Origin of the sequence: Ketobacter sp. GenoA1 (genome assembly GCF_003671475.1) — a bacterium.
Classification (GTDB): Bacteria; Pseudomonadota; Gammaproteobacteria; order Pseudomonadales; family Ketobacteraceae; genus Ketobacter.
Genome location: NZ_RCHM01000020.1, coordinates 115343 through 172271 on the forward strand (window position 1 = coordinate 115343; position 56929 = coordinate 172271).

Here is a 56929-nt window from a genome sequence, read left to right on the forward strand (position 1 = left end):
TGTGCCGCGGGCCTGTGATGCCGGGGTCTGCCACCTCTGTAAGGGGCGCCTGATGGCGGGCAAAGCCCGACACAAGCACGGTAATATTACCCTGGATGCTTCCGATGGGCCCGTGGAGCCGGTATTCTGTTGTTTAATCTACCCCATATCTGACCTGCAAGTGGAGATCGAGCACGTGTTAGCACCGGGACAACTACCTAGCCAAGAAGTCACTGCGAAAATCCAATCCATTGAGCAGGCAACTCCGGATGTAAAGATCGTTCAGCTGTTGTTGCCGGCGGGCAAAAAAATCGACTTTCATCCCGGACAATACCTGCAAATTATCATCGATCCGGAAACCGTTGCTGCCTTTTCCATTGCCAATGCACCCCGCGAGGATCGCACTATTGAGCTGCATATTCGGGAGGCCCCGGACAGCGATTCCTATGCGCTTTTGGCCAAGCGCCTGCAAGAGGGTGAGCTGCTGCAACTGAGCCTGCCCCACGGCGAAACCACCCTGCATAAACTACAGGATGATAAAAAGCTGATCTTCATTGCCGCCAGCACCGGTTTCTCCCAGATTCGATCGCTGCTGGAGGGCATGGTTGCCGCCGGTGACGAGCGCCCGGTAACCATCTACTGGGGCGCCCGGACCGCCCGCGACCTGTACCGCCATGACGACATGAAGGCTTACGCTTTCCTGCATCCCCAGTTCAAGTACATACCGGTGGTTTCGGATCAGCCTGAATGGCCGGCCCGCAAAGGCCTGGTTCACGAGGCCGTGCTCAAGGATCTGCAAGCGGATTTCAGTCATTGCACCATTGTCTGTGGCGGTTCACCGGCCATGGTATACGCCACCCTGGATGACTTTGTTGCCGCCGGGATGCAGCCGGAACAAATGATCTCCGATGTGTTCGATTACGCCCCCAGAGACCCGAAAATGTAGCGGAACTATTGACCTGCATGCGCTGATTCCGCCGCCCGCTTCGCTATAGTAGTGGTTTCCGTAACGGCCAAGGCGCAGTCATGAGCGATAACAATCAGTTCAGCATTCAGGTGCAACTTATTGAAGACTATCTCTTCAAGATAGATTTTGGGGAATTCGGCGACGTGCTGACCGATGAACCACCACCATTAGGTGGTGGTGAGGGCCCCAATCCGGCCCGTTTGGTGGCCGCGGCCGTGGGCAATTGCCTGTGTGCCAGCCTGTTGTTTTCCCTGCGCAAACAGAAAGACTCCCCCGGGCAGGTGAGCGCCACGGTAGAGGGCGAACTGGAACGCCAGGATGGCCGTTGGCGCATTGGCCAACTGAACGTGGTGTTAGAGGTGGAAAATCCGCAGAATCTGCCACACCTATCCACTGCGCTGGAACAGTTCGAGGATTTCTGTGTGGTGACCCAAAGTATTCGCAGCGGCATTCCGGTCAATGTCAGGGTGCAGGATGCCACGGGCAAACCACTGCAATGACCTGGGCACCTGCCCCTTACAGCGGGGATTTCTCCGCCGCAAACCCAACCCGGAATCCCCCCCAATGCTGCCCATCCACGTAGATGGGCACGGACAGATCATGCATGATTTCTCCGGTATCCCGCTTGTAGGTCTGCAACAGGAATGAATCCGTGTGACTGCCGCAGCGCAGGCCGGTGGGATCATTAAAGATGCGCTTACTGCGGCTCTTCACCAGATCCACGGCGTAATCACCGGTGACGGGATGGTCAAAGCACTTGTTGTGGGTGGGAAAGTATCCGTTGATATCCACTGCTCCGGCATAAACGATTGCTTTGTGCCGTTGCAGAATGGCCTCCTGAATGTCGGGAAACGCCTTATCGGTGAAGCCATCGTAAGCTGTGTGATATTTCTGGGGATCGGTATTGGGAATCGGCTGGTAATCCCGGCTGAACACCTGGGATTTGCTGAGCACCCCTTGCCGGATCGCTTCTTCCAATACCTGCGCCACGCGGGTGGCGGCCTGCTGTGCCTCCTTCAACACCACCTGGTCAAAGGTGCGGGTATCCCATGCGGCCAGCTCACGATAAATGATTTCGGCGTTTTCAGAAAGACGGTCGGCCTGGGCGGAAATATGCTGTGTGCTCTGGCCGGAATCGGTCAGGGCCACCCGAATGTGCTCAATGGACTGGGCGATGCTTGCCACATTCTGGGAATGTTCCTGCAGCGAGTGATCCACCGTTGCCAGTGATTGGGCTGTACTGTCAATCTCCGTTTGAATGGCGGCAAAGGTACCCTCGAACTCCTGTACCCCCCCCACTACAGCAGAACAGCGCTGGGTGACTTTCGCCATAATGTCACCCGTGATGCCGGTTTCCTGCCGCACCTCTGCGAGCATATTGGCGATATCGTCTGTGGCGTGGGCGGTTTTCTGGGCCAGGTTGCGCACTTCATCGGCCACCACGGCAAACCCTCTGCCCTGCTCGCCGGCACGGGCCGCCTCTATTGCGGCGTTCAACGCCAGCAAATTAATGTTGTCGGCGATGTTCTCAATGACCTCGGTAATGCGTTGGATGGCATCGGCTTTTTCCTGCAACTTGCTCAAGCTGTGAGAGGCATCCTGCACTTCCCGGTTCAGCCGCTCCACTTGCTCCGCGTTGCGCTGCACGTTTTCCTGACCCTGGCGGGTGGTTCCGGCTGCGCGCTGGTACTGCGAGGTCATATCCTGTGCCTGTTGGGAAATGGCGACAGTGGTTTGCGTCAATTGCTCGGCAGCGCTGGCAATATCATCCGCACTCTGACGATTGCGATCCACTGACTCATGCAAGCGATCCACCAAAAAGGACACTTCCGCCGAGCCAATGGCCATGCGGCTGGTTTGCCGGGAAATTACATGGGCGGAATCATCAGGGGACCCGCTGGCGGCGGTGGATCTGAATTCAGGCGCCGGCTGACGAACCCGGGAACCGGTCCAGCGCCACAGCCCCATGTACGCCCCACTGAACAGGATACTGCCGGCGAGCCAGGCACTCCAAACCGATAAAAAGGCCCTCTGGGTCAACCACACCACCACACCACTGACCACTACGGCGGCCACGACACCGCCCACCCATGGCGGTAGCCTCCCTGTATTCTTCGTCATGTGCCTTTCCTCCTGCCACACCTTGAGTTTAGTCGGTATCGCAGGAATCCACATAGGTGCCGGCCACCGGCAGGCCATGGGGCTATTCAGGATTCGGCATGGGCAGGTCCGGCAGGCGCTCCGCTATCAGCGCCAATCCGGACTGGAAATGCTCGTTACTGGCTTGATGATCACCCAGATGGCTGAGCAAACGCCCCAGCTCACCATAGGCCTGGGCACTCTTGCGGGAACGCAGGCTGGCTTCAAAATAGCCTTTTGCCCCTTCCCAGTCCTTACGCTGCAGACTCAGGCGCCCCATGGTCAACAATAACATGGGATTATTGGGACGCTCCTTGAGCCAGTTTTCACACCATAGGAACTGCTTTTCCACATCCCCGCCACTGATACGCCCATAAACCTGCACCAGGCCATCATCCCAGTTCTTGCGCAGCAGGTCGGTAATGACCCGCTCCGCATCCACCGGCGCGTCCGCCGCAATGAGTGCATCGGCATAGATTTTTACCAGGGACGGTTCCGTATGGAACTTCTTGGGGACCTGATGCCAGGCATCCTTCAGGTTGCGCTGCCTGTCGGCGTCGGTTTCCCCGCGCAAGGCCCGCTTCAACTTGCCCTCGTAACAGGCCCGCGCCAGGCGGCCGAACTCGTCCTGGCTCACCAGCTTGTGCTTTTTCATGGCCGGCAGCAATTCACGCAGGCTTTCCCAGTCTTCCAGTTCCAGATAGACCTTGGACAGCATTTTGACCACGTAGGGGTAGCTGGGGGATTTCGGCTCACGGGATAGTTTCATGAGGGTGGCCAGGCACTCTTCCCAGTGGCCGCTTTGGTATTGCAGGCGGGCTTTGGTGAGGCTCACCGCCGCATCGGCGCCTTTGGTGGTTTCATGGGCCAGGCGCAAATAGTTGTCCCGTTCATCTTCCCTGCCCTGCTCATGGGCCGCCTGGGCGGCAGTGAGATAATTGATCAGGGGTACATCGTTGCCGCGGGCGGCCTTGGCCAGCAGCTTTTCCGCGTTGCTCCAATCCCCCTGCGCCAAGGCGATCAAACCGTCGGTGGTGAGCCGGTTGTGGTTGCTGCGAAACCATTGCAGGCGCAGCAAGCGCCGTAACATCACCACCAGCCAATAACCAGCGCAAGCCAGCAGGATGATCACCAGCACCCCCACCAGCAGACTGGTTTCGAAGGTATGCTTGCCATGGGCCAGCAGGATGTAACCGGGATCCTTGGCCACCGCCTTGAAAAACAGCGCCCCCACCAGGCTGCCCATCACCAGGAACATAATGGTGGAGCCTTTAATACGCAGTAAATTCAACAGCGCACTCACCGGGACGCCTCCTGGCCGGCTGACTGCTGTTCAAGCTTAAGCGCCTGTTGCTCCCGAATCAGTTTTTCCTTGTTCCAGTAATCCCGAAACACCCGCACCGCGCGGGTGGATTCTTCGATGGTGGGCAGCGCCGGCCGCAGCTTGACCGACAGCAATTCACTCAACTCGGCGACAAAAAACTGGGTTTCGCCGGTGCGCTGCTGGATGTACATTTCCACCCGCTCCCGGGCCCCGGTGAGGCTCACCCGATAGGCTTCGTTATCGCCCCGCAGCAAGGCAAGCTGCGCCTGCTGCAGCAACATGATAACGTTGCGGGCCAGAAATTCACGATCCTCCGTGAGGGTGATGGGCCGCCCCTTGGGATGCTTCTGGTAATCATAGAGCGAGCTCAGGAAACGCTTGAAACGATACCAGAACAACGCCAGCCCTTCCTCCGGTAACGCTTCCCCCGCTTGCGGCTGCAGCGGCTCCTGCTTCAACTCGAAGCTGGGAATGCCCAGTTTCACCACCCGGTCACTGAGCGCACTCAGGCGCAGAAAGATGCCTTCCACATCCACATTGGTGTCCGCTGCCAGCTTGAGTTTGTGCACATCCCGCACCAGGGCTTCGCGCAGGGGCCGGGCACTGGGTTCCTGCATGGCGCGGACAATATCGTCTGCCTCCTGCAGCAGGGCCAAGGCGCCGCGGGCATCCCCCAACAGGGTCAGGCGCTGCTCCGCCACGGTAATGAAGTGTTCCACCTCCCGCAGCATCCAGTCGATGCGGTGGGCACCGCTGATGGCGGCAATGTCTTTTTCCAGCACTGAAATGCGCGATTGCAGCAGCTCCCGGTTCTGGTTGGCACTTTTCAGCGCATCCCGTTCCTGCTTGAGCTGCTGGGTCAGTTGGGTAATATCCCCTTCCAGCTTGTCGAGCCGGCCGGCACGGGATTGCAAGGTGGCATTGAGTGCTTCGCGATCGGCAAGCAGTTGGATCTTCTCCTGCTGGAACAGGTAGAACTGGTAGCCCACCAGGGCTGCGGCAGCTACCGCCAGCAACAGGCTCAGCGCCAGTACCGTGCGCGGCAACCAGCCCAGCCGGGCCTGCACCGGCGCCGGCTTGGCGCGCTTTATTTTATCCTGAACGGAGGGGGGAGCAGTGGAGGCGACCACGGAGGTGGACATTGCTGGTTTGTTGGTGTTTTGATCCGGGTTCTCGCCCTGGTTGTGTTCGGTCATGGAATTCCTGTACGCCTTATCATTCCCGTTGTTGAATGGCGGTAATTGCCTGAATCATATCAGAGGCGGCCGGACTGTTCGCCTGCCATACATCAAGGAACCCCTGTTCGCGGGCAAACTGCGCCAGCCGTGCGCTCACCACCACCAGAGGACATTGCTGCAGCTGGGCCACAGCTTCCCCCACCATGGCCATGAGATTACGTAATCCATCACCGCTTGTCACGGTTAGAATAAGCCCTTGCTGCTGCAGGGCCTGCAGCAGCGGCGTGACATCGGCGCTGGGTTTGATGCGCCGGTAGAGTTCCAGATAGTCCACCCGGGCTCCCCGCCGGCGTAAGGTTTCGGCCAGGGTTTCGCGGCCGCCTTCACCGCGCAGGATCAACACCCGCTGATCAGTCAGGTGCTGTAACTCGGGCCAGTCCAGCAGGGTTTCGCTGGTTGCGCCCTGCTGGGCCACCTTCAGATTCAGTCCCCAACCGGACATGGCGGCACCGGTGGCGGGGCCCACTGCCGCCCATTGCTGTTGTACCGGCCATTGGGGCCAGTAGTCCGCCAGCACCTCCAGCCCCAGGCGGGCCGCATTGGGCGACACGCAGATCACATGGGCATACTGATCCAGATCCAGAACCAGGGCACGCTGCCGGGAGCCGATTTCAAGGGGTTCAATGTCCAGTGTGGGCAGCTCAATGACCCGGGCACCAGCCTGTTGCAGGGAATCTGTGAGGGCCTCCGCCTGGTCCCGGGGACGGGTCACCAGCACCACGGCCTCACTCAAAGGGCCTGCCGGGGTCACGGCTGCGCCTGGTGATAGAGCCGCGTCAGGATGTCGCCGGCCCCCTGCTGCAATAATGCTTCCCCCAGTTCACGCCCCAGGGCTTCCGCCTGGTCCCGGTGACCACGGACCTCGTGGCGTACAATCCTGGACCCATCCGGCTCCCCCACCAGCCCACGCAACCAGATCTGGTCGCCATCGAGCAACGAATATCCTGCTATGGGCACCTGGCAACCACCTTCCAGGCGATTGTTCATGGCACGCTCCGCCAGCACCCGGGTGGTGGTGTCGTCGTGTTTAAGGCATTGCAGAAATTCAATAGTGCGCACATCGTCCAGGCGGCATTCAATGCCCACGGCACCCTGCCCCACTGCCGGCAGGCTTTCCTCCGGAGGCATGGCCCGCCGAATACGGTCATCAAAGCCCAGCCGTTTGAGGCCGGCGGCGGCCAGAATGATGGCATCAAACTGGCCGTCATCCAGCTTTGCCAGGCGCGAATTTACATTGCCGCGCAGATCCACGATCTTCAGGTCAGGGCGGCGCTCCCGTACCTGAGCCTGGCGGCGCAGGCTGCAGGTTCCCAGCACCGCGCCCTGCGGCAGGTCATCAATGCTGTCATAATGGTTTGAGACAAAGGCATCGCGGGGATCTTCCCGCTCGCAAATCACCGCCAGGCCCAAGCCATCGGGAAACTCCACCGGCACGTCTTTCATGGAGTGCACCGCGATATCCGCCCGCTTCTCCAGCATGGCCACTTCCAGCTCTTTGACAAACAGGCCTTTACCACCCACCTTGGCCAGTGGCGTATCCAATATGATGTCGCCACGGGTCTTGATGCCCAGCAATTCCACACTGAGCCCGGGGTGCGCCTGTTCCAGTTGATGTTTTACGAATTCGGCCTGCCACAGGGCCAGAGGACTTTTTCGGGTGGCTATGCGAATCACATCGCGGGGTGCTTGTTCTGTCATGGGTTACCGCCTTGCTTGCAATGGCGCAACCCTATCACATCAAAGGCTTTGAAGCAGCTTCTTGACCGCTGAGGCGTGGCGGCGGCTCACTGTGAGGCGCTCATCAATGCCCTGAATACGCAGCTGGTACTGGTTGCCCTTGTGCTCCATGCCCTCCACGTAATCCAGCGCCACCAGCGCGTTGCGATGTATGCGCAGAAAGCGGTCACCAAACTCCGTTTCCAGATCCTTGAGGGTTTCATCCAGCAGGGTTTCCCCCTGGCTGTGACGCACTGTGACGTACTTCTGATCGGCCAGGAAGTAGCGCACATCCGCCACCGGGATCAGCTCGATACCGCGCCGGCTGCGGGCGCTGATGTATTCCCTTTCCTTGTTGTCGGGATCGCTGTCGTCCCCCAGCTCCCGGCGTACGGCATTCATCTGTGCCTTGTTGATGCGGCCGGCCTTGTTGAGGGCTGCCTCCAGATCATCCTGCCGTACCGGTTTCATGAGGTAATCCACCGCATTCACCTTGAAAGCCTCAATAGCGTGTTCATCGTAGGCGGTACAGAAGATGATGGCGGGGGGGCTGTCGCTGTCACTGAGGCGGGATGCGGCCTGCAGACCATCCATGCCAGGCATGCGGATATCCAGCAGAATCAGGTCCGGGTAGACCTTGGGTACCATTTCCAGGAGTTCCTGACCGTTTTCCGCCTCCCCCACGCACAGGGTTGCCGGCACCTTCTCCAGCATACGCCGTAACCGGTCACGGGCCAGAGGCTCATCATCACATATCAACACTCGGATCATCGGGCCACACTTCTCTTATTGTTCTGGTTTTTCAGGTGCGCGACTCAGGTGATTTAATCATCGCCATACCTGTAACCTTAGCATGGAACCGCCCTGAGAATAGAGCACCACTTCAACCTTTTTGGGTGTTTTGTATACTTTAAAGACCACAAATAGCCATGAATTCCCAGATCTCACAGGTCACTTGGCGGTATTCGTTACCGGGTAGGGGTAGGAAAGCCGGGTGATGTAGCGATTACCTTCGGCGTAACCGGTCAGCTTGGCACGATCACCGTACAAGGCCGCCAGACGGTTGCGGGTATTCTCCAGCGCCATGCGGTTGCCATGGGGCTCCATAACACCGGCTTTCGCCACATAGGGGTTGGTGATGGTGATCTCGAACACCCCATGGGAATAACTGGCCAGGATTTCCACGATACCGCCTTGCGGCAGGGGCTGCACACCGTGCAGTACCGCATTTTCCAGCAGGGGCTGCAGGGTCAACAGGGGGATGCGCACCTGCTGCGGTACGCTACGGATCTCCCACTGCACATCCAGCCGCTTGCCCAGCCGCAGCTTCTCGATATTCAGGTACTTGTTGCAAAGGTCGATCTCTTCATTCAGCGGCACCTGATTGCCCACATGGTTGAGACTGGCACGAAACAGGGCCGACAGATCCTCCACCACGGTTTCCGCCGTGCGCGGATCGGTTTCGATAAGGCTGGCAATGATGTTCATGCTGTTGAACAGAAAATGGGGGCGAATGCGGGATTGCAGGGCCTGTATGCGGTGCAGCAATTCAGACTGGCGGCGGGCAATCAGCATGGCCTGCAGGTAAAAGTAGCGGATCACCAGGCCGCCGATGATGGCGGCAATGGCCACATGGGTAAGCACCGGGTTGGAAAACAGAATTCCCGCAATGGTTTGGTTGGGGTTGAAGCTGAACCAGGTTTGGCTGATGGCGCTCATGATCCAGGTATTGGCCGGTATCAGCAGATAGCTGATCAACACCGCCCGCTGCTGGGGCAAGGTACGCAGATAGCCCCGCAGTTTGCACAGAATCCCGGCGCTGGACAGGGCCACCCACTGCACAAACAGGGACACCAGCCCCAACTGCATCCAGTCAAAGCCGAACAGGCTGCTGTCCACCATGACAATGACCAGTGAAAACAACTCGGCGATGATCACCAGAAAGAACACCGACTGGCGATCGCAGAGATCCGGCAGGAAGAAGGTTTCCTCCTGCTCCGGGTGGGCTTTTACCGACTTGCTCATTCCGTGGTGGGTCCTTATGGCTTGTCAATGGCTGCGTGATATACTCGCGGCTTCGCATTTTGGTGCTTCGCGGTCACCTGCAAACAGACCAAGCATTCCAATCAGTATAAGCCAAACCCGCTTTGGCCGAGTGTAAATTACCCGTACAGGATTCACCATGTCAGACGCTTCCAACACCAAGTCCAGCAACCCGCCCGCACAGAACATCCAATGGGGCGGGCGCTTCACCGAAGCCACGGATGCTTTTGTCCAGGTGTTCACCGCTTCGGTGGACTTTGACCAGAAAATGGCCGAGCAGGATATCAACGGTTCCATTGCCCACGCCACCATGCTGGCCCAGGTGGGTGTACTGAGCGAGGCAGAGAAAACCACCATCATTGATGGCCTGGAAGCCATTCGCCAGGAGATCCGCAACGGCGAGTTCCAGTGGTCGGTGGCCCTGGAAGACGTGCATATGAACATCGAAGCCCGCCTGACCCAGCGCATCGGCACCACCGGCAAAAAACTGCATACCGGCCGCTCCCGCAACGATCAGGTGGCCACCGACATACGCCTGTACCTGCGGGACGCCATTGACGCCATCCTCAGCGAGTTGACCCGCCTGCAAACCGGGCTGTTGGAGCTGGCCGAGCGCGAGGCAGATACCATCATGCCGGGATTTACCCATCTGCAAACCGCGCAACCGGTCACCTTCGGCCACCACATTCTGGCCTGGAATGAAATGCTGTTCCGCGATCACGAGCGGTTGCTGGACTGCCGTAAACGGGTCAATCGCATGCCCCTGGGTTCCGCCGCCCTGGCCGGCACCACCTACCCCATCGACCGTACCATTACCGCCAAACTGCTGGGTTTTGACGGCATTTGCGAAAACTCACTGGACGGTGTCAGTGATCGCGATTTTGCCATCGAATTCTGTGCCGCGGCGGCGTTGGCCATGACTCACCTGTCACGGTTCTCGGAAGAGCTGGTGCTGTGGGCCTCGGCGCAATTTGATTTTGTGGATCTGCCGGACCGCTTCTGCACCGGCTCCTCCATCATGCCGCAAAAGAAAAACCCCGATGTACCGGAGCTGGTGCGCGGCAAAACCGGCCGCGTCAACGGGCACCTGATTTCCCTGTTGACCCTGATGAAATCCCAGTGCCTGGCTTACAACAAGGATAATCAGGAAGATAAAGAGCCCCTGTTCGACACCGTGGACACCCTGTTCAACTGCCTGCGCGCCTACGCGGACATGATGCCGGCCCTGCAGGTCAAGAAAGACAACATGCGGGAAGCGGCCCGACGCGGCTTTTCCACCGCCACCGACCTGGCCGATTACCTGGTGAAAAAAGGCATGCCGTTCCGGGATTCCCATGAGGTGGTGGGCAAAGCCGTGGGTTATGGCGTGGCCCAGCAAAAGGATCTGGCGGAAATGTCATTGCAGGAATTGAAGCAGTTCAGCGATATCATCAGCGACGACGTATTCGAGGTATTGACCCTGGAAGGCTCGGTAAACGCCCGCAATCACCTGGGGGGCACGGCACCCGACCAGGTGCGCGCCGCCGCCGGACGGGCACGGCAAAAACTGGCGCAAAGAGCCTGAGCCAGCACGGGTAACCCGGTTTTATGGCCTGGGAAGCATGGTTGACCATCGGGCTGCTTATAGCGGTGCTGACAACGCTGATCATCACCGAGCTTTCCCCTCATCTGGTGATGATGGCGGCGCTGTCGGTGCTCAGCGTCAGTGGTGTGCTGAGCGCCGATGAAGCGCTGCGGGGTTTCAGCAATCCCGGCCTGATGACGGTGGCGGCCCTGTTTATTGTTGCCGCCGGCATGCAGGGCTCCGGCGCCATACACACCATCGAAAACCGATTGCTGGGGCAACCCCGATCCACCACCCTGGCCACACTGCGCCTGTGCGCTCCGATGATGGTGCTCAGTGCGTTTCTCAACAACACCCCCGTGGTGGCAACACTGATTCCCACCGTGCGCAGTTGGGCAACGAAAATAGACATACCGAGTTCCAAGCTGCTGATACCGTTAAGTTACGCCTCCATATTGGGCGGCACCCTCACGCTGATCGGCACCAGCACCAATCTGGTGGTCAGCAGTCAGTACGCAGAACTCACCGGCAACGAGCCCCTGGGTCTGTTTTCCATCACCGTGGTTGGTCTGCCGGTGGCGCTGTTCGGCCTGCTGCTGTTGATCTGGGTGGTACCCCGTTTGCTGCCCCACAAACATAGGCAACAGGCCTTTGCTAAACTCAGGGAGTTTACCCTCGACGTGGTGGTGGACAGCAACGGGCCCCTGGTGGGAAAAACCATTTCTGAAGCCGGGTTGCGTAATCTGAAGCGCCTGTTTCTGGCGGAAATCGAACGGGATGGCAGCCTGCTCACCGCTGTATCACCGTTGGAAACATTGAAAGGTGGTGATCGACTGACCTTTGCCGGAGATACGGATGCCCTGTCCGATCTACTGGCCATTCGCGGTATCCTGCCGTCCAATCATCAGGATGAAACGCCCCTGGAACTGGACCGGCCCGAGCGCTGCCTGGTGGAGGTTGTGCTGTCGCCCCACTCCGCCGTGTTGGGCCTGACCATCAAGGACAGCCAGTTCCGGGATCGCTATGGCGCCGTGGTATTGGCGGTGGCCCGCAACGGTGAACGGGTGGCACAAAATCTGGGGGCCACTCGATTGCGGGCCGGTGACACCCTGCTGTTGGAGGCACGCCCGAATTTTGTCCGGCAACAACGGCTCAATCGCGACTTCCTGCTGGTCAGCGATCTGGGACGGGAATCCGTACGCCACAACAAGGCCACCCTGGCCTGGCTGATATTGGCTACTGTCATCATCAGCGTCACCTTTGGACTGACCAGTATACTTAATGCCGCCCTATTGGGGGCCGCGGCCATGATCGCATTGGGTTGCTGCTCTGTGGCCCAGGCCCATCGCAGCCTGGACTTGCCGGTGCTGATCACCATCGGTGCCTCGTTCGCCCTGGGCACCGCGTTGCATAAAACCGGTGCGGCGCAGCAACTGGCTATGCTGATCATTCACATCAGCTCAAACAATCCCGTGTTGTTGCTGATCACACTCTACCTGGCAGTTTCATTACTGACGGAATCCATCACCAACAACGGCGCGGCCATTCTCATGTTGCCGGTGGTACTGCAAATCACCGGGCAAACAGGCCATGATCCGATACCCTTTGTGCTCACCATTATGATGGCAGCATCGGCCAGCTTCGCCACACCACTGGGCTATCAAACCAATCTGATGGTCTACGGCCCCGGCAACTATTCTTTTCGGGATTTTCTCAAGGCGGGCCTGCCCATGAACTTGCTCATTGGGGCCGCCACCATCATCAGCATTGTGTGTCTGTTTGATATCAGTCCAGGCGCGTGATGGTAACCTTGGCAACCGGGCCGGACCAACCAAACTGGGCCACGCTCAAGTCGCCTTCCCCATGGGTACCCGGTGCCGGATAGACAAAACCTTCACCATCCACCGCTGGCGAGTAGCCCTCACCACCACAGGTTGGCCCCGGCACACTGGCACAAAGCTCATCGTTGGGTTCACTGCCGGCGTCGTAGGCATCGGCCAGATAGCTGACACTGCCATGCCGGGGCAAACGCACCCCATTCAGGCTGACAAAGGTATCATTGGTGGGTAACAACATCGCCGCCAGACTCAGCTTGCCCCACCACACCCCATAGACAGGCGTGGTTAATTCAAAGCTTACTGATTCACCGGGCATCAATAACCCGCCGGTGGAAGCGGTACCGAACACAGCGGCCGACCCATCCAACAGGGTTTGCATGGGTGCAATGTTGCCGCCTTCTGCAATCTGCGCGATCTCGTCAGTTGCGCTTTCCCCGATTTCAAAAAAACTCAGCGCGGCACTGTGGGCTGCGGCAATGAACGGTGTAAATTTGACACCCTTGGTGATGTTGGTAACGGTGACCTCATACTGGGCCTCATGGCTTTCCGCATTGGCAACTCCGGCAAATGACAATGCAATAACTGCCCCTAACGTAATTCCGGTTTTCATAAGCACAATCCTCGAGTTTTTATAGGGTTTCCTGGCAAGCGACCTTGCCTGCCCTCACCATAATGAACTCAAGTTGTCACGCAGCCCTCACCGGTTTCTCACAAAAGTATCACAACCTGTTTTTATCCACTGAGTTCGAACTCAAAGGTTGTGCCCTGATGCAACTGGCTCTGCACCTTGATTGAACTCAAGTGCAGATCCAGAATGCGTTTCACGATTGCCAAGCCCAATCCAGTGGAAGTCAGGGACTGCTGACGGGCATCCTTGACGTGAAAAAAACGATTAAACACATAGGGGATATCCTGCTGTGCAATGCCGTCTCCGGTATCGCTGACGGAAACCCTGACACCGGATTGCATGCGTTGAATCTGTATCACCACCCCGCCGCCACGGGGTGTGTGACGCAAAGCATTATCAAGCAGGTTCTCAATCACCCGTTCGATCAAGCGAATATCCGCGTTCACCCGGGTATCATCAAGATCGCCGGTTACCCTGAGTTCAATGCCCGCCTCATCGGCTCGCATGGAAAAATCCTGCACCACATCCTGGATCAGCTCAGCCATGGAGAACGGCTCTTTGCGCGGCTCCACGGCATTGCTATCGAGCTTCGCCAACTCAAACAAATCGGCCACCAGGCGCCCTAGACGCTGGCCATGGTTGCGGGTGATTTCCAGATACTGCAACTGCTGTTCCCCGTTGAGTTCGTTGTGCTTCAGCAACAGTGTTTCAATGTAGCCCAACATATTGGTAAGCGGGGTTCGTAAATCATGGGAAATGTTTGCCACCAACTCACGCCGCATATCATCTGCCTGCCGAATCTGCTCCACCTGGCTGGTGATGCGGCCCTGCATCGCCTGGATCGCCGCCTCCAACTGCTGCAACTCGTCTCCGTGTGGCGCAATGTTTTCGTGATCCGTTGGATGATCATTAAAAAACTGCTCGGCCTGCCACGACAGATGCTGCAGCCGGCGGGTAAAGCGGTAGAACAAGAGCAGTGCGCTGAGCAAGCCAAACGCCAGACACCCCAGCACAGCCAGCGCACTGACCCTGAACACCTGGCTCTGCACGATGGAGTCCTCCACCACATCCTGCCGCTTGCCTTGTAATACGATATAGATGTACCCCTCCGGCTTGTTATTGAAACGCACTTCATGGGCACTGAAAACTTTACGCCCGGCTAAGCTTCCGGGATCATCCCCCAGCACCGGCAAGGCTGCAGTGCCCCGCAAAAACCTCAATACCGGTGCCAGATCCACCCGTTTGCGCAACACCTGATCCTGCGGCAGGGCATGGGCCAGAATCCGGCCGCTCAAATCCAGCAGATATACCTCGATGGAAGGATTAATGATCATGGCATGATGGGCCAACTGCTTCAGCGCATCGGTATTGGCAATACCATTGGCGATCAACTGCAGTTCATCGCTGACATACATGGCCACCGATTCATTTAAACGCTGGGTGACGGCCTGAGAATAACGGTTCATGGCCTCACTGGTGAACCACAGCACCAGCGCGCCCACCACCACAAAGACACACACCAGCCCCAATGCAATTTTGATATAAAGCCGCTTAAACATGACTACTGCCCAAATCGATACCCTACACCCCATACCGTTAAAATATGGGTGGGCTTGGCGGGATCCGGTTCTATTTTTGAACGCAGACGATTTATGTGCGAATTGACAGTGTGCTCATAACCATCGTGGCCATACCCCCAAACTGAATCCAGCAACTGCGTGCGACTGAACACGCGACCCGGGTGGCTGAGAAAGTGGTGCAACAAATCAAACTCCTTGGCGGTTAACTCCACTGCGCTGCCCTCCTGCAGGACCTGGCGTTTGTCCACATCCAGCACGATGGACCCTGCCACCAGGGTGGCGCCCTCTTCGTGCTGAGACACAGCCCGTCCCATGGCATCACAGCGACGAAAGATTGCCTTTACCCTGGCCACCAGTTCCTGCACCGAAAAAGGCTTGGTCACATAATCATCAGCACCGATTTCCAATCCCAGCACCCGGTCCAGCTCCGTGGACTTTGCTGTCAACATCAGGATCGGTACATAGGACTGGCTGCTGCGCACCTGCCGACAGATTTCCAGGCCGCTGATGCCCGGCAACCGCAAATCCAGAATGATCAGATCCCAGGAACGCTGCAATGCATTCCTGAGCCCCTCATGGCCGTTATCCACCCAAACCACTTCAGCACAACAATCCACCAGATGCAGTTGCAACAGTTGGGCAATATCTTTTTCGTCCTCAACCAGCAAAATGGACTTTTCCATAGCATTCGCCGCCTTTTTTATTACCAATAACAGAAATCCGTCACAGAAGTATCACAGAGTTAGATGCATGAAAGCTGTCGGTGTTACGGCGATAATGTGTATACTGCGCACCATAGAGTGTTGTTATGAATAACTCACTGATAATTATAAAAACAAGAATATGTCTACACTGATTCGATTCTCTGCGCTTTACCTGATGTTCGGCCTGACCGGATGCGATCTGATGGATGATCTGCCCATCGGTAAAGGCTACTCAGCCAAACATCTTTGCTCCTTTATTTTTACCAGTGGCCTGGACGAAGACCTGGTGCGTGATACCTTCATTGCGCCCAAGGTGGAGCCCTTGCCCTGGATATGGGACCTGGCCATTGATGCCGAGCGTAAAACAGTGCAGGTGAAGGACATCATCTTTGGCGAAGGCGCCGGCAGCGCCACTGCCGTGTACCGGCCCGGCAAGGGCTGTACGCTGCTGGTTGATCAACCCGTGGACGCGGTCAACGCCCTGCCCTTTGCCCCCCTGACGCCACCCACCCTGCCAGCCGATGAAGCCTGGCCCTATGGTGCCAGCAACGCGCTCAGCCGGGTGCCGGGTGTTGATATTGAACGCCTGCAGGACACCCTTGACGTAACCTTCAGCGAACCGCCCGGAGCAACCGTACTGACGACTGCCGTGGTAGTGGCCTACCAGGGTCAGTTGATTGCCGAGCGCTATGCCCTCGGCGTCACCCGGGAAACCCTCCTGCCGGGGTGGTCCATGACCAAAACCATTACCGGAACGCTGGCGGGTATTTTGGTGGATGACGGCACTTTCAAACTGAACGCGCCCGCTCCGGTGCCGGGCTGGTCTGATACCGAAAAAGACAGCATCACCCTCCAGCATCTGTTGCACATGTCATCCGGCCTGGAAGTGAACGAGGATTATTCCGGCTTTTCCGATGTCACCCAGATGCTGTACCGGGAGAGTGATCAATACGCCTACGCCGTGAACCAACCGGTGGTGATGCCACCCTATACCGAGTTCAAATATTCCACTGCGGAAACCAACCGTCTGGCGGCAGCAATCCAGTCAGCCGTCGGTGGCACCCAGCAGGCGGTGTACGAGTTCTATCAGCAGCGTCTGTTCCACGCCATCAACATCATCCATGCCATTATCGAGTTCGATGCCAGTGGCAATTTTGTCGGTGGCGCCTACGGCTATATGCCGGCGCGGGATTGGGCCCGCATCGGCCAACTGTATCTACAAAAAGGCCGCTGGAATGACAACCAGGTGCTCTCGGAAGACTGGGTCAGCTTCGCCACCAGCCCGTCACCGGTAGCGAAACACTATGGCGCCCATATGTGGCTGAACAGCGATGGCCGGCGTTGGCCCAACGTACCCTACGACGCTTTCGCTCTGGTTGGCCATCAAGGCCAGCGGGTGGTGGTCATCCCCTCACGGGAGCTGGTGGTGGTACGCACCGGCGTCACCGAAGATCGTGATTTGCAAAACCAGGTCATGAATCAACTGCTGGAGGGCATCCTCAGTGCCCTTCCGCAAAGGCATTCCCTTTGAACAGCTAAATCTGGGCAGCCGATTCTGAGCAGCGAAATCAGGCAAACTCCGGCGGCCGCAATCCGGTGGCAGGCAACGGGCCTTGAATTTCAGCCGGCTTAAGTGGATCATGAACAACACCGTCTTGGTAAAATTGAACCCATGCCATATCGCCTGACCCTGACTTTTCTGATGACGCTTCTGGTTGCCTGCGCGACCCACTACCGCGTCGCCACCGATTATGACGAACACTATACCTTTGCCGGTAAAACCACCTATGCCCTGATCACGCCGGAGGCGATCCAGACCACCCGCAACGATCTGCTGCGCACGCGCATTGAAACGGCGTTGCATCAACAACTGCAGCAACGGGGTTGGCAAAAAGTAGAGCGGGGTAAAGCCGCCCTCTGGATCAGTTATTTCGCCACCAGCGAGCGGCAACAGGATGTGCGAACCTACCAGCGCTACAACAGTTTCTATGGCTACGCCCGCTGCTATCGCTGCTACTACCCGGTGGCCGCCACCACCGAAGTTCAGGTGGTGGATTACACGGAAGCGACACTGATGGTGGATGTGATCGACCCGGCCAGCAATACCCTCAAATGGCGCGGCTCTACCAGCAACAAGGTCACCACCTCCTGGGCCGACAGCATGACCGTGGCAGAACGCACCGAGCGCGTGAACCAGGCGATCGCCGCCATCTTGCGGCAGTACCCGCCCAACGTTCCCCCCCAATAGCCGCTCTACCGCCCTTAGCCTGAACTATACTGGGTATACCCTTATTCAGCGTATACGGAAGCACCGGCAACTGATGGTTTGGCTATGGCGTCATTCAATCCGAACTATATTACTGATTTTGCTGGCTCTGTATGGCCAGGCACAGGCGGTTGTGACCCTCCACGATCACACCCCCGACATTAACATCGGCCGCCAGATCGACATACTGGAAGACCCTGGTGGCTCCCTGACGCTTGAGCAGGTGCGCGCATCAGACAAATTTGTACCCTCCCCAGGGCTGCGTCCCAGCTTTGGTTTCAGCTCATCGGCCTACTGGGCTCGTGTGCGCGTGGCCAACCTCAGCAGTAAACCGGACTGGCTACTGCAGGTACGCTATGCCCCCTTGGATTTCGTGGATTTTTACACTCCCGATGCCAACGGCAGCGATGAATACCGCGTGCAGCGCAGCGGCGATCTGGTGCCACCCGATGGAGGCAAACGAACCCGTACCTACCTGCAGTTTTCCTTACTCAATGAAGAGCGGGTGCACACCTATTACCTGCGCATTAAAACCCAAAGCTCCGTCATTCTGGACCTGAAAATTCTGCAGCGGGACACACTGATCACACAGACCATTCACGAGCAGTATTTTCAAGGTGCCTACTTTGGCCTGATGTGCGTGATGGCTCTGTATAACTTTTTTGTTTTCCTGGTGATCCGGGATCGCAGCTATCTGTACTATACCGGTTTTATCACCAGTACTGCGGTGTTTCAGATTGCCCTGCACGGCTACGCGGGGGTGCATTTCTGGCCTGAAAGCGTGTGGTGGAATAACATCAGCAACCTGTTCGCGGCCTGCCTTTCCGTAGGCTTCTGTGGCAAATTTGCGCAGAATTTTATCCAGCTGAAACAGTACTATTACACCCTGGACAGGGTAATCAGCTGGTCGGCAGCAGGCTGCTTCTGCATTGGCGCGGCCAGTTTGGTCATCAACTACCAGACCATCGTGACGCTGATTTCCATTGCCGGGTTTGCGGTGGTCACCCTGACGCTGATAGCAGCCGTTCTGGCCTGGCGCAAGGGTTCACGTCCGGCCGGATTCTATCTGATCGCCTGGATCGTTTTACTTACTTTTGCACTGCTTCACATACTCATTATCCTGGGCATCCTGCCCAGCCACCCCGTACTGGAAAACTCGGTACAGATCGGCGGTGCGGTGGAGGCCATTCTGCTCTCCATGGGGTTAGCGGACCGCATCAGCACACTGCAGAAAAATGCGTTGACGATCGCCAATAACGCCAGCCAGATGCAGGATGCGTTTATGTCCTCCACAGCCCAGGCACTGCTCACGCCACTGAGTAAAGTGCGGCAGAGCCTGAGTGAACTTGAACACAGCATCAACACCGAATCAGACCGGCAATGGATGAAAACAGCCAGCGATGCCAGCGCTTATCTGATGAATCTGATTGAGTCCATGAGCCAGTTTGTGGCATTACGGCGCGGTACTGCACAATTGAATTGCACCCGCATCAACCTGAAACCGGTGCTGCGCAGAATCCATGATTATTTCGAATCCATCAACGACAACGACAGCCTGCACTTTCACTTTTCCTGGGATGCGCGCTTACCCGACCACATCATCGCTGACGCAGAGAAAATCGCATCGGTGACGGTTGAGCTGATGCAGAATGCCCGTACTTTTACCCAGCAGGGACACGTAGCGTTGAGGGCTGAGTTGGTACCCGAACCCAAACCACTACTGCGCCTGTCGGTGGGCGACAGTGGCCCGGGAATAAGCCCGGAAAAAATAGAATGCATTGAACACAGTTTTAAACTGGGAACACAATCCCCGTTCAATCTTCAAGGTGGTGCAGGGCTGGGATTAACCATGAGCAATGACATGCTGAAATTGATGCACAGTCACCTCATTATCACATCAAAGCCCGGCCAGGGTACTACGGTGCATTTTGACCTGCCCTTACAGGAAGCACCTTGATTGGGAGTCATTACAATTGAGATTCAATGGGAAGCAAACCCATAAACCAGACACCAAGGTGTCGCCAACCGGACACCATGGGTTCGCTATCAAACACTTCCCTGGTGCCCGTATCCGTCCGTGCTGTCCACAACACATCACCCTCTTCCAGGCTCAGCTCATAAGCATTATGCGACAATGACGCCAGGATCTGTTTCTGTGCCAGGCTGGTAAACTGCGCACTGTCCAACAGAATGCCAATTTCGGTATTGATAAGAAACGAGCGGGGATCCAGGTTCATGGAGCCCACGAACGTGTAGCGACCATCAATAAAAAATGCTTTGGCATGGAGACTGGCTTTGGCCGAGCTGCCAATATATTGTCGTGGTTTATCTTCATTGCTTTGTTTTTTTCCGGAGCCATTCGCCACCTTAGGCCGCACCTCATATAGCCGGATACCCGCGCTCAACAACGCCTTGCGATACTTGGCGTAACCACTGTGCACTGCCCCCACGTCCGTGGCGGCCAACGAGTTGGTCACAATGGTAACCTGCACACCACGCTGCGCCAGCGACGTAAAGTAGTCTACACCTGCCTCACCCGGCACAAAATAAGGGGACACCAGCAACAAGCGGGAGGATACCCCGGCAAACACATCGGACAGTTGTGAGCGCAGGTAACGGGAATCGTCCACTTCCCCGGGCAGCGCCTTATCGGGATGATCGTACAGCACCTGCCCTGCTCCCCAAAACCAGTCCACCGCCCCCTTGTTTTTCACCAGATCGGATTCCAGCAGCCGCCCGCCATACTCATCCTGCCGGGTCTCTTCGATGAACGTCTTCATCTGCTCACGCACTGCATTCAATTCCATCCCGGTGAAGGTATGAGATGACAGGCTGCTGACCGCGTAACTGGCGCCATGATTCCAGTACTGGTCAAAGCCGTCCGACACCTGATCAACCACAGGCCCGATCACGGCCAGATCCAAATCAGCAAAGGCCACGTCGTTGTGGGCTGCAAAATATTCATTGCCGATATTGCGGCCACCCACAATGGCGATACTGTTATCCACGGTAAAGGATTTGTTGTGCATACGGCGATTGACCCGGCTGAACTCTGTCAACATGGACCAGAAGCGCTGCACCCGGTTCGAAAGGGGGTTGAACAACCGCACCTCCACATTGGGGTGCTGATCCAGCATCAGCAGGGATTCGTCCCCCAGCGGAGAACCCATGTCATCCAGCAATATACGCACACGCACCCCCCGGTCCGCCGCATCCAGCAGATACGCCGCCAGCAACCTGCCGGTTTTATCCCGATGCCAGATGTAATACTGCAGATCGATGGATTGCTCCGCCGCCTGCACTAACTGTAAGCGTGCCACCAGGGCATCCACACCGGTGGACAGGGGGTAAAATCCGCTGGCATCGCTCTGCCCCGCCCGCAGGGTAGCAACACCACGCCCCAAGCGGGTATCAGCGCCGTTGGGTAACGTGTAGCTCATGGTACGGCCGCTATTGTCCGGTAAGCTCTGGCAGCCACCAACCACCAGCAGGAACGCCATGGCCAGACCACGCTGGAATATCCTCACTGACGCCACTGCCCCTACCTCAAATGCCGTGCTCAGGCCCAATACCATCATGAAATGCAAACTCCCTGTCTAGCGCCACCGCTGGAGACCGATTAAACTGTGCCAATGAATAATAATTATAAATTGCTGTGGGGAGCCATCCTGCTGGCGCCTCTGCTTGCGTTCATTTTTTGGCTGGCCAAGGGTTTCCCCACCACGTTCGCATACACCCCCGGTACCAGGACACTGATACTGGCGCTGCTGCTGGTGCCCCTGTGTGAGGAAATTGTGTTTCGCGGGCTGCTGCAGAATGAATTAGCCAGCTACGGGCGCCTGCGCAAAACCATCGCCGGACTGAGCTGGGATAACCTGATCAGCAGTACCCTGTTTACCCTGGTGCATGCCCTGTATTTCGAGAACGCGCTGTGCTTGCTGATTGAGTTTCCTGCATTGATCTGCGGGTTCTTCTACAGTCGGCACCGGCGCCTGATCTACCCTATTCTGCTACACGCCTGGTACAACGCCAATGGCTTGTTCACATTTATGCTGATGTCGTAGCCGAACGCAGTAAAAATACCTGCTCCTGCGCGGGACACACGCCCTTGAGGCCACCGCTAACCGGTTCACTGGCCAGCCTTTGCAAGCTCATCCCGCGATAGAGTTGGCGTACTTCGGCTTCATTGACGCAAAATGGCGGCCCCGCCAGCTGGCTTTGATCGTAATCAAATGTGATGAGTAGCTGGGGCGCCCTGTTGCTGATCTCCAGCATATGCTCCGCGTATTGCGCCCTCATCTCCGGCGGCAGGGCCACCAGAGCAGCGCGATCATAGAGTGCATCCACCGCACCCAATAGGTTGGCAGAGAGCAAGAACACATCGCCTACAAACAGGTCCAGCTTAGTGCCCCGGGGACCGGAACCCTGATAGTGCAGCAATGCCTCATACTCAGTTACCCGGGGAATGATATTCAACTCGTTGAACAGCTGGTCTACCGCCACCGAACTCAACTCAGCCCCCACCACCGCAAAGCCCTGCTCCAGCAACCAGGCGATATCCCGTGTTTTGCCACACAACGGCAGAAACACCCGCTGCCCTGCTTGCAGGCCCAGCCGGTGGAAGTAGGCCAAGAGCATGGGGTTGGCTTCACTCATGTGAAAACCGATTTCATTGTCATGCCACTTTCGATGCCAGAATTCCGCGTCCATTATTCCCCCTGAACCCGCAACAATCCGAGGTCAATAAGAACGAAAATTCATGCAAACATCAAGTCATGGGACATCTTTCCGCCATTGCCCATGCTGAATTTAAAGTTTACTGCCGTCCGCGGCAAAATTCAGGCGCTGGGTATCACCCTCCTCATCCCGGATATCAACCCAACTCAGGGCGCCGCAGTCATGGTAGCCATAGCGATGCTCCAGCTCCACCTCGCCGTAGACCACTTTATGTACCAGAATCTGGCGGCCCTGCTTATCCTCACAGGCGCCGAAAAACGTATTGCGATTATCGATCTCAGCAGGATCCAGCTCACCCACCAACTTCAAAGGCAGTGATAATCCGCTGTAACTGAGAAAATAGCGATCATAGGTGATGGTGTCCGTCATCGGTTGCAGCTCCGGCCTCAGAAATATTCGCTGGCACACTGCACCAGGTTGCTACACCAAGTGGGCATTTCCCAACCGTCATGCCCCACGGTGGGCAACATCAGCTTGCGACGCAGGATGTCCCACTCCCGGTCATGGCGTCGACCGGCACGAATACTCCAGCCCCAGTGAATGGGCGCACACACGGGCACCCAGATTGCCGGTTCCGGCACGGACATCACCTGCTGCATAAAATAGCTGGTAAAGTGCTCCAGCACGGTCACACTGGTTACACCAATCCCTGCCACCTGTTCCGGGATAGGTTGATTGACGCTTTCATTGAACGCGTATTCCCGATCCGCGCCCTGCAGTTGCAACGGGGTCTCCTGACGTACCACCATTCGATCTTTGGTGTGCTGCAGATACAACACCGGCTCGCCCACCTCCCGCGTATCTGTAACGGTCAGGCTGGCACCGTTTTCCAACGTATAGAAGCGTTCCGACTCCACCAGGCGTATTTCTCCCAAACGGGCAGAGTGCGTGGCGGTGGTGAAACGGACATTGAATTCCGGCTGTAGAATCAAAAAATACTGACCACCAACCCGTTCCACCACCGGCCGGTTCAGGGTGGCGGATTCCAATTGAAACTCGTTCTCCACCACCGGCGAATAAAGCGGACTGTCGTTATCCCAGATGTAGTAGCCGGTATCCTCATGCACCGGCAGCACCTCGCCACGCTGTGCCGACAGACGATAACCACCAATCACCCCATGGATGTCCGCCAGATCAACCGCCGCAAGCTTACCCAGGGATAAGCACTGACCCCGTGCCACGGTGGCCGGACGGGTGATCACTTTGGATGTGGCACTGAATACTCGCAATGAAACAGACTGATTCATGATTTTTACAACACAATTCGTTAATGCTGGTTGGGAACATCATGATCTCCATAATCACAAACCGTGCCATTTATGAATTTACTTTCCTAAATCCATCAATGCGCAACACACCGGCCTTGCACGCGAGTGTGCACTTGCGCATTGTCGTGTTTGCAACAATGGGGGCGCCGATATTGTCCATAACGGCGGGGAATTGTCGAAAAGAGTTCATTTCTTCTGCTATCTGCAGATGCCTGCACGCAGGACGCGTACTGCACTGGCAGGTCTGTGCCATCGCCGGTCGGCAACCCACTAGCGCTCGCTGCTGGCCTGGTCCCATTGACTGCGATAGCCGTTCTTCACCATGTAGCCATACACTTTGTTGAACAGCTTGTGCATCCAGAATTCAATATCATCCACACCGGCCACCGATTTCCCCTGCTCATGATCTTCCACCGCCAGATCGGTCATCGCCCAGAAACCGGCAATGATTCGGTCGGCCAACTCAGCAGAGCCGATATCGAGATCACCGGACATAAACTGAACCAGTTCAGCATCACCTATCCGATTGGCATAGTGAATTGCCAGAATTTTCGCATTGGCAGAGGCAGCATTGTAATCAAGCATCTTTATAGGCCTCCAGGGTCAGGTCATTCATTACCGTCATATGTTGTGATATCCACTGCAGCTTTCTCACCAGATCACTGATGGGCATGTCCTTGGTGATGGTGAGCAGGTAATGTTCCGGGTTATCCGGATCCTGGACGAACGCCATATCCTTGGGTATCGATTCGCTGTTTTCCAGAATCCAGTAGGCGCAATTCACGTGGGTGCCTTTTTTCTGGAACTTACCCAGAAACTTTATGGTATCCACCGCGTGACGCATGCTGGCGGAAAAGGACAGGCCATGCTCATCGCTGGCCAACACCCAATTGGGATCTGCCGGTGACAGTTTATAGTCGCATTCCCGCACCCCCTGCTGGATCCCGCCCTTGCCATGATGACCCGGCTCATAAAGAGTGGGACTGTTGGGTTCGATCACAGTGCGAAACACAACCCCGAGATGGCTGCCTTCACGCTTGCGGTGCTCCTGGATCAGCAGGTCAATTTTCTGTTCCAGATTCTCCAGGGTCTTCAGCTGGTGAATAAACGGTATCTTTTTCTTTTTGCCCATAATGATGATGGCCTTGGTGAAAGAAGTGATTACTATACATCAGTGAGCGCCGCACCAAAATCGGACATCTTTCACAAAATCGAAACACCCAAGGTAAGACAAGGGAGAGCGCTCTGAATTCACCGGGAATATGCTAATGGGCAAGTTTGGCGGCGTAATTTTCGCGCATTAATTGAAACAACACCCGATTGGAGGCCTCCGCGTCCAGCGGGCAGCTGCTTACCCCGTAAAAATCGCACAACAATGACAGCTCATAGGTGCATTGGCCTTTACCGAGTTCATAGGCATTGACTGCATCGTTGCCGGCATCCAGGGCACGCTCCCAATGTTGATATAAGCAGGCCTCATAGTGATGATATAAAGGGCCGGAATTTCCCAGGCGCTCGGCATCGGCTTGGGCGGCCCGCGCCTGATACTGTTTGTACTGTTCCTGCAGGGACGCGCAGCTACTCAGCATCAAAACGCATAGCAAGGTGATTATTTTCATTGTATTAACCCGCAGCCTCACTCCATCGCTCATTGGCTTTACAGTATGGCAAGGAATCCCGGGTAATTCACCTTTATGTCGCCGCAGTGAACCCGCTATGTCTACAGCATATCCGTCAGCAATATGCCGATACCCAAACGCTCATTGCGATGGTTGTAGTCAATCAGGCTTTCACCGTAACCGTTAAAATACTGAATGACGCCGCGCAGGCGCCCCCATAGAGGAAAACTGGCGTCCAGCTGCACCGCGCCATAGTTAGGCCGGTTGAGATTGTTGCGCACCATCAGGGAAAACTCGTAATCGTTTTGCTCCCAGGTACCCATCAATTCAAAATAGCCCATGTATTTTTCAATGTCCGGGTTGTCGTCGCCACTGGCCTGTAGTGGTTCGTCTTTTTCATCCTCGGGAATGCGGTACCAGGGGCGAAATGAAATCAGATAGTTATCGCGGGCATAGTAATAGTTGACGAAGATCCGGTTCCAGCTGCGACTCAATAACTGACTGCGGCCATTGGATTCGTGCTCAATACCCACCGCCAGCGCCGTGTCGGCGTCCACCAGATTACTGGTTATGGGCATCAGGTAAAACAGTTCGGGGCGGTAGTTGGTTTCGCGAAACGGCGCCGAGATTTCGTGATTGTACACCTGCCAGAACGCCTTCAGGGTGAACGCAAAATAGATCGCATCATTCTGCACCAGCAGATCATCCTGATTGATGGGCACCTTCAAGCTGATCTGCAGTTTGGCTTCGGCATTGTCGATGCGTTCACCCGGGTACTCCAAAGAGTAGGGATCCTGATTGGGTTCATCCACGTAACTGTACGGCAAAATATAATTGGCGTTGTGAGGTGTGATGACGAAAGGGTTCCATCTGGTACGCTGCTCCATGGCCATACGTTCACGGGCGGCGGAATACTCCGGCTCAGGGATCTCACCCAGCTGGATACGGCATTGTTCTTCCAATTCACCGATGGTCAGGGTGATGGCCACGTTCTCCATGGATTGGTGCATGCAGTCGCGTACAGCGCCTTCGGATTCCGCCGATGCTGTATCCAATGTTGGTTGTTCCTGGGCCCAAACCAGGCCGGACATCAGCCCCAATGCCGCTGCCAGCCCTGTGCGCATACCCTGCATGCAATGCTCCTAATCGCCTTTGTATCGGAGCCCCGAAAGTACCCCGCCCAGCCAGCACATTTCAAGCAGAATCTGAAACTCCCCCTATACTGAATACTATGACGCAACCAAGAGAAATTGCGCCGGATCTCCAGGATGGTATTGACCGTAAGGTACTGAAAAAACTGAAGGAACGGTTCCTTGAGGTCAATCGTGGTCGACTGGAGCGTATGCTGTCCACCCTCAGCAGCCGCCACCGAATGTTCCTGGATTCTCTGCCGCTGCTATTGCACATCAATCACCCCTCGCTACCGGGCTATATGTCCGGGGGTACGCCCTGTGGGGTAAGCGGATTCACGCCGGACAAAGATCACCTGCGGGCTGCGCAATCCATCTCCCGATCCTTTGCCTACCGCAAAAGAGCACACGCCCAGGAACGCATCTTCAGCATCTTTCTGATGGGCAGCACCGGCACCGTCGCCCATTCGGATACCAGTGATATGGACATCTGGATCTGTTATGACCCGGGCCTGCTGCAGGAAGCCATTGATGAACTGCAGGACAAACTCACCGGCATCGAGCAATGGGCCGACAGTATCGGTTTGGAAGTGCATTTTTTCCTGATGGACCCCATCAAATTCCGCAACGGTGTGCGCAGCGATCTGTCCGGTGAGGACTGCGGCAGCGCGCAGCATTACCTGCTGCTGGATGAATTCTATCGCACCAGCATTATGGTGGCCGGTCGTTATCCGCTGTGGTGGATGATTCCCGCCTACGACGAAAAACGCTATCAGGATATTGCCGGCAACCTGTTGGATAAGCGCTTTCTGAAAAAGGACGATTGCGTGGATTTCGGCGGCATCTCCGATTTTCCTGCCGGTGAGTTCATCGGCGCCGGCATGTGGCAACTTTACAAAGGTATCGATTCACCTTACAAGTCCGTTATCAAGATTGTGCTGACTGAGGTGTATGCCAGCGAACACCCCAAGGTGGAGAGCCTCAGCATCGTCTATAAAAAAGCGGTGTACGCCGGGCGCCTGGATCTGGACGAGCTGGATCCCTATGTCATGCTGTATCGCAAAATCGAAGCCTATCTGAAGAGCCGCAACGAAACCAAGCGCCTGGAGTTGATACGCCATTGCTTTTACTTCAAGGTCAATGAAAGCCTGAGCCGTACACCCCGCTCCGGTGACAGCAATTGGCGCCGCAAACTGATGATGCGCCTGGTGATGGAATGGGGCTGGGATGAGCCCTACCTGAAGCAACTGGATAATCGCAAATTCTGGAAAGTAAACCGGGTCCGGGAGGAACGCCAGGAGCTGGTGCAGGAACTCAATCACAGCTACCGATTTCTCTCCGGCTTCGCCCGCGCCAACAATATTGAAGCGCTGATCAAACAGGAAGACATGAACATTCTGGGGCGTAAGCTGTATGCTGCATTTGAACGCAAAGGCGGCAAAATCGAACAGATCAATCCCGGCATTACCGCCACCCTGGTGGAGGATCATTTGTCGTTTCACTACATCCGTGATGTGGAACACGGCATCAATAACTACTGGGCGGTGTTCCCCGGTTACCTGAAAACCAAAGACGCCCGTGGGCGCGACCCGATTCGCAAAACCCGCAGCGTACTGGAGCTGATCGCCTGGTGTTATTTCAATGGCCTGCTGGACCAGGAAACCCGTTTATCGGTGGAAGCCAACGGTACCGATCTGACGGAACAGGAGTTGATTCAAACGGTACAATCGTTTTTTCAGATCTGCCCGGAAGGGGTTCCCTACGCGCCACAACAGAATTTCGAACACTCGGCCTACCCCACCAAGATCATTCTGTATGTGAATGCCGGTGTCGATCCCATGCGGCCGATGACCCAGAAAGGCATTCACCGGCTTTCCGATCAAAGTGATGCACTCAGTTACAGTGCCTTTCACCACAACCTGGCCATCACTGTGGACCAGGTGACGTTCAACAGTTGGGGGGAAATCATCTGCAGCCTGTATTCCGGTGAAAACGCACTGATCGACTGCCTGGTACATTATATGCGCCAGATCCCGCCGGACGGCTCGATTCCCCTGCCGCGACTGGAAGTGCGCTGCTATTGCCCAAGCCGGGCAGCTTCCATTGCCCATCGGGTGGAAGAACTGTTTCGCGACATCATTGCCTGTTACTACAGCGGTACGCGCGCCCTTAATACCCGCTACATACTGGAGATCGAACAATTTGTCTATATGCTGCAGTTCAAGCGCAACATGCCCTATGTGCGCGGCCTGCGCAGCCACCGCGAACTAATCGAATGCATGAGTGAAGTGCAGTCTGCCTACAGCCCGCTGGTGGTGGACCGCAATGCACTGAGCCGGCACCCATTGCGGGTGGTGGCCAAAATGGGGGTACCGGGCCGGATTCAGGTTTTTTATCAACGCAACGGCGAGAAGGCGGATATTTTTATTCACGACGAAAAAGGCTCGCTGTTCTTCACCCAAAAACAATACTTTGATGAAAAAACCGTGCTCAACCCCATCCGCCACTTTCTGGAGAATATTCAGTTGCGGCGCAGCACACTGGATCAGCGGGAAATGCCCACCAGCAAAGTGGCTTACTACGAAATCAGACGCAACAACCGGGGTGACATGCACACCGATCGTAAAACGTTTCCCCAGGTTGAACAGGAAGAGGGCACGCACAGCATCCAGGCCATTGCCCAAACCGGCACCTTCGGCGATGTGTTCTACACGGTTTACTGTGACAATCGCGAATTTTCCCAACTGGAATACGGCGATGCCCTGTTTGCCGCCGTGGCCGGCTACATCGCCTCCCTGCGCCGCAACCGGGAACGTTATCCCTGCTACATTACTGACCTGGATCTGAGTCAACTGGATCTGCAACTGGGGGAAGAGCTGCAGACGGTGCAGTATCTGCAGCACAAGGAAAAACTGGAAAGCGCCATCAATCAGGCATTGCGCATTCCCTAAGCCCCTGTCAGGCCCGCGCTCAGGCGGGATAAGGCAACAGGCCACCTGCGGCGGCCAGGCGCTTTTTCACCGCCGTCACCGATGGCCGCTCACTGAACTCACCATACCACCGCAGAATATGCGCGTAGGCGGTCAGGTCGATGGAAGTGGCTTCCTGGATCTGGAAATAGGCGTAGGCGATGGTATCGGCAATGGTCACCTCATCGCCGCAGAGAAAACGGTTCTGCTCCAGCACGGTATTCAGATAAGGCAATTGCTGACTGAGAAAACCGGCTGCCTCGTCAATGCTGGCCTGATCGGGTTCACGCCGGAAAAACCGCTGGCAAATGATTTCCTCCCAGAAGTACACCGCCAGCCAGCGCCCCACATGCAGCACCACCGTATCCACCATGGCGTCTATGCGGGCTGCCTTTAGCGGATCAGCAGAATACAGCCGATGATCGCTGATATTGGCCAGGTAACGGCAGATCGCGCCACTTTCGGTCAACAGATTTCCGTCATGGTCCAGCACCGGCACCTTGCCCAAAGGGTGCTTGGCCAGATAGTCCGGCGTTTTATTGTCGCCCTTGCCCAGTTCCACATTCACATACTCATAATCCAGCCCCAGCTCTTCCAAAGTCAGCAGTGCCTTGATCGGGTTGAAGGTATTGTATCCATATAGAGTGAACATGATGTGCTCCTTATAGTGGGGTTGTGATCAGTAGCGGGTTGTGATGAGTGGTGAATGCAGGTTATGATCTGACCATAGTACTTGCATAATGCAAGTAAAGTTACCGAGTATAATTGTATTATGCAAGTAAAAGTTGTGCGAGGGTGAATCCGCAATGGTGAGCAAGAAAGAACATCAGGCACACTCACATTGCCCCCTGGCACTGGGGCTGGATATTGTGGGCGATCACTGGACCCTGCTGATCGTGCGGGATCTGCTGTTCGGCAAACATGAATTCAAGGAGTTTCTGGAAAGCGACGAAGGCATCTCCAGCAACATTCTCAGTGATCGCCTGGCCCGCCTGCAGGCCCAGACCGTGGTGCAGTGGATACACCATCCACAGAGTAAAAAACGTAAACTTTACTACCTGACCGGCAAGGGCAAGGAGCTGATTCATGTGGTGGTGCCCCTGGTGCGCTGGTCCCTCAAACACCGCCAGGGGGAGGTGCAGATACCGGCACAGCGGGCCGCCGCCCTGCAACAGGGCCCCGAGCAGTTTATGCGGTCCACCCTTCAGGCTCTGGCAGAGTGGGAATCCGCGCATGGGATTGATGCAATGGGCACCCACACCCGGCTATAATAGGACAAATTTTTACCGGCTACGGAACCTCACATTTCCCATGGTTTTACCACGATTCTTCAATGGCCAGACGTTGCTGACGGTTGGCCTGATGGCGGCTGTCCTCAGTGGCTGCGGGCAAAAAGGCAAACTCTATATGCCTGATGAACCGCCACCCCACACTCTCAATCAGGCGGCAAACCAGGAAGATTGCCGCACCCCGGCCTGTGCCAGCGTGGTGGATGACAAAGAGCAGAAATCCCCTGAAGCCAAGGCAAGCGAGACCCCCGAGCCCCTCCCGGAAGAGACCCCTGAATGAGTGTTTTTGAATACCGTAACAATGCGCTGTTTGCTGAAAACCTGCCTGTAGACCAGATCGCCAAAGCAGTAGGCACCCCCTGTTATCTTTATTCCCGCAAGGCATTGGAAACCGCCTGGCAAGCCTTTGACCATGCCTTTGGCCAGCACCCGCATCTGGTGTGCTATGCCGTTAAAGCCAATTCCAACCTGGCCGTGCTCAATGTATTGGCAAAACTGGGGGCTGGCTTCGACATCGTCTCCCAGGGCGAACTGGAACGGGTTCTGCGGGCCGGTGGCGACCCGGCCAAGGTGGTGTTTTCCGGTGTCGGCAAGCTGCGCGAAGAAATGGTCAGGGCGCTGCAAGTGGGCGTGTACTGTTTTAACGTGGAATCGGAGGCAGAGCTGGAAATCCTGAGCCAGGTGGCGGTGGAGACAGGCAAGACCGCGGCCATCTCCCTGCGGGTCAACCCGGATGTGGACGCCCAGACCCATCCCTATATTTCCACCGGCCTCAAGCAAAACAAGTTCGGCATTGATATCGACCGCGCCATTGCAGTGTTCCAGCGGGCAGCGGAACTGCCCAACATCAAGGTCAGCGGCATTGACTGCCATATCGGCTCCCAGCTGACCACGGTCACGCCCTTTATGGACGCCATGGATCGACTGCTGGAACGCATCGACCAACTGGCGGCCAACGGCATTCACATCGAGCATGTGGATATCGGTGGTGGCCTGGGCGTACGTTACCGGGACGAGCAGCCACCGGCCCCCGCCGACTATGTGAGCGCACTGCTGGCCAAGCTGGGCGATCGCAAACTCAAGGTGGTGATGGAGCCCGGCCGGGCCATTGCCGCCAACGCCGGCATCATGGTGACCGAAGTGCAACTGTTGAAATCCACCGAAATCAAAAATTTTGTGGTGGTGGACGCCGCCATGAACGATATGATCCGCCCTTCACTCTACAGTGCCTGGCAGGACATCATTCCAGTGCAACCCACCCACCAGGGTGAGGCCGCGTTATGCGACGTGGTGGGCCCGGTATGCGAAACCGGTGACTTCCTGGGTAAGGATCGCGAACTGAACGTCAAAGCCGGTGATCTGCTGGCGGTCTGCTCCGCCGGCGCCTATGGATTCGTCATGAGTTCCAACTACAACACCCGCAATCGCGCCCCAGAAGTCATGGTGGATGATGACCGGTTTCACATCATTCGCCGCCGTGAAACCTATGAGGATCAATTTGCCCTGGAATCTCTGGTACCCTAGGGAAAAACAAGGGCCCGTTATGAAAATTGATTTCACCAAAATGCACGGTCTGGGCAATGATTTTATGGTCATCAACCAGGTGACCCAGAATATCCAGATCAACAGCGAGCAGATACGGCGGCTGGCGGATCGCCATACCGGTGTGGGCTTCGACCAGTTATTGATGGTATCGCCACCCAGCTCGCCGGATGTGGATTTCACCTACCGTATTTTCAATGCCGATGGCAGCGAAGTGGAACAGTGTGGCAATGGTGCCCGCTGCTTCGCCCGCTTTGTGCGGGAAAAGGGCCTCACCCACAAAGACGTCATTCCGGTGGAAACCAACACCGGTAAAATTGAGCTGTCCCTGGTGGGCAAAGATCTGGTGCGGGTGAACATGGGGGCTCCCATCTTTGAACCTGAGCAGATTCCCCTGCAGGCAGAAGGCCGCCAGAACCTGTACAAGTTCAACGTGGACAGTGATATTGTTGAGCTGGCCTGCGTTTCCATGGGCAATCCCCACGGCGTATTGCAGGTGTCGGACGTCAACACAGCGCCGGTGGCAAAACTGGGGCCCAAGCTGGAAACCCATCCCCGATTCACCAACAAGGCCAACATTGGTTTTTGTCAGGTTGTTGACCGCCAGACCATCCGTTTAAGGGTGTTTGAACGGGGCGTGGGTGAAACCCGGGCCTGCGGCACCGGCGCCTGCGCGGCAGCAGTTGTGTCAATTGCTGCTAATCTTGTGGATAGTAAAGTGAATGTATCCTTGCCCGGGGGCAGCCTGCTGATCGAATGGCAGGGGGAAAACCAACCGGTATTCATGACCGGGCCGGCCACCACCGTATACGATGGGACTGTGTATTTATGAGCGAAACCACTGCTGAACGACAACAACAAGAACGCAAAATCACGGCAGCGGACGTTGCCAATTACCTGCGGGAAAACCCGGGGTTTTTCCTGAACCGGCCGGATATTCTCTACGATATGGAACTGCCCCATGCCCAGGGCAGCGCCAGTTCCCTGCTGGAACGCCAGGCCAGCGTGCTGCGCAACCGCAATACCGAACTGCGCCACAAGCTCAATGATTTTGTCAGCATCGCCCGCGACAACGACAGACTGTTCAACCGTATCCGGGTTTTGGGCCTGGCATTGCTGGAGGCCGGCAACCTGGCGGAACTGAGCAGCCGCCTGCGACAGGTCCTGCTTAAGGAATTCAGACTGGATGAGGCCAATCTGTTTCTGTTTAAATCCAGCGCCGAAAGCGGACCGTTCAGCGTCACCAGCCAGAGTGATGTGCAGGCTGCCGTGGGCGGCCTGATGCGCGGTGATCGCATCATCTGTACCACTCTGCGGCAACGGGAAATGACGTTTCTGTTTCCCGGCTTTGAACACAGCGATGGCTCAGCCGCACTGATCCCGCTGCACTTCAACGGCGAGCTGGGGCTGTTGGCCCTGGGCAGTCACGATCCCAATCATTTCAACTCCAATATGGATACCACCTTTGCCCGCTACGTCGGCGACATCCTCAGCCGCCGCCTGTACCATTTTCTGAAGTAGGCGGGCATGCACACCCTGGCTGACAGCATTCAACGCTATCTGGATCACATCACCCGGCAGCGCATGCTATCAGCCAACACCGTTGCCGGCTACCGCCGCGATCTGCACTTGCTGCAACAATTCTGCGAACAACACCAACTGTCCGACCCGCAATACATCCAAGCGCACCATATTCGGCTATTGATTGCCGAGCGTCACCACAAAGGCAGCAAAAGCAAAACCCTGCAACGTTTGTTGGCCAGCATTCGCGGCCTGTTCGGTTTTCTCATTCAGCAGGGTGAATCCACCACCAACCCGGCCCAGAGCATTCGTCCGCCCAAAGGTGAAAAGAAACTGCCCCACACCCTGGACGTGGATCAGATGAATCAGTTGCTCAACTTTAATGACGATGACCCTCTGGCGGTTCGCGATCTGGCGATTCTGGAATTGTTTTATTCCTCCGGGTTACGGCTCAGCGAACTGCTCAATCTGGCATTGCCGGATTACGATCAACAGGACCACTGTGTGCGGGTGACCGGCAAAGGCAACAAGCAACGGCTGGTGCCGGTAGGGCGCAAGGCACAGACCGCCATTGACACCTGGCTGGGATTACGGGATCAATTCAATCCGCAAACCGACGCCCTGTTTATCAGCAAGCGGGGCACCAGGCTGCACCCATCCACCCTGCAAAAGCGCTTCAAACAATGGGGCATCAAACAGGGCATTGACCGCAACGTGCACCCCCACCTGTTACGCCACTCCTTTGCCAGCCACATGCTGGAGTCCAGCGGTGACCTGAGGGGTGTGCAGGAGCTGCTGGGCCATGCAGACATTTCCACAACGCAGATCTACACTCATCTGGACTTCCAGCATCTGGCCAAGGTCTACGATCAAACCCATCCCAGGGCGAAAAAGAAAGAGGAAAACTAGACCTGGCAGGGCTGTGATTAACGGGATAGGGTTTTATGCAGATCACCCAGCGCAACAATTTCCGCGGCCGCGCCAATATTGATGGCTTCCTTCGGCATACCGAACACCACGCAGGAAGCCTCATCCTGGGCGATGGTGCGGGCACCCATGTTACGCATTTCCAATAGCCCGCGGGCACCATCATCCCCCATCCCGGTCATGATGATGCCGGTGGCATTGCGCCCCGCATGCTTTGCCACGGATCGGAACAACACATCCACCGAGGGACAATGCCGATTCACCGCCGGCCCCCGGAATACTTTTGCCACATACTGAGCCCCGCTGCGCTGCACTTCCATATGGTATCCGCCGGGCGCAATCAGCGCATGCCCGGGCAGCACGCGGTCGCCGGTTTCCGCCTCCTTCACGTCGATCTCGGCCAGGCTGTTGATACGTTCGGCAAAGGCTGCGGTGAACTTTTCCGGCATGTGCTGCACCACCATAATACCGGGGCAGGTACGCGGCAGTTTGGTGAGCAAGACCTCTAATGCCTGGGTACCACCGGTAGAAGTACCAATGGCCACCAGGTACTCGGTGGTATGGGCCAGGTGCACCAGATCAGCAGTATCCCCTTTGCCGCTGGTTGCGATGGGCTGTTTTATCTCTGTACTGACCTTGGGTTTACGAACGTGGGCAGCCGCTGCGGCGCGGATAATCTGCCAAAATTGCTGTTTGGTGTCTTCCAGAAAGCCTTTTACGCCCAACTTGGGTTTGGTCACTACATCGATGGCACCGGCTGCCAGCGCCTGCACCGTCAGGGCTGCGCCCTTCTCCGCCAGCGAGGAACAGATCACCACCGGAGTGGGTCGCTCGCTCATGATCTGACGCAAAAAGGTCAGCCCATCCATGCGCGGCATTTCCATGTCCAGTACGATCACATCAGGCCACTGCTTCTGCATGTGCTGGCGGGCAAAAATCGGGTCCGACGCCACCGCGACCACCTGAATATCCCGCGCCTCATTCAGAATCGCCTGCAGTACCTGACGCACCACCGCCGAATCATCCACCACCAATACATTGATGGTCATAGTTTCTCTCCTTGATAGGGTACCGGATCCAGGTTCGTCACCTCCAGGGTGCCGCTGTCCAGGTCCAGTTGAATTTTGCGTCCTTTCAAGCCACCCATTTCCGTTTGTTTGGGTGACAGGAGATGCAGGCTCATCCACTTCATGGCCAGCGCCATATTGCTCTGTCCCACAGTATGATTTCCTGAAAACATCATGGCGCCGCCAAAGCATGAAACATGGTATTCCCGCAGTGGCGCCCGTTCGATCATCTCGCAATGCAAAAATTGAAGTGCGTCGACACCGTAACGGCCATTGGGAACCAACAGACCCTGATCAACCCGGGGGCGATTGGGCAGCAGATAATGACACATGCCGCCACAGCGCAGGATAGGATGCCAGACCGTGACAGCCACACAGGAGCCCAGCAAGGTTCTGATTACACCGGGTGCCTGGCCAAAGAACCATTCCCCGGGCTGTAACACAACGGTGGGGCCCGGCCCCATCAACCGGCCTCCACACGATAGATGGCGGGCAGCAGTTGCTTCAGTCTGGGGCTGATGCCTCGCAGGCTTTCCGAGTGGCCCACGAATAAATGGCCACCGGGATTCAGGTGCTCCACAATCCTCTGCACCACCTGTTTGCGGGTTTCGTTATCAAAATAAATCATCACATTGCGTAAAAACACCACGTCGAACATACCGATATCCGGCAGCGTGTAGTGCAACTCAATGCGCCGCAGCCGGACCCGGCTGCGTAGATCCGGATCTATACGCAAACTGCCCTCATGGGGGCCGATGCCGCGACGGCAAAAACGACGGCGATAGTCTGCCGGTATCTGATCCGTGCGCTGATCGACGTAAATGGCCCGGCGGGCCTTTTCAATCATCGATTGATTGATATCGCTGCCCAGCAGCTCCCAGCGTCCACTGCGCAGATCCGCCAACACCATGGCAATACTGTATAGCTCTTCGCCGCTGGAACAGGCCGCACTCCAGATGCGCACGCAATCCTGCAGTTTAAGCGCCGGCAACACGTGCTCGCGCAAATAGTCAAAATGCCGTGGTTCGCGAAAAAAGTAGGTTTCATTGGTGGTAATCAGTTCCAGTGCCCGGCACAACTCCGCTTCCTGTTCCGGCTGGTTGATCAGTTGGAAGTAACTGGTGTAGCTGCTGATGCCGCAGGCCCGCAATCGCTTCCACAGACGCGTGCCCACCAGGGTGATTTTCTGATCCGGCAGATGAATCCCCAGTTTCTGGGCAAACAATGCCTGATAAAGCTTGAACTCCTGTTCACTCAATGCCATTTCACTGGTTGCTGCCGTCATGGCTTTCACATCCTTATTAACTAATCGTAACCAACGAAATAACGATCCTCGTCATCCCCATGGGGGCTGATGATCTGTGCCCTGCTCTGCCTGGCAACCGACACAGGCTCCGGCTTGGCTACCGACTTATGGGGTTGCCGGGGCTGTGTCCGGCTTGGCTTACGGCGCGCTGTGACTACCTTGGCACGGCTTCGCCTTGCGGGCTTGGCATCGTATCCGGTGTGGCTTTTGCTTTCTGGTTTAGTTGCCTTTTTAGCCGCCTTTTTGGAACCGGCCTTGATCTGCGCTTTGCCTTGGGGTTGCAGCGGGATACTGGGTTTCGCTTCAGGCCGCGAATGACTGGCGCTGAAAAAACCAATGGACTGACGTAAACCCTGCACCTGCACCATCAGATCAGCAGCGGTAGTGGTTAACTGCCGCGAAGATTCGGCGGTTGCCTGCAAGGTCCTATTGATCTGGCCGACGGTGCCATTGATCTGCTGGCTGCCCTCAGCTTGCTCCTGCGAAGCCGCCGATATTTCCTGGATCAGCTGCGCAGTTTTATGGATGGAAGGCAGCATTTTATCCAACAGTTGACCTGCCAGATCAGACTGCCTGACACTGGCGGTTGCCTCCTCACTGATTTCATGAGCGGCCCGCTGGCAACGCTCCGCAAGCTTGCGCACTTCCAACGCCACCACCGCAAAGCCACGACCGTTTTCCCCCGCACGCCCCGCTTCGATGGCCGCATTCAGGGCCAACAGATTAGTCTGATAGGCGATATCGTTAATAATGCTGATGCGCTCGGCAATATTCTGCATGGCCTGAACCGTACCCAATACGGCTCTATTGCATTCCTCCACATCGGCGCTGGCCTGCCGGGCAATGGACTCCGTCAAACCAGCGTTTTGATTGTTGCTGGCAATCGAAGCTGACATATGCTCCATTGCCAACGAGGTGGTGTTTAGGCTGCCGGCCTGCTCTGCCACCCCATCGGCCAGCGATCCTGCCGTCTGATTTGCCTGATCCGCCACCATGGTCAATGCTTCAGTGGCCGCGCGCACTTGTCCGATTGACTGACGCCAGCGTTGCTGTACCAATACCAAACGCCCCAGCAAAGAGTTTTGACCAAATTCGACCCCGCCTTGCGCAGCGGTGATTCGGCCGCAGGCCATGTTGTCCAGCATTTCCATCGCAACGGCAGGCTCCCCGCCCAGGGTGTATTTCAGATCAAAATACAACAGCAGCATGGTTGCGCTGATCACCAACAACGCAACGGCTCCGGCCATCCACAGCTGCCCTGTCGCAATCAACTCCAACTGCAAACCGCCCACAACACTGGCCACCACCAGCAGCATAACCAAGGCGGCGGCCGTTACTTTGATTTTCACTCTCACGTTACGCAACATGATTTGCCCTGGAGGCAGCCTCACTGTTATTGCAGTTCTGTCTCAACCAAATGCGCCAATTCATTCACCGACAGGGCATTGGCAGCATCCAGCAGGACCACAAACTGATTATCCCGTTTGGCAATCCCATGAATAAATTCAGCCCGGATATTGGAACCAAACGAAGGTGCCTTCTCGATTTCCTGATGGGGGATTTCCACCACTTCACTGACGCCGTCCGCCAACAGACCCAGTACGTGATCCTGATCCTGTGCGTGTATTTCCACCACAATGATGCAGGTTCGACGTTGCACCTGAATCGGAGCCCGACCCAGCCGCACGGCAAGATCGATCACCGGCACCATTTCACCCCGCAGGTTGATGACACCGCTGAGAAAACTGGGCATCAATGGCACCTCAGTAACTCCGGTGTATTCCAGGATCTCACGTGTCTGCTCCAACTCGATGCCAAAGTACTCTTTGCCTATACGAAAGGTCAGAAACTGTTTGGCATTGGCGTTTTCACCCGCCGCATCGGCGTCATCAGCTACAATCTGCTGCACATTCATCGCTATTTCTCCTTCGCTGTTGAGCGAACCGTGGCGCGACTGAGCCTGTCTTCCACCCGTACGGCCAACTCGATCAACTGCGGTACATCGAGGATAAAGGCAATATCCCCTGTACCCAATAAACTGGAACCACCGACGCCCTGCAACGCCTGAAAGATCGGGCTCAGCGGTTTCACCACTGTCTGTACTTCCCCGAACAGATCCTCTACCACAATACCGGAGCGGGTTTCTCCAAACTGTACAACCACCAGTTTTTCCCGCACCACATCCAGCACCTGCTCTCTCTCCGGTAATGCAAAAATCTTGCTCAAGCGAATAAACGGAATCTGTTCGCCACGCAGATTAACGCATTCCCGGCCTTGATCCTGAGTCAGGGCATCCAGATCCATACACTCCAGCACGGTGTTCTGGGGGATAATGAAGTGGGTGTTACGGGAAGCCACATGGAAGCCGTCGATAATGGCCAGCGTCAACGGCAGGCGGATTCTGAGTCGGGTACCCTCACCGGGCACCGAATCAACATCCACGCTTCCCTGAAGCGAATCAATATTGCGCTTCACCACATCCATACCCACACCACGACCGGACAGGTCGGTAACTTTTTCCGCGGTGGATAAACCGGGGTGAAAAATCAATTGACTCAAATCGTGATTTGACAGATTGGCTGTGTCTTCGATCAAACCATTGGCAACCGCCTTTTGCCGAATGCGCTGCAGATCCAGTCCACCACCATCATCACTCACTTCAATCACAATAATACCGGCATCGTGGTAGGCAGACAGGCACAGGGTGCCGGTCGCTGATTTGCCTCGGCCCGTGCGCACCGCCTGCGCCTCGATACCATGATCGATGGCATTGCGTACAATGTGGGTCAACGGATCGGTGAGCTTTTCCACCATTGAACGATCCAGTTCGGTTTCAGCTCCCCGAATTTTCAGCTCAATGCTCTTGCCCAACTCCGCCGCGGTATCCCGCACCAGCCTGCGAAAGCGCTGGAAGGTATCGCCGATGGGCACCATGCGTAATGTCAGGGCAGCATCTCTGATATGCTCGGTAAACCCGCCCAGACTGGCAACCGCATCCAGTAGTGGCCCGTGTTCGGTTTGCGCTGCCAACAGATCAACCCGCTGCCGACTGATTACCAGTTCACCGATCAGATTGATCAGGTTATCGAGTTTTTCTGCATCAACCCGGACAAACCGACTCTCCTGTGCCGGGCGTTCTTTCAATTTTTTCTGTTTGTCCAGTGCCGCATCCACTACCTCCCGCGGCACTGTCTGCTTGCCGGTAAGGATCTCACCCAGCATTTGGGGGCTCGATTGCGAGGCAGCCTGAACGGTCTGTTCATCCAGCGCGCTGTCCAGATTCGCCTGAGTCAGCACGCCGCTTTTAATCAGGATCTCCCCCAGTTTCTGATTACTCTCGGGCAACGACTGAATCAAATTGATGTACTCACTGACCTTGGCAGTGGGCGGCAGAATTCGAATATCGGAGCCATCCTGCACAAAACAAAATGCCTCTTCGATAGCCGCACGATCCTGATCGGTTACCAGATCGATCTCGAACCCCAGGTACAGAATTTCAGGATCAAATTCTTCCATGGTTTGCGGTAAGCCGTCCGCCAGTGTGGCCAGCTGGACAATGTCGCCAATGCCGCTTAGAAAGCGGAAAAACGATAACGGGTCCATACCGTTTTGCAATACATCAGGACTGAGGCGGAGGGAAATATGCCAGGCACCTGAATCCCGGTCAGAATCTGCCTGCGATGTTCTACTTTGGTCCGCCGGTTCCTGCAACGCAATCACCTCACCTGCGAGCCAGGGCTGCAGTTGCTGCAACAACTCTTCACCTTTGTGCATTGTGTCGTGAGAGGTTTCGCGGCCGGCTTTAACGTCATTCAATAACGTCAGAATGTGATCCTTGCAATGCAGCATCAACCCCTGCAGACCAGCATCAATGACGATATCGCCGGCACGGGCCTTATCCAGTACATTTTCAACAAAATGGGTAAAGCCTACGATGGAATGCAGGCCAAAGAGCCCGGCAGACCCCTTTATGGTATGGGCAGCCCGAAAGATTTCATTCAGTGTTTCGCTGTCGGCCTGACCCTGCTCCAGACGCAACAGGGCCGATTCCATATAGTCCAGCAATTCATCGGCTTCGGCAAAAAAAGTCTGCAGCGCACTGTCCATGCTCATGGGTCTATCTCCTTCAGGTTCAGGGCTGCCTGACACCGCAGTAGTTGCAATATGCTGCCTGCACTTTCACTTACCTCGACGGTTTCAAGCTCACCGCCCTGTTGCTGTACCAGCCGCTGCAGCATCAGCAACAGCTGAACACCTGAGGTATCCAGCTCCTCCACCTGCTGCAGGTTTAACAATACTTTGCGATCCAGCCCTTTGTGGTTTTCCAGCAACAGGGATTTGGCGGATGCTGCCTCATAGATGGTGAGATCGCCGGATAATTTAATGGTGGTCTGTTTGGCGGTGGTGCGACGCTGAATATCCATGCTGAAACCAGCCTAAGGTGCGATCAGCATGGAAACCGCTTTCAACATCTGATCAGGCTGAAAGGGCTTTACGATCCAGGCTTTCGCCCCGGCCAACTGGCCTTCCTTTTTCTTATCGTCAGAACCTTCGGTGGTCAGCATGATCACCGGGGTGAACTTATAGCTCGGCATTTTTTTCATCTCCTTGACAAAGCTAATACCGTCCATAACCGGCATATTCACATCGGATACCACCAGATTGATTTTACGTCCATCCAGTTTGCCCAATGCATCCTGACCATTGACCGCCTCCACCACCTCATAACCGGCTCCTTTAAGCGCAATACTCACAACTTGCCGCAAGCTGGCAGAATCATCTACGATCATGATGGTTTTCGCCATCGTTCACTCCTTAAAAAAATGTGATGGAAGAATCCGCCGGGCCCTGCTGCGCATCGGCACCTTTATGCACGGCAACTTGTTCCAGGGTGGTGTAGGTGCTCTCAATGGTTTGCAACCAGCCGGCCACGTCCAACAACGGTACCTCATCCCCCTGCAGTAACGCCTGCTGGTGTTCATGCAAGGTCCGACTCAGTTTATCCATATCCGTCATGACGTGTTCCAGGATCTGGCTAACCCGATCCTGAAACTGCAGCGCCACCAATACCTCACCTACATTGCTGCGCACCTGGCTGCTCTCTTGTTCCAATACCTGCGACGATTCGACCAGCTGCGTGCCTGCGTTATGAAATCGTTGCAACACCTCACCGATGGTACGCTCAGCTTGTTGCAGAATTTCCGATTCTTTTTCCGCAAACTGCGTCGCAGTGGCCAGTGTGCTTTCCAATGATTGATTGACCTGCTCAATACGCTGGGTAATGCGGGAACCGGTTTCACCGGAGCGATTGGACAGGGTACGGACCTCATCCGCCACCACCGCAAACCCACGCCCCTGCTCACCGGCACGGGCCGCCTCAATAGCGGCATTCAAGGCCAACAGATTGGTTTGCGATGCGATTCCCGCCACTTCATCGCCCATGGCCCGCAACTCGTCGGTGATTTGCGATAGTTTGCTGATCTCACCCAGCATCTCATCACGGCTTTCAATGGTGGAACGCAAATTCACAACGATCTGATTCAACACCTGATCGGCCGATTCGATAATCTGGCTCAATCCCTCCTGACCGCTCATACCACTGGCAGTCTGGCGGGAGGTTTCAATGGCTACCTGCAATCGATCATGAATATCGGAAAAACGCTGACTGAGATCCGTCATACCTTGTTCAGTCTGGGTGCGGGCCAAACCGGTTTGACGATTCCACAGGGGTACCAGATCCGTCAACAGCGCCAAGTAGTTGGTCAGTAGCGTCGCCTCTTCGTTCAGGGTTTTCTGCGTCGATTGTTCCGCCGCAGCCCTGGTTTCAAGGTCACGCAATTGCCGGCCCATTTTCCAGGCCGCCCACAGTGCCACCACCATGGCGATGATCGCCACCATCAACAACAGTAGCGCTGTGGTACCCACTTGCTGAGATGACAACGCCAGGCCAATACTGGCACAGACTGCCACTGCCAATGCGCCGGCCACGATCCCATACCACCGCTTCATGAAATCACCTTGTTCTCATACCCATGGTTCAAGCCACATCCTGGTCGGCTTCATCATTATCCGGGGATTCTGCCTGCACCTTGAAAAAATCCATCAGTTGCTGCAGATGTCGCGCCTGACCGCTCATTTCTTCCGACGTGGCCGCCAGTTCTTCCGAGGCGGCGGCATTTTGCTGGGTAATCTGGCTCATTTGATTCATGGCCGAATTCACCTGCCCCAGACCACCGGATTGCTCAATAGACGCGGCAGCGATTTCCTGCACCAGGTCTGAAGTCTTGGTGATGGCCGGCACCATTTCATTGAGCAGCTGACCAGCACGTTCCGCCAGTTGCACATTGCTGCCCGCCACGTCGCCGATTTCCTGTGCCGCAACCCGGCTGCGTTCCGCCAGCTTGCGCACTTCGTCCGCGACCACAGCAAAGCCCTTGCCATACTGGCCGGCACGGCCCGCTTCAATGGCGGCGTTCAGGGCCAACAAATTAGTCTGGTAGGCGATGTCGTCGATGATGCTGATCTTCTCTGCGATCTGCTTCATGGCATCCACGGTCTGCCGTACCGCCTCGCCACCTTCAGATGCCTGCTGGGCAGCCTGGGATGCCATGCTGTCGGTGACTTTTGCGTTGTCGGCATTCTGATCCACCGAGGCAGACATTTCCTCCACCGAGGAACTGATCTGCTCCACACTGGCGGCTTGTTCGGTGGTGGCCTGACTCACGCTTTGCGCAGTGGAAGACACCTGTGACGATGCATTGGTGAGGGAATCTGAGGTGGCCAGGATATTGTTCACCGTATCGGACAACCGGTCCATGGTGTCATCCATGGCATTCAACAACACGCCGAATTCATCTTTACGTCGGGCGTGGGCGCGAAACGTGAGATCACCCTGGGCCAGTTGCTGTACCACCGTCAATACTACTTGCAGTGGGCTGGTGATACTGCGCAGCAGAACGAAGGACAGGAAAACAGCCGCCAACACTACTCCCACCACCGACCAGGTCAAAGTGGTTTGGGTAACATCGTAGTTCGCTGTGGCGGCATCATGTTTTTGCGAAAGCATTGCTTCCAACCGTTCCTGCATCTGGTCCAATACACCGCGCATGGCTTCAAACTTATCCGCGCCGGGGCCAATACTCATTTGCAACGCCTGTCGACGCTCCGCCTGATTACTGGATTGCGCGAGCCGTACAATTTCATTGCTGCTGGCTTCCCATTCATCCCGCAGTTTGGCGTACACCGCCATCAGCTCCGTAATTTTTTCATCGGGCAGCAGTTGATAGAACTTATCCACCCGATCCCGCGCCTGTTGCATGTTTTCCGCGTGATCATTCAGTAGGTTAGCGAAATCCTCACTGCCGGGGGGCATGGAATGGAGCGTCCTCTCAGCCACCAGTGCCTGCTGCAGGTCACGGTCCGCTGAATAAAGGGTACTGGTACCCGGCACGTAGTTGGCGTGAATCAACTCCGTGGTCATGTGCTCATCTTTGAAGGCGGACATCACAAACATGGTGAGGGCAACCAATGTGATGACCACGATTCCGATTCCACCGCTTAGGCGCTTGGCGACGGATATATTGAGTAGCATGCTTATCTCCTTGAGCAGGTGGACAAAATAATCCTTCTCCCAACTAATAAACTGTAGACAGGAAGTAAATTTTTGGCCAACTGCAACGCAGCCGTGATCGCTTCCTGCTGATGGAAGGAACACCTGCCGATATGGCCTGAAATCATTAACCCTTTGATTTATGACTGCAATCATCTAGCACCAGAAATCAGTTAGGTTACCCGCAGGAAAGCAAATAGCAGGGTCGACAAAAGCAACCGGCTGACATACACCGCGATTTGGCGGCACGCCCGCATATGCAGTACCCTTGCCTCCAGCTATACCCCCATACACATACACCCATAAACTGCGGACACCGGGCCAACATGATCAAACTACTGACCTTCGATCTGGATAACACGTTGTGGGAAATCGATCCCGTTATTATTGAAGCCGAGAAAGCCATGCGCTCGTGGATTGCAGAACACGTGCCCGAGGCCGTTGCGCACCTGGAAATGGACCAACTCAAGGAAACCTACAAGCACGTCCTGCAACAACATCCGGAGGTAACGCATCACCCCACCAACTTTCGCAAAAAACTGCTCTATCAGGTATTCAGCAATGCCAGCCTGGCACACGACCGTGCCCATGCAATGAGCGAACAGGCTTTTGCCGTGTTCTATCGGGGCCGCAATCAGATCACTCTGTTCCATCAGGCAGAAGGGATACTGGAAACCCTGTCAGCCCAATACCCGCTGATCGCACTCACCAATGGCAACGCCAATCTGGGGATGATCGGCATCGAACACTGGTTTAAGGGGCACTTCTCCTCCGAAACCGAAGGCCAGCCAAAACCACACAAAGCCATGTTCGAGCGGGCCCTGTCGGTGATGGGCATCAGCGCCAGCCAGGCCATTCACATTGGTGATCACCCCCAGGAAGACGTGGAAGCAGCCCGGGCACTGGGTTACCACACCATCTGGTTTAATGAGAACAAAAAGCAGGATTCCGGCCTGTGCCAACCCAGTGTCGAAATCCATTCGCTGGATGAGCTGGTGGATGCTGTGGCGCTCATTGCCCGCAGCGCCTGAATCCCCTTCACAGACCAACCACACCAGCAAAAAAAAGCCCCGAATAATCGGGGCGTTAAATCTCAAGTCACTAACTGTTTTCAACTGTCTATTAGCGTTACTTGCTATGAAAACACAGTCCAAACAAAGATACTTCCAATAAGAGTATAAGGCTGAAATCCTTTTACCGCGCTCAGATGGGGCGGCTGCCATAGTTGGATTCTGGTTTGCGGGGTGGGTCCATCCGCACATCCCGGTCTATCTGCTTGATCTCACCACCATGGTTAAGAAAGCGGGCCATGTCCGCTTCCAACTGACGGCGCTCTGCTTCACGGGAGCTCAAGGAACGGTCACGACCATCATCGAAGGTGATCACGCTGGAATCGTCATTGGTTTTGCTGTCATCAGAATCGTTGTTATAGCTCATCTCACTGTCCTCAAAATCGACTAACCCCAAGAGGTAAAGATATTTATAGACGACCTAGAGAACTTTGCTAAAAAATTTCCTAAAAAATCGATTTTATTTTTATCTATAAAATCATGAATCTATGATCTATTTTTCTATTACCCCTTAAGTTCAAACCTTTTGATATTGATAGTTGTTTTTTTATATCAGCTTGACTAAAAATTGGTTAAAAATCAGGCTTATAGATCTATCTATGCCCCATTCAGGGTCACTACCACCGTGCGCCCACCGGCATGGTCCCGGTGCTCACACAGGTAAATGCCCTGCCAGGTGCCCAATGCCAACGCCCCCTGCCCAATGGGAATGCTGATACTGCTGCCCAACAGGCTGTGCTTGATGTGGGCCGGCATGTCGTCACTGCCTTCCAAAGTATGTAAATAGTAGGGCTGGTTTTCCGGCACAATATAATTGAAATGGGATTCCATATCCGCCCGTACATCCGGGTCGGCGTTCTCATTAATGGTAAGTGACGCCGAGGTGTGCTGGATAAAGAAATGGGCCAACCCCACCTGGTATTGTTGCAGAGGCTCGCGCAGCGCGGCCATTATCTCGTGGGTCACCAGGTGGAAGCCCCGTGCACGGGGTTGCAGACGAATGGTGGTTTGAAACCAGGCAGCGGGCACCATCATGGGATCTCCTTTAAATTGAGGTTATTGACGCCATTGGCTGGGGCTCATGCCACAGTGGCGGCGGAAAGCCCGGGCAAAATTGGCGCTGTCGTTATAGCCCAAGCGTAAGGCGATTGCGGTGATGCTGTCATTGCCTGCCGCCAGAAACTGTTGCGCCAGGGCCATTTTGACTTCGGTCACCAGCTCGCGCCAGCGCACCCCTTCCTGCAGCAACTGCCGGCGCAGGGTACGCTCGGACACATGGCGGGTTTGCGCCAGTTTTTCCAGGGAAGGCAACGGCAGGCCGCCATTGAGCAGAGCCTGACGCAAGACCTCTGCCCGGCCACCGGGGCGGGGAATGGCGCTCATCAGTGCCTCACACTGACGCACAGCGTGATTGAAGGCCTGCTCGTTGGCCAGCGCCAGAGGATAGCTCAACAGTTGGGTCGGTATGGTCAGGCGCAGTTCGCTGGCCTGAAAGTGAATACTTACATCGCTGAAAGCCTTTAACGCATCCGCGTCATAGCGGCTCTCCGCATAAGGAATATAAGCACTTACCTCCTGCCACGGCTCCGGGTACAGGTAACGGCCCTGCACATAGATGGAGGCCACTGTAGTATCCAGGATCACCTGGCAAGTGGGCTCCGACACCACCACAGACGGCTCAATGAGCACATGGCTCACATCCGGGTGCTCTTCCACCACCAGGTTGGTCATGGGCATCACCAGCGGCTGAAAGCGCTGCGCCACCCGCAGGGCCTCGCCCAGATTGGCCGCACACAGCCCGGCATAACCGGCGATACCATGGGCCGAGAGGTTCAGTCGCGCCCCCAGGTACATGCCCAGGGCCGTTGACCCGGTCTGCTGCACCGCCCATTCCACAAGGGCTTCCACCTGCGCCAGCGTGAGGAAATCCTCTTTTTGGGAGGTCACGAACTCAGCTGTTTCCCCCATCAGCGCCAGGGGTTCAGACAGCTCCAGGCCCCGTTCCCGGAGCATGATTAACAGCGCCCGGAAGTAACGGGCAGGAATGAATGCAGTAGACATTCGTATACTGTCCGATAATGACTGATGGTTGTCAATCTATCACAGGCTCTGCACCACGATCATGGCTAGTCTTGATAACACATTAAAATCATAACAAGACTACAGAGGGAACCCCGTGAAACAGTATTTTGTCCCGGCAGGAGAAGTCGCCATCTGGGTACGCGAATGCGGCAACCCGGACCGACCGACCCTGATGTTCGTCCACGGTTTTCCGGATGATCATCGGGTCTGGTCCAGCGTCATCGAGCAACTGGAAAGCGACTACCACATCCTGGCCCTGGACCTGCGCGGTGCCGGTAACAGCACCCGGCCGGAGGATCGCCGCGCCTATCGCATCGATCGCATTCTGCCGGACTTTGCCGCTGTTCTGGATGCAGCCGCCCCCGGCAAAAAAGTGCATTTGATCGGGCACGACTGGGGCAGCGTACTGTGCTGGTCGTTTGTCAGTGAACCGGCTTACGCCAACCGCCTGGCCAGCTACACCAGCCTGTCCGGCCCCCACGTAGGGCTGCTGTGGCAGTGGATCAACCAACGGCTGCGCAGTGGTCCGTCCGGCATCCGCAAAGCCCTGGCTCAACTGTCCCACTCCTGGTATATCTTCGCCATTCACGTTCCCAAACTGCCGGAAACCCTGTTTGGCCCGCTGGGTAAGTGGGTTTGGCCACACACCATGAAGCAGGGCGGGGTACCGGACGATGACGACTATCTGGAACACAGCGAACAAGAGATCCGCAGCGTGGCGCTGGACACCCTGCAACTGTATCGACAGAATGTATTCAGCCCGCCCAGGTTACCCGAACCCGGCAGCATTACCCTACCGGTGCAGCTGATCCTGCTGCAACAGGATCCATTCGTGCGTCCCTATATCTTCAGCGACATTGAACGTTATGCTGTCAACCTGACCCGACGTACGCTGGAGGCCAGTCACTGGGCCCCCCGCTCCCACCCTTTGCAAGTAGCGCAGCTGATCGATCGCTACCTGAAATCACTTGATCGCGCCAAGGAGAATGCAGCATGACAACCTTTAAAAACCAGGACGGTTTCAAAAACAAAGTGGCCCTGATCACCGGCGCCGGCTCCGGCATCGGTCAGGCCACCGCGCTGGAGCTGGCCCGCCGCGGCGCCGTACTCTGGCTGACCGACATCAACGCCGACAACCTGGAGCAGACCGCCCAGCAGGTACGCGCGCTGGGTGCCCGTTGCACCACCCGGATATGCAACGTGGGCTCCAGCACCGAGATGAAAAAACTGGCCAAGGCAGTGCACCAGCAACACCCTGCTCTGGACATTCTGATCAACAATGCCGGTATCGGTGTCGCCGGCCGCTTTGTGGATACCTCACTGAAGACCTGGAACAAAGTGCTGGACGTCAACGTCAAAGGGGTGATGCTGGGTTGCCATCTGTTTGCCCCCAATATGATTGAGCAAGGCAGCGGCCACATCGTGAATCTGGCCAGCGCCGCGGCCTTCATCGCCGCCAAGGATATGCCCGTGTATTCCATGTCGAAATCCGCGGTACTGGGATTCAGCGAAGCGTTACGGGCCGATTTGCATGAATACGGTATCGGCGTTTCGGCGGTTTGCCCGGGTATCATTAATACTCCCATCGTCGCCAATGCGGTATTCGAAGGCAAACTGGGCCAGAGCGACAGCGTGAAAAACAAAGCCGTGGATTTCTACAAGAAACGCAACTACACCCCGGACCGGGTGGCACTGGGCATCATGGATGCGATCGAAAATAATCTGGCGGTGCGCCCTATTTCCCCGGAAGCCTGGGCCATGTACCTGGCCAAGCGCCTGGCCCCCGGCGTGGTGGACTGGCTGGGGCGGCGTGACATTCCGTTCCTGGCAACCGACTGAACCTCACACTCTGTTAAGCCACCACTTGGGTGTCGGTTGCCCGTTGCGGCTCCTCCCGCAACAGCAACTGACACAGGGCCGGTACTACAATCAATGTCAGCAGCGTGCTCATGGCCAAACCGGAAATCACGGCCCAGGCCAGCGGCGGCCACAGGGTGGAACTGGACAGCGCCAACGGCAGCAGACCTAAAATGGTGGTGGCTGTGGTGAGCAAAATCGGCGCGGTGCGCTGGGCAATGGCCCGTTGCACGGCCGCCAGCACCGAGCTGCCGGCATGCAGTTCCGAATCCACCACATCCAATAGCACGATGGCGTTGTTCACCACGATGCCCACCAGCGCAATCACTCCCAACAGGGATTGGAACCCGAACGGGGAACCGGTCAGCACCAGGCCTGGGAGAATGCCCACCGCGGCCAACGGAATGGTGCTCAATACCATCAGCAGGCGGCGATAGGAATTGAATTCCAGCAACATGAAAAAAATCATCACCATGATGCCGATGGGAGCAGTCTTCAATATGGCCTTGTTGGCATTCTCCGAGCCCTCGGATTCCCCCCCCACCACCACGTTGACACCTGCCGGCAGCGGCTGTTGCTCAATGCGTGTAAAGAACGCCGACAACACCTGATTAAAGGCGGCGCCGGGTTGCAATTCACTGTAGATATTCACGCTGGGCAAGCCGTTGAAATGATAAATTTCACTGTCCGCCACTGCAGCATTGATGCGGGCCATGGTCTGCAATGGAATGGGTTGTTGATCCTGATACAAATACAGCGCCGGCATGCGATCCAACCTGGTGTGCTCACCGCTGCGGGACCGAACCCGCATGGTGATGGGATCATTGCTGTAGCGGTATTGCCCCGCATCCAAACCCCGCACCTGACCAAAAATGGCGCCGGTGATCTGGGGCCGCCGGATACCCAGTTCCGCACTGCTGTAATCATCGATACTCAGCTGCAGTTCCGGAATGCCGGTATCCATATTGGTGCGAATGGTGCGGGTACCTTCCACCGCATACAGGGCCTGCAACGCCTGGTGGGTAGCCCCCACCAGCACGCCCTTATCCGGGTGCTGTAAGCGAATCACAATAGGAGCGGGCAATGGCGGCCCCTGGCCCAGTGGCTTGGCAATCAACGTCGCCTCCGGCATCTGGTATTTTGCATCCTGCTCTATCCAGTCAATCACCCGTTGATTGTCGGCAAAGGTTTGGGTATTCACCATCAAACGCGCACGATTGGGCGCGCTGGGCAGTGACGACAGATTATAAAAATAACGAAAGCCGGTCATGCCCACGGCACGCATCACCGATGCCACACCCGGTTGCTGCTGCAACTGCTGCTCCAGCCGCGCACTGAGGGCGGCGGTATAATCCACCGGAGAGCCGGTGGGCAGTTCCAGATCAATGACCACCTGATTGCGATCGGCGGAAGGAAAGAACTGCATTTTCAGATTCGGCACCATGGCCAGTACGGCGATCATCAACACCAGCACCAGCACTAAAGCCGCTCGATAATGTCGCTGCTGAACCCACACCAACCGCTGCGCTATCCAGGCGCTGCCCGGCATGGCTTTTTGCTTGCCGGGCTTCAACCAGTAAAATGCCACCAACGGCAGCAGAAACACCGAGATCACATAACTGGTGATCATCGCCAGCACAATCATCACCGGAATGCCCCGGGTGAAATCAGCGGTTCCCCCCTTGGACAACAGCAATGGAATAAAGGCCGCTATGGTGGTGCCGGTGGAGGAAAACAACGGCATTGCCAATTGGGTCACCGACTGCTTAACCGCAGCGGCGCGGGTCAATCCCTGACGCAGTTGGGTTTCAATGGATTCCACAATGACAATGGCGTTATCCACCAGAATACCCAGGGAAATTACAATACCGATCACTGCAATCTGGTGCAGAATGCCACCGCCCATGTTGTAGACAGCAAGGGTAATCAGCGCCACCACCGGCAACACCAATGCCACCAGCAATCCGGTGCGCCAGCCCAAGGCCAGCAGTACAATCACGGCGATGATACCGGCGCTGAGCAGCAGGCTGTTCTGCAGATTATCCAGCCGGGATTTCACATACGCTGGTTGAAAAAACGCTTCGCGAATCTCCAGTGGCGCAAACAGGGGGCGGATCTCTTCCAGCTTTGCGCGCAAACGTTCACCGAAAACAATGGTGTCGGTTTGTCCCCGCACGGTGATCACCCCCAGGGAAACGGCACGCTCACCGTTGTGAAACGTTTGCGCAGCCAGGGGTTGCCGCGGCTCAACTCGGATACTGGCCAGGGCATTCAATGGTACGCGCTGCCCGTTGGGCAGGGTGATGGGCAACAACGCCAGATCATTCAACTGCTGCACGTCGGAACGGGTGTTAATGCGGATAAAGCGGGTGCCGTTATTAATCAAGCCACCGGGAATCAATTCATTACGTTGCCGCAGCTGATCAACGATGGTCTGCCGGTTGATCCCCAACTGATGCAGAACGGTTTCCTCGGTGGCGATCACCAGTTCTTTTTCCGGGGCGCCATTGATTTCAATTCGCGATACATCGGTCACGCTCAGCAAATGGTGTTTGATGTCATCCGCCGCATCGGCCAGCACCACGGGATCATCGTGACCGGTCACGCTCAACACCACCGTGGGGATATCCATGCGCCGGTCATCCAACTCCAGCTCGGTTACCCCTGCGGGAAAAGCCCGCTCGGCGCGCTCCATGGCGCGTCTCACCCGATCCCAGGCGGCATCGGTGTCGTAGATACGATCTTGCAACTGTATGGTGAGCACCGCCACATTGTCGCGGGACACCGATTCCAACTGTTTGATTTCTTCCACCTGCGCCATTTCTTCTTCCAATGGCTCAGTAATCAGTTTTTCAATCTGATCGGCGCTGGCACCGGGAAACACCACCTGCAAGGTGCCCACCCGGTAGGGGAAACTGGGGTCTTCCTGCCGCGCCATGCTGCCATAGGCCACCAAACCGGCCAGTGTCATCAACACCGCAAAGCCAAACACAAAACGTTGGTAACGGGCCAGTATAAGGTACAGTGTCATCGTGGTGCCCTCATCACTGCAACCTCATTGAACCACTGTGACCGCAGCGCCGGGATAGAGCTGGTGATTACCGGCAATCACCACCGCATCCTCCGCCTGCAACGCCCCGTTGATGACAACGCGATCATCGATCACCTGCAGCGGCTGCACCGGAACCAGCTCCACCTCGTTGCTTGCCTTCACCCGATAGACGGCACTTTGCCGGTGGCCGGTTTTGATCAGTGAACTGGCCGGCAATACAAACTGGCCCGCCAGTGTGGATTCAAACTCCACGTGCACGGTGGTGCCGGGGGTCATACCGGTGTCCGCCACCCGCACGATCACCGTGGGCAAGGCACCCCGCTCGCGAAACGGAGTCACTTCATGTACCACACCGGCGTAGCGTTGCTCGCCGGCAAACGGGGTGAGTACCGTCAACACATCCCCGGCCTGAACCGAAGATGCCGCCGCATCCGTAACAATGATTTCGATTTCCACCTCGTTGGGGTCCGCCAGTTGCAGCAGGGGTTCGCCCACCTGAATCACTTCACCGGGCTCAACCGGCGTGGCGGTGATGACACCGGAAAACGGCGCGCGGATGGTTTGCTCCGCATCCATTTGCAGCGCCTGCTGATACTGGGATTCGGCCGCATCAGTGGCCGCCCTTGCTGCCTGGACCGCACTGCGGGCTGATTCCGATTCCTGAATCGATGCCACCTTTTTTTCGTAGAGGCTCTGGATACGGTCGTAATCCCGCTGCGCCTGGGCCACCTCCACCTGGGCCTGCTGCCAACGCTGCTTGGCCGCCAGAGCCTGGGGGGTGGCACCGGGGTTATAGACCATGGCCAGCACATCACCCTGGTTGACACGGGTGCCCAGTTTGACTTCCCGTTGCAACAGACGGCCGCTGATCTGGGAGCGTATGGTGACGCGATTGGCCGCCCTGGAGGTACCGATAAACGTCTGGTGGACGCTGGGGCTGTCACTCTGCACATAGGACACGCGCACCGGCAGGCGGCTCTGCGTTGCGGACTGCAGCGCAGCGGGTTCGGTATCAGGTTCGCGCTCTGAACAGGCAGCCAGACCGAAGCAAATCCCGGCCAGCAGCATCAGGTGAATCAAACCGGTTTGTTTATCTGACCTCATCACAACCTCTCCACAGCACCACAATTGACACTTTGTCATTTATTGACATTTTGATAATAATTAACAAAATGTCAATATCCAGGTAAAAATAGTTGGGAGTCTCCAGACTTTGCGATCAAGATCCAGAAACGACGACGAAAAGCTTCAACGCCGTAACAGCATCCTCAAGGCTGCCAGAAAAATAATACTTTCAAAGGGTTATGAAAAAACCACCATGGATGACATCGCCCGGGCGGCGCAGTTAAGCCGGGGCCTGCTGTACGTTTATTTCAAAGACAAGGACGACATTCAGATGGGGCTATCGGTGATCGCCGGTGAAACCCTGTTTCAGCGCATGCAGCAGGCGGTGGCCACCACCGGCACCGGCATTGAGGCCATCAATGCCCTGGGTGAGGCCTACTATCAGTTCTATTTACAGGATCATGATCATTTTCAATGCCTTTGCATGCGCATGGGGATGGTGAACCCAAAACCCGCTAATCAAGAGAACCCCACCAGTACCCTGCTGGAAATGATGGCCGTGGAAGACAAACTGATGGCGCTGATGAGCTCGGCAGTGGAACAAGGGCTGGAAGACGGCACCATCGATCCGGACAAGGTGGAGAGCCCGCTGCAAACGGCCATGTTCCTGCGCGGCTCCCTGCATGGGGTGATCATGCTGCAGGATTCCGCCGGCAGCTCCCTGTTCGATCGCACCGCGCTGGACCGGGAAGAGCTGATCCGCTATGCCATGCGTATTGCCAGTGATGAATTGCGGGCCAAACCCCGGCGCTCTACAATGCCGGAATGAAGCCTGATCATGAGAAGCCAAAGCCACTGGTGGGCATCAGCAGTTGCCTGCTGGGCATGCGCGTGCGCTATGACGGCCAGGACAAGTTCAAGCCGGATATTCTGGCGCTGATCGCACCGCACGTTCGTTTGTTGCCCCTGTGCCCGGAAAGCATGGCGGGCATGGGTATTCCCCGAGCGCCGGTCAACCTTATCCAGCGCAATGGTGCAATTGAGGCGGTGGGCCGGGATGATCCCGGGCGCAACGTCAGCGCGCGCCTGCACACCATGGGCCGTATTGTCGGCAGAACCTACCCTGAGCTGTGTGGCTATATCGTGCAGAGCCGATCACCCTCCTGCGGTGCCGCTACGACGCCTGTCTATAATTCCGATCAAACACAGGTGATCCACACCAAAGGCAACGGTTTGTTTGTGGCGGCGCTGTTGGCGGCGCAGCCGGATTTACCGATTCTGGACGATCAGAATTTGGAGCCGGGCCCCATCGACAGGTTCCTGACGGCGGTCAACCAGCGCGCCCGGCTCCTTGCGAACAACAGCGTTTAAACCTTACCTGCCACCGCAGCGCGAAACAGTTGGGAATATTGCCCGGCGCTGAAGGCAATGGGGTTGCCCCCCGCCGCCGGATCCCGCGCCGACATGGCGCCCACCACATCCGCCTGCGTTGCATCAATATTCAGCGCGCTTAAGTCATTGGGTATGTTCACCTGGCGGCGCAACACTAACACCCACTGCAGAAAAGCATCAAAACCCGGCTCCGGCAGATCCAGATAACGGGCCAGACGGGTAATGCGCTCTTCCAGTACCGAGCGATTGGCCTGCAACACATAGGGCATCAGAATCGCGTTCAATGTGCCATGATGGGCATCGTACAATGCCCCCAGACTGTGAGCGATGGCGTGCATGGCACCCAGCCCCCGCTGGAATGCCGTGGCCCCCATGGCAGAGGCCACCAGCATCTGAGTACGGGCCTCCAGATCCTCACCGTTGGCCACCGCTCGCGGCAAAAACCCCTTCACCAGACGAATACCCTCCACCGCGATGCCCTCCGCCATGGGATGGTAGGCATTGGCACAATAGGCCTCCAGGCAGTGTGACAGGGCATCCATGCCGGTGGCGGCGGTGAGGCCGGCGGGTAACCCGGTGGTTAGGGTGGGGTCCAGGATGACTTTCTGCGGCAACATATTGGGATGAAATATGATTTTTTTGACCTTGTTGACCTCATCGGTGATCACCGACGAGCGGCCCACTTCCGAACCAGTACCGGCAGTGGTGGGTATGGCAACCACGGGCGCCATGCCCTCGGTGTTGACCCGGGTCCAGTTGTCGCCCACATCTTCAAACGCCCAGATGGGCTGCTCCTGGCCCACCATCAGGGCAATGGCTTTACCGGCATCCAGCGCCGAGCCGCCGCCCAGGGCAATAACACCATCGTGCTGGCCCTGACGGAAAGCGGCCACCCCGGCATCAACATTGACCGACGTGGGATTGCCTTTTACCTGACTGAACACACTGCTGTTCAAGCCGTTGCTGCGGCAATGCTCCAGCAGTTGCCCGGTCAAGGGCAGTGCCGCCAACCCCGGATCGGTGACCAGCAAGGGCGCGCCCATGTTGAGGTCCCGGCAACAGGCCACCACCTCCTGCCAACGCCCCGCCCCCACCAGTACCGCGGTGGGATAATTCCAGTTTGCCTGCCATGACGCCATCGCCTTCACACTCGCTTCAAATGAAATGATTTTGGACGGGTTACCTGTTCAAAGCCCACTACAGACAGGGTGCAACCGCGCCCGGAGTGTTTGACTCCGGTCCAGGCCAGGGCCGGGTCCAGGTAATCACAACGGTTGATAAAAAACGTGCCGGTTTGCAGGCGCTCGCCAATGGCGACACCTGCGGCCTCATCCTGGGTAAACACCGCGGCGGTCAAACCAAAGTCAGAATCGTTCATCAACCGGATAGCCTCCTCATCACCTGACACTTTCTGCACACCCACCACCGGACCAAAGGATTC

The 56929-nt window shown here is 56.3% G+C and carries 56 protein-coding genes (2 of these 56 cut by a window edge); 20 read left to right on the forward strand and 36 right to left on the reverse strand.

From position 1 onward, the window contains the following. Positions 1–925, forward strand: partial view of a 2Fe-2S iron-sulfur cluster-binding protein gene (locus tag D9N13_RS06530; protein WP_290587451.1) — the 3' portion only. It extends 95 nt beyond the left edge of the window; the window shows 925 of its 1020 coding nt (coding positions 96–1020); its start codon lies beyond the left edge, outside the window; the stop codon is at positions 923–925. An 80-nt stretch (positions 926–1005) separates the two neighbouring features. Further along, positions 1006–1446 (forward strand): OsmC family protein, encoded by a 441-nt coding sequence (locus tag D9N13_RS06535; RefSeq protein ID WP_290587453.1) that lies wholly within the window; start codon positions 1006–1008, stop codon positions 1444–1446. Between the two features lie 16 nt (positions 1447–1462). On the opposite strand, the gene D9N13_RS06540 is transcribed toward D9N13_RS06535, so the two are convergent. From D9N13_RS06540 to D9N13_RS06570, 7 genes are all read right to left on the reverse strand, one after another. Then, complete coding sequence (locus tag D9N13_RS06540; protein ID WP_290587455.1) at positions 1463–3067, reverse strand: methyl-accepting chemotaxis protein; 1605 nt, start codon at positions 3065–3067, stop codon at positions 1463–1465. Between the two features lie 82 nt (positions 3068–3149). Continuing rightward, positions 3150–4388: a heme biosynthesis HemY N-terminal domain-containing protein gene (locus D9N13_RS06545; protein ID WP_290587456.1), complete on the reverse strand. Its 1239-nt coding sequence runs from the start codon at positions 4386–4388 to the stop codon at positions 3150–3152. Further along, entirely contained in the window at positions 4385–5605 is a 1221-nt protein-coding gene (locus tag D9N13_RS06550) for a uroporphyrinogen-III C-methyltransferase (protein WP_290587457.1), read from the reverse strand. Before D9N13_RS06550 ends, D9N13_RS06545 begins: the two co-directional genes overlap by 4 nt. A gap of 19 nt (positions 5606–5624) precedes the next feature. Beyond that, the gene (locus D9N13_RS06555; RefSeq protein ID WP_290587458.1) at positions 5625–6398 is read right to left on the reverse strand and encodes a uroporphyrinogen-III synthase; all 774 of its coding nucleotides are present in this window, start codon (positions 6396–6398) and stop codon (positions 5625–5627) included. Then, positions 6395–7345, reverse strand: a complete 951-nt coding sequence (gene hemC, locus D9N13_RS06560; RefSeq protein ID WP_290587459.1) for a hydroxymethylbilane synthase — start codon at positions 7343–7345, stop codon at positions 6395–6397. Before hemC ends, D9N13_RS06555 begins: the two co-directional genes overlap by 4 nt. 39 nt (positions 7346–7384) lie before the next feature. After that, the gene (locus D9N13_RS06565) at positions 7385–8131 is read right to left on the reverse strand and encodes a LytR/AlgR family response regulator transcription factor (RefSeq protein ID WP_290588146.1); all 747 of its coding nucleotides are present in this window, start codon (positions 8129–8131) and stop codon (positions 7385–7387) included. A 183-nt stretch (positions 8132–8314) separates the two neighbouring features. Continuing rightward, complete coding sequence (locus D9N13_RS06570) at positions 8315–9388, reverse strand: sensor histidine kinase (RefSeq protein ID WP_290587460.1); 1074 nt, start codon at positions 9386–9388, stop codon at positions 8315–8317. Between the two features lie 157 nt (positions 9389–9545). Between D9N13_RS06570 and argH the strand changes: the two genes are divergently transcribed. Together argH and D9N13_RS06580 are read left to right on the forward strand one after the other, a co-directional pair. Continuing rightward, a complete protein-coding gene (argH, locus tag D9N13_RS06575) occupies positions 9546–10970 on the forward strand; it encodes an argininosuccinate lyase (RefSeq protein WP_290587461.1) in 1425 nt (474 codons plus the stop codon). Positions 10971–10993: 23 nt separating this feature from the next. Continuing rightward, complete coding sequence (locus D9N13_RS06580) at positions 10994–12772, forward strand: SLC13 family permease (protein WP_290587463.1); 1779 nt, start codon at positions 10994–10996, stop codon at positions 12770–12772. Here D9N13_RS06580 and D9N13_RS06585 read toward each other — a convergent pair. The 3 genes from D9N13_RS06585 to D9N13_RS06595 all read right to left on the reverse strand — a co-directional run bounded on the left by D9N13_RS06585 (position 12756) and on the right by D9N13_RS06595 (position 15699). Beyond that, positions 12756–13418 (reverse strand): spondin domain-containing protein, encoded by a 663-nt coding sequence (locus D9N13_RS06585; RefSeq protein ID WP_290587465.1) that lies wholly within the window; start codon positions 13416–13418, stop codon positions 12756–12758. The two genes, D9N13_RS06580 and D9N13_RS06585, sit on opposite strands and share 17 nt — an antisense overlap. A gap of 122 nt (positions 13419–13540) precedes the next feature. Beyond that, the gene (locus tag D9N13_RS06590; protein WP_290587467.1) at positions 13541–14995 is read right to left on the reverse strand and encodes a sensor histidine kinase; all 1455 of its coding nucleotides are present in this window, start codon (positions 14993–14995) and stop codon (positions 13541–13543) included. 2 nt (positions 14996–14997) lie between these two features. Continuing rightward, a complete protein-coding gene (locus D9N13_RS06595) occupies positions 14998–15699 on the reverse strand; it encodes a response regulator transcription factor (protein ID WP_290587469.1) in 702 nt (233 codons plus the stop codon). A gap of 160 nt (positions 15700–15859) precedes the next feature. On the opposite strand from D9N13_RS06595, the gene D9N13_RS06600 reads away from it, so the two are divergent. The 3 genes from D9N13_RS06600 (at position 15860) to D9N13_RS06610 (ending at position 19943) form a co-directional block, all read left to right on the forward strand. Beyond that, positions 15860–17251, forward strand: a complete 1392-nt coding sequence (locus D9N13_RS06600) for a serine hydrolase domain-containing protein (protein WP_290587471.1) — start codon at positions 15860–15862, stop codon at positions 17249–17251. Between the two features lie 141 nt (positions 17252–17392). Further along, entirely contained in the window at positions 17393–17968 is a 576-nt protein-coding gene (locus D9N13_RS06605; RefSeq protein ID WP_290587473.1) for a DUF4136 domain-containing protein, read from the forward strand. A gap of 151 nt (positions 17969–18119) precedes the next feature. Further along, positions 18120–19943 carry a sensor histidine kinase gene (locus D9N13_RS06610; RefSeq protein WP_290587475.1) on the forward strand — a complete coding sequence of 608 codons (1824 nt, stop codon included), beginning with the start codon at positions 18120–18122 and terminating at the stop codon, positions 19941–19943. Between the two features lie 10 nt (positions 19944–19953). On the opposite strand, the gene D9N13_RS06615 is transcribed toward D9N13_RS06610, so the two are convergent. After that, positions 19954–21564: a phospholipase D family protein gene (locus tag D9N13_RS06615; RefSeq protein WP_290587477.1), complete on the reverse strand. Its 1611-nt coding sequence runs from the start codon at positions 21562–21564 to the stop codon at positions 19954–19956. Positions 21565–21618: 54 nt separating this feature from the next. Here D9N13_RS06615 and mrtJ point away from each other — a divergent pair, with 54 nt between their 5' ends. Continuing rightward, a complete protein-coding gene (gene mrtJ, locus D9N13_RS06620) occupies positions 21619–22050 on the forward strand; it encodes a JDVT-CTERM system glutamic-type intramembrane protease MrtJ (RefSeq protein WP_290587479.1) in 432 nt (143 codons plus the stop codon). On the opposite strand, the gene tmpT is transcribed toward mrtJ, so the two are convergent. The 7 genes from tmpT to D9N13_RS06655 form a co-directional block, all read right to left on the reverse strand. Continuing rightward, positions 22034–22696, reverse strand: a complete 663-nt coding sequence (gene tmpT, locus D9N13_RS06625; RefSeq protein WP_290587481.1) for a thiopurine S-methyltransferase — start codon at positions 22694–22696, stop codon at positions 22034–22036. The two genes, mrtJ and tmpT, sit on opposite strands and share 17 nt — an antisense overlap. Before the next feature lie 99 nt (positions 22697–22795). Beyond that, positions 22796–23092, reverse strand: coding sequence for a DUF6156 family protein (locus D9N13_RS06630; RefSeq protein WP_290587484.1), 297 nt, complete (start codon positions 23090–23092; stop codon positions 22796–22798). Between the two features lie 17 nt (positions 23093–23109). Further along, positions 23110–23970 carry a hypothetical protein gene (locus tag D9N13_RS06635; protein WP_290587486.1) on the reverse strand — a complete coding sequence of 287 codons (861 nt, stop codon included), beginning with the start codon at positions 23968–23970 and terminating at the stop codon, positions 23110–23112. A 291-nt stretch (positions 23971–24261) separates the two neighbouring features. Further along, the gene (locus D9N13_RS06640) at positions 24262–24576 is read right to left on the reverse strand and encodes a hypothetical protein (RefSeq protein ID WP_290587488.1); all 315 of its coding nucleotides are present in this window, start codon (positions 24574–24576) and stop codon (positions 24262–24264) included. Further along, positions 24569–25123 (reverse strand): hypothetical protein, encoded by a 555-nt coding sequence (locus D9N13_RS06645; protein WP_290587490.1) that lies wholly within the window; start codon positions 25121–25123, stop codon positions 24569–24571. Before D9N13_RS06645 ends, D9N13_RS06640 begins: the two co-directional genes overlap by 8 nt. Before the next feature lie 133 nt (positions 25124–25256). Next, entirely contained in the window at positions 25257–25580 is a 324-nt protein-coding gene (locus D9N13_RS06650; RefSeq protein WP_290587492.1) for a hypothetical protein, read from the reverse strand. 131 nt (positions 25581–25711) lie between these two features. Then, complete coding sequence (locus D9N13_RS06655) at positions 25712–26743, reverse strand: phospholipase A (protein WP_290587494.1); 1032 nt, start codon at positions 26741–26743, stop codon at positions 25712–25714. Between the two features lie 98 nt (positions 26744–26841). Here D9N13_RS06655 and D9N13_RS06660 point away from each other — a divergent pair, with 98 nt between their 5' ends. Then, the gene (locus D9N13_RS06660) at positions 26842–29691 is read left to right on the forward strand and encodes a class I adenylate cyclase (RefSeq protein ID WP_290587496.1); all 2850 of its coding nucleotides are present in this window, start codon (positions 26842–26844) and stop codon (positions 29689–29691) included. A gap of 19 nt (positions 29692–29710) precedes the next feature. On the opposite strand, the gene D9N13_RS06665 is transcribed toward D9N13_RS06660, so the two are convergent. After that, entirely contained in the window at positions 29711–30361 is a 651-nt protein-coding gene (locus D9N13_RS06665; protein ID WP_290587498.1) for a glutathione S-transferase family protein, read from the reverse strand. A 154-nt stretch (positions 30362–30515) separates the two neighbouring features. On the opposite strand from D9N13_RS06665, the gene D9N13_RS06670 reads away from it, so the two are divergent. The 6 genes from D9N13_RS06670 to xerC are packed head-to-tail and all read left to right on the forward strand — an operon-like array spanning position 30516 to position 34970. Beyond that, a complete protein-coding gene (locus D9N13_RS06670; RefSeq protein WP_290587500.1) occupies positions 30516–30980 on the forward strand; it encodes a winged helix-turn-helix transcriptional regulator in 465 nt (154 codons plus the stop codon). Positions 30981–31020: 40 nt separating this feature from the next. Then, positions 31021–31278 carry an LPS translocon maturation chaperone LptM gene (gene lptM, locus D9N13_RS06675; protein ID WP_290587501.1) on the forward strand — a complete coding sequence of 86 codons (258 nt, stop codon included), beginning with the start codon at positions 31021–31023 and terminating at the stop codon, positions 31276–31278. Continuing rightward, complete coding sequence (gene lysA / locus D9N13_RS06680; RefSeq protein WP_290587502.1) at positions 31275–32522, forward strand: diaminopimelate decarboxylase; 1248 nt, start codon at positions 31275–31277, stop codon at positions 32520–32522. Before lptM ends, lysA begins: the two co-directional genes overlap by 4 nt. Positions 32523–32541: 19 nt before the next feature. After that, entirely contained in the window at positions 32542–33372 is an 831-nt protein-coding gene (gene dapF, locus D9N13_RS06685; RefSeq protein WP_317622471.1) for a diaminopimelate epimerase, read from the forward strand. Next, on the forward strand, positions 33369–34061 hold the full coding sequence (locus tag D9N13_RS06690) for a DUF484 family protein (RefSeq protein ID WP_290587504.1): 693 nt from the start codon (positions 33369–33371) through the stop codon (positions 34059–34061). Before dapF ends, D9N13_RS06690 begins: the two co-directional genes overlap by 4 nt. A gap of 6 nt (positions 34062–34067) precedes the next feature. Continuing rightward, complete coding sequence (xerC, locus tag D9N13_RS06695) at positions 34068–34970, forward strand: tyrosine recombinase XerC (protein WP_290587506.1); 903 nt, start codon at positions 34068–34070, stop codon at positions 34968–34970. 17 nt (positions 34971–34987) lie between these two features. Here xerC and D9N13_RS06700 read toward each other — a convergent pair whose 3' ends face one another. From D9N13_RS06700 to D9N13_RS06745, 10 genes are read right to left on the reverse strand one after another with little or no spacing between them, the layout of a single operon-like run. After that, the gene (locus D9N13_RS06700; RefSeq protein WP_290587508.1) at positions 34988–36037 is read right to left on the reverse strand and encodes a chemotaxis response regulator protein-glutamate methylesterase; all 1050 of its coding nucleotides are present in this window, start codon (positions 36035–36037) and stop codon (positions 34988–34990) included. Continuing rightward, entirely contained in the window at positions 36034–36519 is a 486-nt protein-coding gene (locus tag D9N13_RS06705; RefSeq protein ID WP_290587510.1) for a chemotaxis protein CheD, read from the reverse strand. Before D9N13_RS06705 ends, D9N13_RS06700 begins: the two co-directional genes overlap by 4 nt. Beyond that, entirely contained in the window at positions 36519–37340 is an 822-nt protein-coding gene (locus tag D9N13_RS06710; protein ID WP_290587512.1) for a CheR family methyltransferase, read from the reverse strand. Before D9N13_RS06710 ends, D9N13_RS06705 begins: the two co-directional genes overlap by 1 nt. 20 nt (positions 37341–37360) lie before the next feature. Beyond that, positions 37361–38728 carry a methyl-accepting chemotaxis protein gene (locus tag D9N13_RS06715; RefSeq protein ID WP_290587514.1) on the reverse strand — a complete coding sequence of 456 codons (1368 nt, stop codon included), beginning with the start codon at positions 38726–38728 and terminating at the stop codon, positions 37361–37363. A 26-nt stretch (positions 38729–38754) separates the two neighbouring features. Further along, positions 38755–39276, reverse strand: coding sequence for a chemotaxis protein CheW (locus tag D9N13_RS06720; protein WP_290587515.1), 522 nt, complete (start codon positions 39274–39276; stop codon positions 38755–38757). 2 nt (positions 39277–39278) lie between these two features. Continuing rightward, positions 39279–41474 carry a chemotaxis protein CheA gene (locus tag D9N13_RS06725; RefSeq protein WP_290587518.1) on the reverse strand — a complete coding sequence of 732 codons (2196 nt, stop codon included), beginning with the start codon at positions 41472–41474 and terminating at the stop codon, positions 39279–39281. Then, positions 41471–41785 carry a lipid asymmetry maintenance protein MlaB gene (locus D9N13_RS06730; RefSeq protein WP_290587520.1) on the reverse strand — a complete coding sequence of 105 codons (315 nt, stop codon included), beginning with the start codon at positions 41783–41785 and terminating at the stop codon, positions 41471–41473. The genes D9N13_RS06725 and D9N13_RS06730 overlap by 4 nt, the downstream gene beginning before the upstream one ends. Before the next feature lie 12 nt (positions 41786–41797). Then, entirely contained in the window at positions 41798–42166 is a 369-nt protein-coding gene (locus D9N13_RS06735) for a response regulator (RefSeq protein ID WP_290587522.1), read from the reverse strand. A 10-nt stretch (positions 42167–42176) separates the two neighbouring features. Next, complete coding sequence (locus D9N13_RS06740) at positions 42177–43370, reverse strand: methyl-accepting chemotaxis protein (protein ID WP_290587524.1); 1194 nt, start codon at positions 43368–43370, stop codon at positions 42177–42179. Between the two features lie 28 nt (positions 43371–43398). After that, complete coding sequence (locus tag D9N13_RS06745; protein WP_290587526.1) at positions 43399–44952, reverse strand: methyl-accepting chemotaxis protein; 1554 nt, start codon at positions 44950–44952, stop codon at positions 43399–43401. A gap of 344 nt (positions 44953–45296) precedes the next feature. Between D9N13_RS06745 and D9N13_RS06750 the strand changes: the two genes are divergently transcribed. Further along, a complete protein-coding gene (locus tag D9N13_RS06750) occupies positions 45297–46001 on the forward strand; it encodes an HAD family hydrolase (protein ID WP_290587528.1) in 705 nt (234 codons plus the stop codon). Positions 46002–46173: 172 nt separating this feature from the next. Here the strand turns inward: D9N13_RS06750 and D9N13_RS06755 are convergent, their stop codons facing one another. The 3 genes from D9N13_RS06755 to D9N13_RS06765 all read right to left on the reverse strand — a co-directional run bounded on the left by D9N13_RS06755 (position 46174) and on the right by D9N13_RS06765 (position 48101). After that, the gene (locus D9N13_RS06755; protein WP_290587530.1) at positions 46174–46407 is read right to left on the reverse strand and encodes a hypothetical protein; all 234 of its coding nucleotides are present in this window, start codon (positions 46405–46407) and stop codon (positions 46174–46176) included. Positions 46408–46637: 230 nt separating this feature from the next. After that, positions 46638–47075, reverse strand: coding sequence for a secondary thiamine-phosphate synthase enzyme YjbQ (locus D9N13_RS06760; protein ID WP_290587531.1), 438 nt, complete (start codon positions 47073–47075; stop codon positions 46638–46640). Between the two features lie 21 nt (positions 47076–47096). Then, positions 47097–48101: a helix-turn-helix domain-containing protein gene (locus D9N13_RS06765; RefSeq protein WP_290587533.1), complete on the reverse strand. Its 1005-nt coding sequence runs from the start codon at positions 48099–48101 to the stop codon at positions 47097–47099. A 115-nt stretch (positions 48102–48216) separates the two neighbouring features. Between D9N13_RS06765 and D9N13_RS06770 the strand changes: the two genes are divergently transcribed. Together D9N13_RS06770 and D9N13_RS06775 are read left to right on the forward strand one after the other, a co-directional pair. Further along, entirely contained in the window at positions 48217–49119 is a 903-nt protein-coding gene (locus tag D9N13_RS06770) for an alpha/beta fold hydrolase (protein ID WP_290587535.1), read from the forward strand. Beyond that, positions 49116–49961, forward strand: coding sequence for an SDR family NAD(P)-dependent oxidoreductase (locus tag D9N13_RS06775; protein ID WP_290587537.1), 846 nt, complete (start codon positions 49116–49118; stop codon positions 49959–49961). Before D9N13_RS06770 ends, D9N13_RS06775 begins: the two co-directional genes overlap by 4 nt. 13 nt (positions 49962–49974) lie before the next feature. Here D9N13_RS06775 and D9N13_RS06780 read toward each other — a convergent pair whose 3' ends face one another. Together D9N13_RS06780 and D9N13_RS06785 are read right to left on the reverse strand one after the other, a co-directional pair. After that, the gene (locus D9N13_RS06780) at positions 49975–53010 is read right to left on the reverse strand and encodes an efflux RND transporter permease subunit (RefSeq protein WP_290587538.1); all 3036 of its coding nucleotides are present in this window, start codon (positions 53008–53010) and stop codon (positions 49975–49977) included. Positions 53011–53034: 24 nt separating this feature from the next. Further along, positions 53035–54135 carry an efflux RND transporter periplasmic adaptor subunit gene (locus D9N13_RS06785; protein ID WP_290587540.1) on the reverse strand — a complete coding sequence of 367 codons (1101 nt, stop codon included), beginning with the start codon at positions 54133–54135 and terminating at the stop codon, positions 53035–53037. 109 nt (positions 54136–54244) lie between these two features. Here D9N13_RS06785 and D9N13_RS06790 point away from each other — a divergent pair, with 109 nt between their 5' ends. Next, positions 54245–54925: a TetR/AcrR family transcriptional regulator gene (locus D9N13_RS06790; protein WP_290587542.1), complete on the forward strand. Its 681-nt coding sequence runs from the start codon at positions 54245–54247 to the stop codon at positions 54923–54925. Then, a complete protein-coding gene (locus D9N13_RS06795; RefSeq protein WP_290587544.1) occupies positions 54922–55467 on the forward strand; it encodes a DUF523 domain-containing protein in 546 nt (181 codons plus the stop codon). The genes D9N13_RS06790 and D9N13_RS06795 overlap by 4 nt, the downstream gene beginning before the upstream one ends. Here D9N13_RS06795 and D9N13_RS06800 read toward each other — a convergent pair. Both D9N13_RS06800 and D9N13_RS06805 read right to left on the reverse strand, forming a co-directional pair. Beyond that, positions 55464–56627: an iron-containing alcohol dehydrogenase gene (locus D9N13_RS06800; protein WP_290587546.1), complete on the reverse strand. Its 1164-nt coding sequence runs from the start codon at positions 56625–56627 to the stop codon at positions 55464–55466. The genes D9N13_RS06795 and D9N13_RS06800 overlap by 4 nt on opposite strands. Positions 56628–56632: 5 nt before the next feature. Then, positions 56633–56929, reverse strand: partial view of an aldehyde dehydrogenase family protein gene (locus D9N13_RS06805; RefSeq protein WP_290587548.1) — the 3' portion only. The gene runs 1089 nt beyond the window's last position; 297 of the gene's 1386 nt are visible here — the last part of the coding sequence; its start codon lies beyond the right edge, outside the window — the gene reads right to left on this strand; its stop codon occupies positions 56633–56635.

What these genes read in the sequence shown, in the direction of transcription:
- D9N13_RS06660 (WP_290587496.1), top strand. Translation starts at nt 26,842, where the DNA reads ATGACGCAACCAAGAGAAATTGCGCCGGATCTCCAGGATGGTATTGAC.
- D9N13_RS06795 (WP_290587544.1), top strand. Translation starts at nt 54,922, where the DNA reads ATGAAGCCTGATCATGAGAAGCCAAAGCCACTGGTGGGCATCAGCAGT.
- D9N13_RS06630 (WP_290587484.1), bottom strand. Translation starts at nt 23,092, where the DNA reads ATGACGGACACCATCACCTATGATCGCTATTTTCTCAGTTACAGCGGA.
- D9N13_RS06655 (WP_290587494.1), bottom strand. Translation starts at nt 26,743, where the DNA reads ATGCAGGGTATGCGCACAGGGCTGGCAGCGGCATTGGGGCTGATGTCC.
- D9N13_RS06550 (WP_290587457.1), bottom strand. Translation starts at nt 5,605, where the DNA reads ATGACCGAACACAACCAGGGCGAGAACCCGGATCAAAACACCAACAAA.
- D9N13_RS06755 (WP_290587530.1), bottom strand. Translation starts at nt 46,407, where the DNA reads ATGAGCTATAACAACGATTCTGATGACAGCAAAACCAATGACGATTCC.
- hemC (WP_290587459.1), bottom strand. Translation starts at nt 7,345, where the DNA reads ATGACAGAACAAGCACCCCGCGATGTGATTCGCATAGCCACCCGAAAA.
- D9N13_RS06785 (WP_290587540.1), bottom strand. Translation starts at nt 54,135, where the DNA reads ATGAGGTCAGATAAACAAACCGGTTTGATTCACCTGATGCTGCTGGCC.
- D9N13_RS06640 (WP_290587488.1), bottom strand. Translation starts at nt 24,576, where the DNA reads ATGCTTGATTACAATGCTGCCTCTGCCAATGCGAAAATTCTGGCAATT.
- D9N13_RS06760 (WP_290587531.1), bottom strand. Translation starts at nt 47,075, where the DNA reads ATGATGGTGCCCGCTGCCTGGTTTCAAACCACCATTCGTCTGCAACCC.
- D9N13_RS06765 (WP_290587533.1), bottom strand. Translation starts at nt 48,101, where the DNA reads ATGTCTACTGCATTCATTCCTGCCCGTTACTTCCGGGCGCTGTTAATC.
- argH (WP_290587461.1), top strand. Translation starts at nt 9,546, where the DNA reads ATGTCAGACGCTTCCAACACCAAGTCCAGCAACCCGCCCGCACAGAAC.
- D9N13_RS06650 (WP_290587492.1), bottom strand. Translation starts at nt 25,580, where the DNA reads ATGCTGAGTAGCTGCGCGTCCCTGCAGGAACAGTACAAACAGTATCAG.
- lysA (WP_290587502.1), top strand. Translation starts at nt 31,275, where the DNA reads ATGAGTGTTTTTGAATACCGTAACAATGCGCTGTTTGCTGAAAACCTG.
- D9N13_RS06745 (WP_290587526.1), bottom strand. Translation starts at nt 44,952, where the DNA reads ATGCTACTCAATATATCCGTCGCCAAGCGCCTAAGCGGTGGAATCGGA.
- D9N13_RS06670 (WP_290587500.1), top strand. Translation starts at nt 30,516, where the DNA reads ATGGTGAGCAAGAAAGAACATCAGGCACACTCACATTGCCCCCTGGCA.
- D9N13_RS06710 (WP_290587512.1), bottom strand. Translation starts at nt 37,340, where the DNA reads ATGACGGCAGCAACCAGTGAAATGGCATTGAGTGAACAGGAGTTCAAG.
- D9N13_RS06715 (WP_290587514.1), bottom strand. Translation starts at nt 38,728, where the DNA reads ATGTTGCGTAACGTGAGAGTGAAAATCAAAGTAACGGCCGCCGCCTTG.
- tmpT (WP_290587481.1), bottom strand. Translation starts at nt 22,696, where the DNA reads ATGGACGCGGAATTCTGGCATCGAAAGTGGCATGACAATGAAATCGGT.
- lptM (WP_290587501.1), top strand. Translation starts at nt 31,021, where the DNA reads ATGGTTTTACCACGATTCTTCAATGGCCAGACGTTGCTGACGGTTGGC.
- xerC (WP_290587506.1), top strand. Translation starts at nt 34,068, where the DNA reads ATGCACACCCTGGCTGACAGCATTCAACGCTATCTGGATCACATCACC.
- D9N13_RS06730 (WP_290587520.1), bottom strand. Translation starts at nt 41,785, where the DNA reads ATGGATATTCAGCGTCGCACCACCGCCAAACAGACCACCATTAAATTA.
- D9N13_RS06590 (WP_290587467.1), bottom strand. Translation starts at nt 14,995, where the DNA reads ATGTTTAAGCGGCTTTATATCAAAATTGCATTGGGGCTGGTGTGTGTC.
- D9N13_RS06720 (WP_290587515.1), bottom strand. Translation starts at nt 39,276, where the DNA reads ATGAATGTGCAGCAGATTGTAGCTGATGACGCCGATGCGGCGGGTGAA.
- D9N13_RS06540 (WP_290587455.1), bottom strand. Translation starts at nt 3,067, where the DNA reads ATGACGAAGAATACAGGGAGGCTACCGCCATGGGTGGGCGGTGTCGTG.
- D9N13_RS06725 (WP_290587518.1), bottom strand. Translation starts at nt 41,474, where the DNA reads ATGAGCATGGACAGTGCGCTGCAGACTTTTTTTGCCGAAGCCGATGAA.
- D9N13_RS06580 (WP_290587463.1), top strand. Translation starts at nt 10,994, where the DNA reads ATGGCCTGGGAAGCATGGTTGACCATCGGGCTGCTTATAGCGGTGCTG.
- mrtJ (WP_290587479.1), top strand. Translation starts at nt 21,619, where the DNA reads ATGAATAATAATTATAAATTGCTGTGGGGAGCCATCCTGCTGGCGCCT.
- D9N13_RS06705 (WP_290587510.1), bottom strand. Translation starts at nt 36,519, where the DNA reads ATGGGGCCGGGCCCCACCGTTGTGTTACAGCCCGGGGAATGGTTCTTT.
- D9N13_RS06740 (WP_290587524.1), bottom strand. Translation starts at nt 43,370, where the DNA reads ATGAAGCGGTGGTATGGGATCGTGGCCGGCGCATTGGCAGTGGCAGTC.
- D9N13_RS06735 (WP_290587522.1), bottom strand. Translation starts at nt 42,166, where the DNA reads ATGGCGAAAACCATCATGATCGTAGATGATTCTGCCAGCTTGCGGCAA.
- D9N13_RS06665 (WP_290587498.1), bottom strand. Translation starts at nt 30,361, where the DNA reads ATGTTCACTCTATATGGATACAATACCTTCAACCCGATCAAGGCACTG.
- D9N13_RS06600 (WP_290587471.1), top strand. Translation starts at nt 15,860, where the DNA reads ATGTCTACACTGATTCGATTCTCTGCGCTTTACCTGATGTTCGGCCTG.
- D9N13_RS06690 (WP_290587504.1), top strand. Translation starts at nt 33,369, where the DNA reads ATGAGCGAAACCACTGCTGAACGACAACAACAAGAACGCAAAATCACG.
- D9N13_RS06585 (WP_290587465.1), bottom strand. Translation starts at nt 13,418, where the DNA reads ATGAAAACCGGAATTACGTTAGGGGCAGTTATTGCATTGTCATTTGCC.
- D9N13_RS06780 (WP_290587538.1), bottom strand. Translation starts at nt 53,010, where the DNA reads ATGACACTGTACCTTATACTGGCCCGTTACCAACGTTTTGTGTTTGGC.
- D9N13_RS06750 (WP_290587528.1), top strand. Translation starts at nt 45,297, where the DNA reads ATGATCAAACTACTGACCTTCGATCTGGATAACACGTTGTGGGAAATC.
- D9N13_RS06775 (WP_290587537.1), top strand. Translation starts at nt 49,116, where the DNA reads ATGACAACCTTTAAAAACCAGGACGGTTTCAAAAACAAAGTGGCCCTG.
- D9N13_RS06535 (WP_290587453.1), top strand. Translation starts at nt 1,006, where the DNA reads ATGAGCGATAACAATCAGTTCAGCATTCAGGTGCAACTTATTGAAGAC.
- D9N13_RS06615 (WP_290587477.1), bottom strand. Translation starts at nt 21,564, where the DNA reads ATGATGGTATTGGGCCTGAGCACGGCATTTGAGGTAGGGGCAGTGGCG.
- D9N13_RS06800 (WP_290587546.1), bottom strand. Translation starts at nt 56,627, where the DNA reads ATGGCGTCATGGCAGGCAAACTGGAATTATCCCACCGCGGTACTGGTG.
- D9N13_RS06635 (WP_290587486.1), bottom strand. Translation starts at nt 23,970, where the DNA reads ATGAATCAGTCTGTTTCATTGCGAGTATTCAGTGCCACATCCAAAGTG.
- D9N13_RS06605 (WP_290587473.1), top strand. Translation starts at nt 17,393, where the DNA reads ATGCCATATCGCCTGACCCTGACTTTTCTGATGACGCTTCTGGTTGCC.
- D9N13_RS06570 (WP_290587460.1), bottom strand. Translation starts at nt 9,388, where the DNA reads ATGAGCAAGTCGGTAAAAGCCCACCCGGAGCAGGAGGAAACCTTCTTC.
- D9N13_RS06645 (WP_290587490.1), bottom strand. Translation starts at nt 25,123, where the DNA reads ATGGGCAAAAAGAAAAAGATACCGTTTATTCACCAGCTGAAGACCCTG.
- D9N13_RS06700 (WP_290587508.1), bottom strand. Translation starts at nt 36,037, where the DNA reads ATGACCATCAATGTATTGGTGGTGGATGATTCGGCGGTGGTGCGTCAG.
- D9N13_RS06595 (WP_290587469.1), bottom strand. Translation starts at nt 15,699, where the DNA reads ATGGAAAAGTCCATTTTGCTGGTTGAGGACGAAAAAGATATTGCCCAA.
- dapF (WP_317622471.1), top strand. Translation starts at nt 32,542, where the DNA reads ATGAAAATTGATTTCACCAAAATGCACGGTCTGGGCAATGATTTTATG.